The 54,722-nt window shown below is 51.1% G+C and carries 61 protein-coding genes (1 of these 61 only partly in view); 26 read left to right on the top strand and 35 right to left on the bottom strand.

Translation table 11 applies throughout. The features are described 5' to 3' along the window. The 3 genes from recJ to FH755_RS08795 all read left to right on the top strand — a co-directional run. Nucleotides 1-555 carry the 3' end of a single-stranded-DNA-specific exonuclease RecJ gene (gene recJ, locus FH755_RS08805; protein WP_292440659.1) on the top strand. It extends 1,173 nt beyond the left edge of the window, so 555 of the gene's 1,728 nt are visible here — the last part of the coding sequence; its start codon lies off the left edge, out of view; the stop codon is at nucleotides 553-555. Between the two features lie 148 nt (nucleotides 556-703). Further along, nucleotides 704-1,690: an aldo/keto reductase gene (locus FH755_RS08800; RefSeq protein ID WP_292440657.1), complete on the top strand. Its 987-nt coding sequence runs from the start codon at nucleotides 704-706 to the stop codon at nucleotides 1,688-1,690. Then, nucleotides 1,687-2,358, top strand: a complete 672-nt coding sequence (locus tag FH755_RS08795) for a DUF6064 family protein (RefSeq protein ID WP_292440655.1) — start codon at nucleotides 1,687-1,689, stop codon at nucleotides 2,356-2,358. Before FH755_RS08800 ends, FH755_RS08795 begins: the two co-directional genes overlap by 4 nt. A 104-nt stretch (nucleotides 2,359-2,462) precedes the next feature. Here the strand turns inward: FH755_RS08795 and FH755_RS08790 are convergent, their stop codons facing one another. After that, nucleotides 2,463-3,416: a 1-phosphofructokinase family hexose kinase gene (locus FH755_RS08790; protein ID WP_292440653.1), complete on the bottom strand. Its 954-nt coding sequence runs from the start codon at nucleotides 3,414-3,416 to the stop codon at nucleotides 2,463-2,465. A gap of 135 nt (nucleotides 3,417-3,551) precedes the next feature. On the opposite strand from FH755_RS08790, the gene FH755_RS08785 reads away from it, so the two are divergent. After that, entirely contained in the window at nucleotides 3,552-4,541 is a 990-nt protein-coding gene (locus tag FH755_RS08785; protein ID WP_292440651.1) for a 2-hydroxyacid dehydrogenase, read from the top strand. A gap of 2 nt (nucleotides 4,542-4,543) precedes the next feature. Then, the gene (gene dinG / locus FH755_RS08780; RefSeq protein ID WP_292440649.1) at nucleotides 4,544-6,622 is read left to right on the top strand and encodes an ATP-dependent DNA helicase DinG; all 2,079 of its coding nucleotides are present in this window, start codon (nucleotides 4,544-4,546) and stop codon (nucleotides 6,620-6,622) included. Between the two features lie 268 nt (nucleotides 6,623-6,890). On the opposite strand, the gene FH755_RS08775 is transcribed toward dinG, so the two are convergent. From FH755_RS08775 to FH755_RS08760, 4 genes are all read right to left on the bottom strand, one after another. Next, nucleotides 6,891-7,172: a peptidylprolyl isomerase gene (locus tag FH755_RS08775; RefSeq protein ID WP_266235777.1), complete on the bottom strand. Its 282-nt coding sequence runs from the start codon at nucleotides 7,170-7,172 to the stop codon at nucleotides 6,891-6,893. 41 nt (nucleotides 7,173-7,213) lie between these two features. Continuing rightward, a complete protein-coding gene (locus FH755_RS08770; RefSeq protein WP_292440646.1) occupies nucleotides 7,214-7,900 on the bottom strand; it encodes a type 1 glutamine amidotransferase domain-containing protein in 687 nt (228 codons plus the stop codon). 47 nt (nucleotides 7,901-7,947) lie between these two features. After that, nucleotides 7,948-8,598, bottom strand: a complete 651-nt coding sequence (locus tag FH755_RS08765; RefSeq protein ID WP_292440644.1) for an alpha/beta fold hydrolase — start codon at nucleotides 8,596-8,598, stop codon at nucleotides 7,948-7,950. A 74-nt stretch (nucleotides 8,599-8,672) separates the two neighbouring features. After that, nucleotides 8,673-8,891, bottom strand: a complete 219-nt coding sequence (locus FH755_RS08760) for an RNA-binding S4 domain-containing protein (protein WP_292440641.1) — start codon at nucleotides 8,889-8,891, stop codon at nucleotides 8,673-8,675. Nucleotides 8,892-9,080: 189 nt separating this feature from the next. Between FH755_RS08760 and FH755_RS08755 the strand changes: the two genes are divergently transcribed. Beyond that, the gene (locus FH755_RS08755) at nucleotides 9,081-9,380 is read left to right on the top strand and encodes a hypothetical protein (RefSeq protein ID WP_292440639.1); all 300 of its coding nucleotides are present in this window, start codon (nucleotides 9,081-9,083) and stop codon (nucleotides 9,378-9,380) included. 34 nt (nucleotides 9,381-9,414) lie between these two features. Here the strand turns inward: FH755_RS08755 and FH755_RS08750 are convergent, their stop codons facing one another. From FH755_RS08750 to FH755_RS08740, 3 genes are read right to left on the bottom strand one after another with little or no spacing between them, the layout of a single operon-like run. Continuing rightward, on the bottom strand, nucleotides 9,415-10,548 hold the full coding sequence (locus tag FH755_RS08750; RefSeq protein WP_292440637.1) for a sodium ion-translocating decarboxylase subunit beta: 1,134 nt from the start codon (nucleotides 10,546-10,548) through the stop codon (nucleotides 9,415-9,417). A 15-nt stretch (nucleotides 10,549-10,563) separates the two neighbouring features. Further along, nucleotides 10,564-12,348: a sodium-extruding oxaloacetate decarboxylase subunit alpha gene (gene oadA, locus FH755_RS08745; protein WP_292440635.1), complete on the bottom strand. Its 1,785-nt coding sequence runs from the start codon at nucleotides 12,346-12,348 to the stop codon at nucleotides 10,564-10,566. A gap of 51 nt (nucleotides 12,349-12,399) precedes the next feature. Then, nucleotides 12,400-12,681 carry an OadG family transporter subunit gene (locus tag FH755_RS08740; protein ID WP_292440633.1) on the bottom strand — a complete coding sequence of 94 codons (282 nt, stop codon included), beginning with the start codon at nucleotides 12,679-12,681 and terminating at the stop codon, nucleotides 12,400-12,402. Between the two features lie 227 nt (nucleotides 12,682-12,908). On the opposite strand from FH755_RS08740, the gene FH755_RS08735 reads away from it, so the two are divergent. Beyond that, nucleotides 12,909-14,285, top strand: a complete 1,377-nt coding sequence (locus tag FH755_RS08735; RefSeq protein WP_292440632.1) for a ribonuclease J — start codon at nucleotides 12,909-12,911, stop codon at nucleotides 14,283-14,285. A gap of 35 nt (nucleotides 14,286-14,320) precedes the next feature. After that, a complete protein-coding gene (locus FH755_RS08730; RefSeq protein WP_292440630.1) occupies nucleotides 14,321-14,740 on the top strand; it encodes a PilZ domain-containing protein in 420 nt (139 codons plus the stop codon). A 4-nt stretch (nucleotides 14,741-14,744) separates the two neighbouring features. On the opposite strand, the gene FH755_RS08725 is transcribed toward FH755_RS08730, so the two are convergent. Further along, entirely contained in the window at nucleotides 14,745-14,960 is a 216-nt protein-coding gene (locus FH755_RS08725) for a hypothetical protein (protein WP_292440629.1), read from the bottom strand. 82 nt (nucleotides 14,961-15,042) lie between these two features. Continuing rightward, entirely contained in the window at nucleotides 15,043-15,432 is a 390-nt protein-coding gene (locus tag FH755_RS08720) for a gamma-glutamylcyclotransferase family protein (RefSeq protein WP_292440627.1), read from the bottom strand. Between the two features lie 52 nt (nucleotides 15,433-15,484). Here FH755_RS08720 and FH755_RS08715 point away from each other — a divergent pair, with 52 nt between their 5' ends. Beyond that, complete coding sequence (locus tag FH755_RS08715; protein ID WP_292440625.1) at nucleotides 15,485-16,402, top strand: patatin-like phospholipase family protein; 918 nt, start codon at nucleotides 15,485-15,487, stop codon at nucleotides 16,400-16,402. A gap of 33 nt (nucleotides 16,403-16,435) precedes the next feature. Here the strand turns inward: FH755_RS08715 and FH755_RS08710 are convergent, their stop codons facing one another. Beyond that, the gene (locus FH755_RS08710) at nucleotides 16,436-17,353 is read right to left on the bottom strand and encodes a LysR family transcriptional regulator (protein WP_292440623.1); all 918 of its coding nucleotides are present in this window, start codon (nucleotides 17,351-17,353) and stop codon (nucleotides 16,436-16,438) included. Nucleotides 17,354-17,459: 106 nt separating this feature from the next. Between FH755_RS08710 and FH755_RS08705 the strand changes: the two genes are divergently transcribed. The 3 genes from FH755_RS08705 to FH755_RS08695 are packed head-to-tail and all read left to right on the top strand — an operon-like array spanning nucleotide 17,460 to nucleotide 19,310. After that, nucleotides 17,460-17,855, top strand: coding sequence for a DoxX family protein (locus FH755_RS08705; RefSeq protein WP_292440621.1), 396 nt, complete (start codon nucleotides 17,460-17,462; stop codon nucleotides 17,853-17,855). A gap of 19 nt (nucleotides 17,856-17,874) precedes the next feature. Next, nucleotides 17,875-18,474, top strand: coding sequence for an NAD(P)H-dependent oxidoreductase (locus tag FH755_RS08700; protein WP_292440619.1), 600 nt, complete (start codon nucleotides 17,875-17,877; stop codon nucleotides 18,472-18,474). Beyond that, nucleotides 18,471-19,310, top strand: coding sequence for a pirin family protein (locus tag FH755_RS08695; protein WP_292440617.1), 840 nt, complete (start codon nucleotides 18,471-18,473; stop codon nucleotides 19,308-19,310). Before FH755_RS08700 ends, FH755_RS08695 begins: the two co-directional genes overlap by 4 nt. Nucleotides 19,311-19,411: 101 nt before the next feature. Here the strand turns inward: FH755_RS08695 and FH755_RS08690 are convergent, their stop codons facing one another. Further along, nucleotides 19,412-21,904: a heavy metal translocating P-type ATPase gene (locus FH755_RS08690; protein WP_292440615.1), complete on the bottom strand. Its 2,493-nt coding sequence runs from the start codon at nucleotides 21,902-21,904 to the stop codon at nucleotides 19,412-19,414. A 139-nt stretch (nucleotides 21,905-22,043) separates the two neighbouring features. Here FH755_RS08690 and FH755_RS08685 point away from each other — a divergent pair, with 139 nt between their 5' ends. After that, the gene (locus FH755_RS08685; protein ID WP_292440612.1) at nucleotides 22,044-22,436 is read left to right on the top strand and encodes a MerR family transcriptional regulator; all 393 of its coding nucleotides are present in this window, start codon (nucleotides 22,044-22,046) and stop codon (nucleotides 22,434-22,436) included. A 3-nt stretch (nucleotides 22,437-22,439) separates the two neighbouring features. Here FH755_RS08685 and FH755_RS08680 read toward each other — a convergent pair whose 3' ends face one another. Then, nucleotides 22,440-22,847 (bottom strand): hypothetical protein, encoded by a 408-nt coding sequence (locus tag FH755_RS08680; RefSeq protein ID WP_292440610.1) that lies wholly within the window; start codon nucleotides 22,845-22,847, stop codon nucleotides 22,440-22,442. 127 nt (nucleotides 22,848-22,974) lie between these two features. Here FH755_RS08680 and FH755_RS08675 point away from each other — a divergent pair, with 127 nt between their 5' ends. Further along, nucleotides 22,975-23,469: a methylated-DNA--[protein]-cysteine S-methyltransferase gene (locus FH755_RS08675; RefSeq protein WP_292440608.1), complete on the top strand. Its 495-nt coding sequence runs from the start codon at nucleotides 22,975-22,977 to the stop codon at nucleotides 23,467-23,469. A 221-nt stretch (nucleotides 23,470-23,690) separates the two neighbouring features. On the opposite strand, the gene FH755_RS08670 is transcribed toward FH755_RS08675, so the two are convergent. The 6 genes from FH755_RS08670 to FH755_RS08645 form a co-directional block, all read right to left on the bottom strand. Continuing rightward, complete coding sequence (locus FH755_RS08670) at nucleotides 23,691-24,029, bottom strand: DUF3135 domain-containing protein (RefSeq protein ID WP_292440606.1); 339 nt, start codon at nucleotides 24,027-24,029, stop codon at nucleotides 23,691-23,693. Between the two features lie 130 nt (nucleotides 24,030-24,159). Further along, nucleotides 24,160-26,091 carry a PQQ-dependent sugar dehydrogenase gene (locus FH755_RS08665; RefSeq protein WP_292440604.1) on the bottom strand — a complete coding sequence of 644 codons (1,932 nt, stop codon included), beginning with the start codon at nucleotides 26,089-26,091 and terminating at the stop codon, nucleotides 24,160-24,162. 26 nt (nucleotides 26,092-26,117) lie between these two features. Then, nucleotides 26,118-27,215, bottom strand: a complete 1,098-nt coding sequence (locus tag FH755_RS08660) for an alkene reductase (protein WP_292440602.1) — start codon at nucleotides 27,213-27,215, stop codon at nucleotides 26,118-26,120. An 11-nt stretch (nucleotides 27,216-27,226) separates the two neighbouring features. Beyond that, complete coding sequence (locus FH755_RS08655) at nucleotides 27,227-28,216, bottom strand: zinc-dependent alcohol dehydrogenase family protein (protein WP_292440600.1); 990 nt, start codon at nucleotides 28,214-28,216, stop codon at nucleotides 27,227-27,229. A gap of 15 nt (nucleotides 28,217-28,231) precedes the next feature. Continuing rightward, the gene (locus FH755_RS08650; protein WP_292440598.1) at nucleotides 28,232-29,392 is read right to left on the bottom strand and encodes an iron-containing alcohol dehydrogenase; all 1,161 of its coding nucleotides are present in this window, start codon (nucleotides 29,390-29,392) and stop codon (nucleotides 28,232-28,234) included. Between the two features lie 34 nt (nucleotides 29,393-29,426). Further along, a complete protein-coding gene (locus tag FH755_RS08645; protein ID WP_292440596.1) occupies nucleotides 29,427-30,080 on the bottom strand; it encodes a TetR/AcrR family transcriptional regulator in 654 nt (217 codons plus the stop codon). 213 nt (nucleotides 30,081-30,293) lie between these two features. On the opposite strand from FH755_RS08645, the gene doeB2 reads away from it, so the two are divergent. The 4 genes from doeB2 to FH755_RS08625 are packed head-to-tail and all read left to right on the top strand — an operon-like array spanning nucleotide 30,294 to nucleotide 35,410. After that, nucleotides 30,294-31,454, top strand: a complete 1,161-nt coding sequence (doeB2, locus tag FH755_RS08640) for a N(2)-acetyl-L-2,4-diaminobutanoate deacetylase DoeB2 (protein WP_292440594.1) — start codon at nucleotides 30,294-30,296, stop codon at nucleotides 31,452-31,454. Between the two features lie 53 nt (nucleotides 31,455-31,507). Beyond that, entirely contained in the window at nucleotides 31,508-32,782 is a 1,275-nt protein-coding gene (locus FH755_RS08635; protein WP_292440592.1) for an aspartate aminotransferase family protein, read from the top strand. After that, nucleotides 32,779-34,041, top strand: a complete 1,263-nt coding sequence (gene doeA / locus FH755_RS08630) for an ectoine hydrolase (protein ID WP_292440589.1) — start codon at nucleotides 32,779-32,781, stop codon at nucleotides 34,039-34,041. Before FH755_RS08635 ends, doeA begins: the two co-directional genes overlap by 4 nt. Before the next feature lie 7 nt (nucleotides 34,042-34,048). Further along, nucleotides 34,049-35,410, top strand: coding sequence for an NAD-dependent succinate-semialdehyde dehydrogenase (locus FH755_RS08625; protein WP_292440586.1), 1,362 nt, complete (start codon nucleotides 34,049-34,051; stop codon nucleotides 35,408-35,410). 16 nt (nucleotides 35,411-35,426) lie between these two features. Here FH755_RS08625 and FH755_RS08620 read toward each other — a convergent pair whose 3' ends face one another. From FH755_RS08620 to FH755_RS08590, 7 genes are all read right to left on the bottom strand, one after another. Continuing rightward, complete coding sequence (locus tag FH755_RS08620; protein ID WP_292440892.1) at nucleotides 35,427-36,536, bottom strand: PepSY-associated TM helix domain-containing protein; 1,110 nt, start codon at nucleotides 36,534-36,536, stop codon at nucleotides 35,427-35,429. 23 nt (nucleotides 36,537-36,559) lie between these two features. Next, nucleotides 36,560-38,692 carry a TonB-dependent receptor gene (locus tag FH755_RS08615; protein ID WP_292440584.1) on the bottom strand — a complete coding sequence of 711 codons (2,133 nt, stop codon included), beginning with the start codon at nucleotides 38,690-38,692 and terminating at the stop codon, nucleotides 36,560-36,562. A 102-nt stretch (nucleotides 38,693-38,794) separates the two neighbouring features. Continuing rightward, the gene (locus FH755_RS08610) at nucleotides 38,795-39,667 is read right to left on the bottom strand and encodes an MBL fold metallo-hydrolase (protein WP_292440582.1); all 873 of its coding nucleotides are present in this window, start codon (nucleotides 39,665-39,667) and stop codon (nucleotides 38,795-38,797) included. 74 nt (nucleotides 39,668-39,741) lie between these two features. Then, complete coding sequence (locus FH755_RS08605; protein ID WP_292440891.1) at nucleotides 39,742-39,906, bottom strand: CPXCG motif-containing cysteine-rich protein; 165 nt, start codon at nucleotides 39,904-39,906, stop codon at nucleotides 39,742-39,744. A 94-nt stretch (nucleotides 39,907-40,000) separates the two neighbouring features. Beyond that, entirely contained in the window at nucleotides 40,001-40,489 is a 489-nt protein-coding gene (locus FH755_RS08600) for a GNAT family N-acetyltransferase (RefSeq protein ID WP_292440580.1), read from the bottom strand. Then, nucleotides 40,486-41,667 (bottom strand): chromate efflux transporter, encoded by a 1,182-nt coding sequence (gene chrA / locus FH755_RS08595; protein ID WP_292440578.1) that lies wholly within the window; start codon nucleotides 41,665-41,667, stop codon nucleotides 40,486-40,488. The genes FH755_RS08600 and chrA overlap by 4 nt, the downstream gene beginning before the upstream one ends. Before the next feature lie 76 nt (nucleotides 41,668-41,743). Further along, nucleotides 41,744-41,962, bottom strand: coding sequence for a DUF2061 domain-containing protein (locus tag FH755_RS08590; RefSeq protein ID WP_292440576.1), 219 nt, complete (start codon nucleotides 41,960-41,962; stop codon nucleotides 41,744-41,746). Between the two features lie 256 nt (nucleotides 41,963-42,218). Here FH755_RS08590 and FH755_RS08585 point away from each other — a divergent pair, with 256 nt between their 5' ends. Beyond that, nucleotides 42,219-42,686, top strand: a complete 468-nt coding sequence (locus FH755_RS08585) for a Dps family protein (protein ID WP_292440575.1) — start codon at nucleotides 42,219-42,221, stop codon at nucleotides 42,684-42,686. A gap of 32 nt (nucleotides 42,687-42,718) precedes the next feature. Here the strand turns inward: FH755_RS08585 and FH755_RS08580 are convergent, their stop codons facing one another. Further along, entirely contained in the window at nucleotides 42,719-43,558 is an 840-nt protein-coding gene (locus FH755_RS08580) for an ion transporter (protein ID WP_292440573.1), read from the bottom strand. Between the two features lie 120 nt (nucleotides 43,559-43,678). Between FH755_RS08580 and FH755_RS08575 the strand changes: the two genes are divergently transcribed. After that, on the top strand, nucleotides 43,679-44,272 hold the full coding sequence (locus FH755_RS08575; RefSeq protein WP_292440571.1) for a cysteine hydrolase family protein: 594 nt from the start codon (nucleotides 43,679-43,681) through the stop codon (nucleotides 44,270-44,272). On the opposite strand, the gene FH755_RS08570 is transcribed toward FH755_RS08575, so the two are convergent. Then, on the bottom strand, nucleotides 44,261-44,686 hold the full coding sequence (locus tag FH755_RS08570; protein ID WP_292440890.1) for a BLUF domain-containing protein: 426 nt from the start codon (nucleotides 44,684-44,686) through the stop codon (nucleotides 44,261-44,263). The two genes, FH755_RS08575 and FH755_RS08570, sit on opposite strands and share 12 nt — an antisense overlap. 6 nt (nucleotides 44,687-44,692) lie before the next feature. Then, nucleotides 44,693-45,241, bottom strand: coding sequence for a lipocalin family protein (locus FH755_RS08565; RefSeq protein WP_292440569.1), 549 nt, complete (start codon nucleotides 45,239-45,241; stop codon nucleotides 44,693-44,695). A 360-nt stretch (nucleotides 45,242-45,601) separates the two neighbouring features. Between FH755_RS08565 and FH755_RS08560 the strand changes: the two genes are divergently transcribed. Next, on the top strand, nucleotides 45,602-46,033 hold the full coding sequence (locus FH755_RS08560) for an Rrf2 family transcriptional regulator (protein ID WP_292440567.1): 432 nt from the start codon (nucleotides 45,602-45,604) through the stop codon (nucleotides 46,031-46,033). A 32-nt stretch (nucleotides 46,034-46,065) separates the two neighbouring features. Here FH755_RS08560 and hmpA read toward each other — a convergent pair whose 3' ends face one another. After that, nucleotides 46,066-47,277 carry an NO-inducible flavohemoprotein gene (gene hmpA / locus FH755_RS08555; protein WP_292440565.1) on the bottom strand — a complete coding sequence of 404 codons (1,212 nt, stop codon included), beginning with the start codon at nucleotides 47,275-47,277 and terminating at the stop codon, nucleotides 46,066-46,068. Nucleotides 47,278-47,382: 105 nt separating this feature from the next. Between hmpA and FH755_RS08550 the strand changes: the two genes are divergently transcribed. From FH755_RS08550 to FH755_RS08540, 3 genes are all read left to right on the top strand, one after another. Then, nucleotides 47,383-47,964, top strand: a complete 582-nt coding sequence (locus FH755_RS08550) for a 5-formyltetrahydrofolate cyclo-ligase (protein WP_292440563.1) — start codon at nucleotides 47,383-47,385, stop codon at nucleotides 47,962-47,964. 32 nt (nucleotides 47,965-47,996) lie between these two features. Beyond that, nucleotides 47,997-48,317, top strand: a complete 321-nt coding sequence (locus FH755_RS08545; protein ID WP_292440561.1) for a hypothetical protein — start codon at nucleotides 47,997-47,999, stop codon at nucleotides 48,315-48,317. 154 nt (nucleotides 48,318-48,471) lie between these two features. Then, on the top strand, nucleotides 48,472-49,914 hold the full coding sequence (locus tag FH755_RS08540) for a sensor domain-containing diguanylate cyclase (protein WP_292440559.1): 1,443 nt from the start codon (nucleotides 48,472-48,474) through the stop codon (nucleotides 49,912-49,914). 56 nt (nucleotides 49,915-49,970) lie between these two features. On the opposite strand, the gene pqqA is transcribed toward FH755_RS08540, so the two are convergent. Next, nucleotides 49,971-50,042: a pyrroloquinoline quinone precursor peptide PqqA gene (gene pqqA, locus FH755_RS08535; RefSeq protein ID WP_081443609.1), complete on the bottom strand. Its 72-nt coding sequence runs from the start codon at nucleotides 50,040-50,042 to the stop codon at nucleotides 49,971-49,973. Nucleotides 50,043-50,184: 142 nt separating this feature from the next. Here pqqA and FH755_RS08530 point away from each other — a divergent pair, with 142 nt between their 5' ends. Continuing rightward, on the top strand, nucleotides 50,185-50,967 hold the full coding sequence (locus FH755_RS08530) for a hypothetical protein (RefSeq protein ID WP_292440557.1): 783 nt from the start codon (nucleotides 50,185-50,187) through the stop codon (nucleotides 50,965-50,967). Nucleotides 50,968-51,013: 46 nt separating this feature from the next. Here FH755_RS08530 and FH755_RS08525 read toward each other — a convergent pair whose 3' ends face one another. The 3 genes from FH755_RS08525 to FH755_RS08515 all read right to left on the bottom strand — a co-directional run bounded on the left by FH755_RS08525 (nucleotide 51,014) and on the right by FH755_RS08515 (nucleotide 53,530). Then, nucleotides 51,014-51,475, bottom strand: coding sequence for a MarR family transcriptional regulator (locus FH755_RS08525; RefSeq protein ID WP_292440555.1), 462 nt, complete (start codon nucleotides 51,473-51,475; stop codon nucleotides 51,014-51,016). Between the two features lie 200 nt (nucleotides 51,476-51,675). After that, nucleotides 51,676-52,074: a hypothetical protein gene (locus FH755_RS08520; RefSeq protein WP_292440553.1), complete on the bottom strand. Its 399-nt coding sequence runs from the start codon at nucleotides 52,072-52,074 to the stop codon at nucleotides 51,676-51,678. A gap of 154 nt (nucleotides 52,075-52,228) precedes the next feature. After that, a complete protein-coding gene (locus FH755_RS08515; RefSeq protein WP_292440551.1) occupies nucleotides 52,229-53,530 on the bottom strand; it encodes a mechanosensitive ion channel domain-containing protein in 1,302 nt (433 codons plus the stop codon). 146 nt (nucleotides 53,531-53,676) lie between these two features. Between FH755_RS08515 and FH755_RS08510 the strand changes: the two genes are divergently transcribed. Beyond that, nucleotides 53,677-54,426 (top strand): SDR family oxidoreductase, encoded by a 750-nt coding sequence (locus tag FH755_RS08510; protein WP_292440549.1) that lies wholly within the window; start codon nucleotides 53,677-53,679, stop codon nucleotides 54,424-54,426. Nucleotides 54,427-54,476: 50 nt separating this feature from the next. Here the strand turns inward: FH755_RS08510 and FH755_RS08505 are convergent, their stop codons facing one another. Next, on the bottom strand, nucleotides 54,477-54,683 hold the full coding sequence (locus tag FH755_RS08505; protein ID WP_266235688.1) for a cold-shock protein: 207 nt from the start codon (nucleotides 54,681-54,683) through the stop codon (nucleotides 54,477-54,479). Nucleotides 54,684-54,722 lie beyond the last annotated feature (39 nt).

Below are 54,722 nucleotides of genomic sequence, written 5' to 3'. Positions count from 1 at the left end.
GAAATCAAAGGCTCGGCCCGCTCCATTGCCGGTGTCCATATCCGCGATGTGCTGGCTCGCATTGCCAGCCGTCATCCACAGATGCTGCAACGTTTCGGCGGCCACGCGATGGCGGCCGGCCTGACGCTGAAACAGACCGATTTTGAAGCCTTTGCCAATGCCTTTGAAGCGGCGCTGACCGATATGGTCGACCCTGGCGTTTATCAACAGCACCTGCATTCCGATGGTGAACTTGATCATGCTGAAATCAACCTGCAGCTGGCCGAGATATTACCCAACGCCGCGCCCTGGGGGCAGGGCTTTGAAGAACCCCGCTTCCATGGGGTGTTTGAAGTTGCCGACTGGCGGCTGGTAGGGCAGGAGCAGGATCATTTACGCTTAAGTTTAACTCTGCCGGATAAGCGACAAATCACGGCCATGGCTTTCAGACAGGGTAAACCGGACTGGCTGGCGCAGGGCACAAAAGTCCTGATTCGATATAGACTGGCTGTCAACGAATACCGCGCCAATAAATCGGTCCAGTTCCTGGTGGATGATTTACTGCAGCCGGTTTGAACGTGACCAGCGGGCGGCTTACATGAGTGATTTCGGAGTGACGCAAATAAAACTAAAAATTTTTCATCTGTATACGAAAATGGTGTCAGTCGGGATTTAAAAATTTGTTAATCGTTTAGACTTTTTCGCCTGTGTGGGGTGGTTTGTCATGCAGCGTATGCGCTGGTATGGTGCCTCTCAAACCTCACAAGGGGTGTTGAATATGAACAATCGTTTCACTCGCAGACAAAGTCTCAAAATGATCACGGCCGGTCTGGCTGTGACATTGTTGCCATCATTCCCAAGCTTTGCGGCCAGCACAGAACTGCTCAGGAAACGATATGCGCCTGACAAAGCCCTGCCGGTCATTGGTCTGGGCACATGGCAAACTTTCAATGTCGGCACCGATCCAAAATTGCTTGCAGCCCGAACAGAGGTGATCAAAGCGTTTTTCGACATGGGCGGGGGCCTGATCGATTCCTCACCCATGTATGGATCAGCGCCCGATGTCATCGGCTATGCTTTGCAGCAACTGGGTATTCCCGACAGCCTCTTTTCTGCTGAAAAAGTCTGGAGCCCGGCTGGTGGCTCAGCTCATGAGCAGGTCGCTGATCTCAAAGCTCGATGGCATGTGGATCAATTCGACCTGGTGCAGGTGCACAACCTGGCAGACTGGCGCGCGCATCTGGAAGCGCTGCGTGAAATGAAAAAAGAAGGCCTGATTCATCACATTGGTATCACCACTTCGCATGGTCGCCGCCACCGGGAGTTCGAAGAAATCATGGTTTCCGAGGATATCGACTTCGCTCAGCTGACCTACAACATCTCGCACCGTGAAGTGGAAAACCGGCTGCTGCCACTGGCTGAAGAGAGAGGGATCGCTGTAATTGCCAATCGGCCCTATGATGGAGGTAGCCTGATTAAAGGTCTGAAACGCCGCAATGAACCCTTGCCTGAATGGGCCGTTGAAGAGTGCGGCTGCACGACTTGGGCTGATTTTCTGTTGAAGTTTATTGTGAGTCACCCGGCGATTACCTGTGCTATTCCTGCCACCACGCAGGTCGTGCATTTGCGTGAAAATATGCGAGCGGGTATGGGGCCCATGCCATCAGCCAGTTGCCGACAAAAGATGGTCGATTATATTGAGTCGCTATGAGCAACGGGTTTAGTTACTCGCTGGAGGATTTTATTCCGTTTACCACGGAGATTTATTTCCGCTTGCTTGAACGCATGGGTGAGACATTCTGGCCCATGCATCTGCTGACAATAATATTGGGCGCGGTCACCCTGTGGCTGGCTCTGAATAACCGCGCCCGCCTGGCCAGCCTGCTTATTGCTCCTGTATGGGCTTTTATCGCCGTTGCCTTTTTTATCCAGTTTTATGCCGAACTGAACTGGGCGGGCAGTTATATGGCTTATGTATTTCTGACTCAAGCAGCATTGTTGTTATTGCTAGCTGTTATCGCACCGGGCCTGGATAGCTGGCCTGGTAAAAAACTCTCTACCGTCCTGGGTAGTGTCTTAGCGCTTGCAGGACTGATAGGTCTGCCTCTTATCGGGCTTGCAAGTGGTGGCAACTGGTTTAGGGCTGAGGTTTTCGGCATTCATCCTGATCCCACATCCGTCACTACGCTGGGGCTGGCATTAATCATGTTCAGAGGTTGGATGTTATGGCTTATTACGTTGATTCCTGCGGTCTGGCTGTTGTACTCGGGCCTGACCTTATGGGCGCTGGATATACCTGCAGCGATAGTCCCATTCATCATATTGGCAATGGGACTCATCGGGCTTGTCTGGAAAAGCCTTGAACGGAGATTCATCTGAGCAGGACAGACATCAATTGCCATGGTGCTGGACTTAATCAAACGCTGATCAAAGGCGCGAAAACTGCCATCCCCAGCAGGGGACCCCGTGAAATATCGCGCTGACTAGATATCCAGCTTTTTGATAACAACCTGTTTGCTCAGGCAGGCAATATCGCTCTCATCGAACAATTCGGTACCCGGATGCATCACCGTGCCGGCACCGCAGGCTAGCCCCAGGGTCAGGATCTGTTCTGGTGTGTCATGCAGACTGAAGCCGGCCACCAAGCCCGCGACCATCGAGTCACCGGCACCGACCGTAGTGTTGACGGTGACATCCAGTGCCTTGGCAAAATAGCTGTTATCAGGGGTGACCAGCAGGGCACCTTCATGGCTCAGAGAGACACAGACGTAATTGACCCCGCTCTGCTGAATCAGTCGGGCGCTGTGGGCGACCGCTTCCGGTGTGGGAAGCGATTCATTCAACATCATTTCCAGTTCGTACTTGTTGGGTTTAATCATAAACGGTTTGGCGACAATCGCCCGTTTCAGCATTTCTCCGTGCACATCGACCACCGCGCGGCCGCCCTGTTGATTAATTCGCTCAACCAGGTCGGCGTACAGAGACATTGACACGTTCGGTTGGCAGGAACCGGTGATAATGCCGTAGCCGCTGCCTGTCACTTCAATGAAGTCGTCGGCAATCCTATCGATGTCTGACGCGGGTATATCGGTGCCGCTGCTGGTTATCTGGAATTGGTTATGGCTGCCGGTTTCAATAATGGTGGTATTGATCCGTGTTTCCCCGGTGACTTCTTCATAGACCACATGACTCAACTGCTCAACCAGCAGAGTTTTGAAAATGCGACCAACGGCGCCGGCAATCACGCAGATAGTATGAGATTCAATCCCGAGACGGGTCAGCGCACGACCGATGTTAATGCCATTACCCCCCGGATCATAACGGGCGCTGTCAGCACGGGATTTCTCATCGGGAATGAGCTTGCTGACGTGGTAAGTCACATCCAGTGCCGGATTCAGGCATAAGGTGCAGATGGGGCGGTGAGGTCTTGTCGCCATAATGCCGTGCTTCCTGTCTACGCTTAGTAGCAGTGTAAGAAATTTCCCCAAGTTTTGCATAGCATAAAGATTGAATTACAGCGTTCAGATTAGGACAATAACGATTTAAACCATCATTTCGGACCCGTCGCTACCGTGCAAATCGCTGTTTTCAGTGCCAAACCTTATGATCAGACCTTTCTTCTGCGAGCGGCGGCGGATGAGCTTGAGTTCCAGTGTCTGGAACTGGCACTGAATCCGGCTACCGCGGTGCTGGCTCAGGGCGCAGAAGTTGTCAGTGCCTTCGTCAATGATGATTTGGGGCGGGAAACACTGACCATGCTGGCTGAAGGCGGCACACGGCTGATTGCATTACGCTGCGCCGGGTTTAACCAGGTCGATTTGCAGGCAGCAAAGGATCTTGCCATTCGCATTGTCAATGTGCCGGCCTATTCACCCTATGCTGTTGCCGAACATACGATTGCCCTGATGCTGGCTTTGAGTCGCAAGTTACCTCGGGCTTATAACCGGGTCCGCGATGGCAACTTTTCGCTGGACGGTTTGCTTGGCTTTGATTTTTACGGCAAGACGCTTGGCGTTATCGGTGGTGGCAAGATCGGCATGCTGGTTGCCGAGAGAATGCAGGCATTTGGTTGCCGGATCCTGATTTATGATCCGTTTAATGAAGAAAAATGTCGTCAGCAAGGCTATGAGACGGCGGCGCTGGACAGCTTATTTGCCAGCAGCGATATTATTACTCTGCACTGCCCGCTTAATGAACACACCCGTTATTTAATTAATCGGGACAACGTGGCCCGGATGAAGCAAGGGGTGATGTTGATCAACACCAGCCGCGGTGCACTGATGGATACGCAGTCTGTGCTGGAGGGCCTAAAAGCCCATCATATTGCCTATCTCGGCCTGGATGTTTACGAACAGGAAGGCAGTCTGTTTTTTGAAGATCACTCGCTGGATATTATTCAGGATGATGTGATTCAGCGCCTGATTACCCTGCCCAACGTGATTGTTACCGGTCATCAGGCATACTTCACCAAGGAAGCTCTGCAGCATATCGCCGAGACCACCGTCAGCAGCATTCTGCAATACCTGCATGATAAGCCGCTGACTTATCAGGTCGGAGGCTAAATTTGTCAGAAGCCATTTTTCGGCGTTTGCAGGCAGCGATTCCCGATTTCAAACCCCGGCCGCAGCAAGCGCAGATGAGCCAGTTTATCGCCGACCAAATGACAAAACCGGCACAGCAGCGAATTGCTGTGGTTGAAGCACCTACCGGGGTCGGCAAAACCCTCGCTTACTTAAGCGGCGCGATTGAGGCAGCCATCAGCAACAAGAAAACCCTGGTGATCAGCACCGCCACGGTGAATCTTCAGCAACAGCTGATTCAGAAAGATCTGCCGCAGTTCTCTGCGGCACTGGAACAGCCGATTCGTTTTGTTCAGGTCAAAGGTCGCAGGCGTTACCTTTGCCCCAGTAAGCTCAGTCAATTGGCGACCGCACCGGCACAACAAACGCTGGATATTGATATCGACGCCAAATATCAGCAGGCGCTGCATGTGGCGGCAGCCAAGCAGATGCTGAGTGAGTGGGAGCGGGAACGCTGGGATGGCGACAGAGACAGTCGCAGTGACAAGATCAGTTCGGATTTATGGAACCAAGTGTCTACCGACTCTGAGGGCTGTGCCGGCAAGAGTTGTTCGTTTTATCTGCGCTGTCCTTATTACAAATTACGCCGCGAAATGGTCAGCGCCCAGGTGGTGGTGGCAAATCACGATTTGATTCTCAGTGACGCCGATCTTGGTGGCGGTCTGGTGCTGCCCAACCCGGAAGAAGTGCTGTTTGTTTTCGACGAGGCGCATAACCTGCCACGCAAGGCGCTGGATCATGCTGCCAAGGCGCTCAACTTTATTCAACTTTATCAGACCACGGAAACCGCCGACAGCGTATTGAAGAAAATCCCGTCAGCACTGGCATTTCGGCAGCATGATTTTGGTTATATGCTCAGCGAATTACGCCGGGATCTGCCCGCTGTGATCAGCCATCTGCAACAGATGGAAACCATTCTTCAAAGCGACGGGCTGGTCCATGATTTATTGGCACAACGGATTAGTGAACCGCGTATTTTCTGGAACAGCCCACTGGTCAATGCCTTGTTGATTCCCTGTCAGAATCTGCTGCAAAGGGCGAATAATATCTATAAGCATTATTCGGTGCTGGCCAAGTGGATCAAGGAAGGGCTGGAGAAAACCCAGCTTTCCAACAAAGTGGGTGAAGCCCTGTTGCCACAGGTCGGCACGGTGCAGAATATCTTTGGCTACCTGATTGATTTTATGGCGCTGTTTCTGGAACCGGATCAGGCAGACCGGCCACCCAATGTCCGCTGGTTGTCGGTGGAGCAATTTGCCAAACAACAAACCCTGGTGATTCATGCCGGGCCGATGACTGCGGCCTATTTTCTTGATCGCAGTTTGTGGACCCGGGCCTTTGGCGTGGTATTGACCTCGGCGACCCTGCGCGGCATGGGGCTGTTTCACCGTTTCCGGATGGATTGTGGACTGCACCGCTTTGATGAACAGCATTTTCTGGCTGTGCCGTCGCCGTTTAAATACAACGATCAGGCTACGCTGAACCTGCCCGCCATGCGATACCTGCCTAATGAGCAGCAACTGCAGTGGCGGCAAGAGGTTGTCACCAGGTTGAAAGAGGTGATTGATACCTCAGAAGCCACCCTGGTGCTGTTTACTTCCCGCGAGGTGATGGAGGCGGTGTACCGGCAGTTACCGCAGGAAATCAGCCGGCTGGTGTTGATTCAGGGGGATACACTATCACCCAAAAACATGGTCCAGCGGCATATTCTTCAGGTGGAAGCCGGTCAGGGCAGCATTATTTTCGGCATGGATCGCTTTGCCGAGGGCGTTGATCTGCCGGGTGATCTCTGTACCCATGTGATTATTACCAAACTGCCGTTTCCGGTGTTTACCCGACCGATAGAGCAGGCCAAGCAGGAGTGGATTATCCGTCGCGGTGGTCAGCCATTTACTGCGCTGTCTTTACCGGCCGTCAGCGTTAAATTGATCCAGGCCTGTGGGCGTCTTCTGCGCAAGGAAACCGACAGCGGGCGGATAACCATACTGGACCGGCGCTTGCTGACCAAGGGCTATGGCAAACAGTTACTTGAGCATTTACCGGATTATCGCTTGGTTCTGTGAACTTGAGGAACTACAGAGGACGCAGAGTTATCACTTTAAAGCGTCGAGTTGTTTCAGCACCGACACAATATGAATAAAGCTTATTGTGCTGGGTAGGCGGAGTTTGAATGCCTGGTTGAGGTTTGTTTTGCTGAAAGGTCCGATCTGAAAGCTCTCTGGGCTAAGAGGGAATAAGACGATTTTTTATCCGCTGAATGCTTTGTGTCCCTGTGGTTATACAAATAAAAAAGCCCCAATGAAGGGGCTTTTTTAAATAAGACCAGGAGTCTTATTCACTACGGCTGGTCACTTCCAGCAGGTGATAGCCGAACTGGGTTTTAACCGGACCCTGCACGGTATTTACCGGTGCTGAGAACACGACCTTGTCGAATTCCGGCACCATCATGCCTGGACCGAACTCACCCAGATCTCCGCCGCTGCGACCGGAAGGGCAGGAAGAGTGCTCTTTGGCGATATCACCAAAGTCGGCACCCTGTTCGATTTCACGTTTCAGTTCCAGACAGATTTCTTCGCTGTCGACGAGGATATGTCTTGCAGTCGCTTTTGCCATCGGTATTATTCCGTTTTAGTTAAAACCGCTGATTATAACAGCTAAGCGGCCTGTTTGAGGCTCTCGAGCAGGGCTTCTGCCGTGGCTTCTGAGGATTGTGGGTTCTGGCCGGTGATCAGCAGGCCATCCACACAACAGTTCTCAGTCCAGTCTTCAGCTTTCACAAAACGGCCGCCCCGGGCTTTAAGTGCATCCTCCAGAAGGAAAGGGACAATGTCAGTCAGTCCAACAGCTTCCTCCTCGCTATTGCTGAATCCGGTCACGGCACGGTTGTTGACGATAGGCTGACCGTCTTTGCCGTGAACATTCATCAAAGCGGCCGGTGCGTGGCAGACAAAGCCAATTGGTTTATCTTGCTTGATGAACGATTCAATCAAGCTGATAGAGTAAGAGGAATGTGATAAATCCCACATCGGCCCATGGCCCCCAGGATAAAATACGGCGTCATAATCCTCAGCGCGAACCTGCGCTAATGGTAAGGTGTTAGCTAAAAGCTTTTGTGCAGATTTATCCTGTTTAAAGCGTTCTGTAGCGTCTGTCTGGAAATCCGGACTGTCACTTTTAGGATCCAGCGGTGGCTGGCCGCCTTTGGGTGAGGCCAATGTCACTCTAACGCCAGCATCATGAAAAACATAATAGGGTGCAGCAAACTCTTCCAGCCAGAATCCTGTTTTTTCACCGGTAGCACCTAGTCGGTCATGAGAGGTTAAAACCATCAATATATGCATGTTTTCTCCTTGTTTGGATGTCAGTTGCTATTGCTGACAGATAGAGTTCAGCAATGATTCCCGTTATGGTCAAAATGACCCTGCTTCAGAAAAATCAGCACTTGTCGTATAACCCTTGGCCTGCTCATCATAAAAGGATGGCTTACCGGCAGGGTGATATGATCTGTCATACCTTGCAGCCGTGTGCTGGCCACGCTGACCTGACCATCGTTGGGTTTGGGCAGGAATGGTGCACAAAAAAGATTAAAAGCGCGACTGCCGGCGATGACACCGACATCATAATCGGCAGCACCAAGATGCTCTAGGGTACGGTTGTTTTTTGTGCCTAATTCGGCAGCGACCGGGCCGAAAAACCAGTGATAAAAAGAATAGGGCTGCAGCCAGTCAGCAATCTGGCTACCGTGGTTAGGTGGAGCCAGCATGACAACCCGGCCCAGATTAGGGATGTCATGCTTGAGCAAATACTGCCTCAGCAGAATTCCTCCCAGTGAATGCGTGACAAAATGGAGACTGGCTTCGGCAGGCACATGGCTCAAGGCTTCACTGATAACCTGATCACTCAAAGTTTCGATGGCATATTGTCTGGATGGATAATCGATATTGAGCGTGTGGTAGCCGGCTTCCTCTAACGCCTGCGCTAACTTCCTCATTGAGCGCGCAGTGCGTGCTAAGCCATGAAGCAGTATCACAAATTGCATGGACGAGTCAGTCGGGCAAGCCATTTTTCATACCAGACGGCTGCATTCATTACTTTGTAAAAAAGAGTGTTCATTCAGTCGGAAATCACCAGGTAAAGATCATCAATCTGAATCCGGTCACCACCGATAATTTTGCGGCGCTTGCGAGTTTCCGCTTCATTATTCACGGTCACCATGCCCTGTTCGATCATCATTTTAGCTTCGGCGCCGCTCGCCGCGATGCCTTCAAATTTAAGAATTTTGTACAGCTCGACCGGGCTTTTACTTAAAACAACGTGAATGGTCTCGCTCATGGCGCTCCTTCTGAATGGATTATTGCCGGGGACATAATGATATATGCCTGGCTTGTGCCTATTGACGGTGTTTATAAAACAGCAACAAAATAAATGACATACTTTGAAGCTTGTGACAAAGGTCGTGACATTTCAGATTTCTTGTCGCTATAGTCGCGATTGTATCTTATCTGCTGCAGGACATAGCGAATGAAAATTCTGGTTAATCTGTTTCAAGTAGTTATTGTTCTCGCTATTTTGTATCCCGTTTTTTATGTCTGGGACACCGGCCGTATTGAGGATTTCTGCGAGTTGATTGAACCCGGTATTTCTGTCTCCGACTTGCAGCAACTGGCTGATGAGCAGGGCATCACGCTTAATATCCCTGCGGATAATGATACCGGTCAGTGGATGACTTCGGTGGAATCAACGGCCTCGATTGACCGTTTTGCCTGCGTGGTGATCGGTGCCGTTGACCGTGTTGCCAGTGCCAGACTGGTTACAGAGTAATAAAAAAACCCGCTGAAGCGGGTTTTTGTCAGCTTTAGACACCAGCGTAATTAATCAGTATACCGGCGGCAACCGCTGAACCAATCACACCGGCCACGTTCGGCCCCATGGCATGCATCAGCAGGAAGTTATGCGGATCGGACTCAAGGCCGAGTTTGTTGGAAACACGTGCTGCCATCGGGACGGCGGATACACCGGCAGAGCCAATCAGCGGATTGATCGGGGCTTTCACCAGTTTATTCAGTATTTTCGCCATGATGACACCGGAAGCGGTACCGATGGCAAAAGCGACCATACCCAGCACCAGAATACCCAGTGTCGCCATATCCAGGAAGCTGTCAGCACTTAGCTTGGAGCCCACTGCCAGACCCAGGAAAATAGTCACGGTGTTGATCAAAGAGTTCTGGGTTGTGTTGCTGAGACGATCGACCACAGCACATTCTTTCATCAGATTACCGAAACAGAACATACCCAGCAGCGGCGCCGCATCAGGCAGCAGGAAGGCGACCAGAATCAACAGCAGCAATGGAAATACGATTTTCTCGCGCTGAGAAACGTGACGCTGCTGCACCATCTTGATTTTACGCTCTGACTCGCTGGTCAAGGCACGCATAATCGGCGGTTGAATCAGCGGCACCAGGGCCATGTAGGAATAGGATGCCACCGCAATCGCACCGAGCAGTTCCGGTGCCAGCTTACTGGCGACATAAATCGAAGTCGGCCCGTCAGCACCACCGATAATACCGATAGCTGCCGCATCCGCCAGGCTGAAATCGAATACGCCCAGATAAGACAGCACTACGGCGCCCATCAACGTGGCGAAGATGCCGAACTGGGCTGCCGCCCCCAGAAACAGCGTTTTGGGGTTGGCCAACAAGGGACCGAAATCGGTCATCGCACCGACACCCATAAAGATAATCAGCGGGAAGGCACCACTCTCGATACCGACAGTGTAGAAAATATGAAGAATACCGCCTGCTTCAGCGAGACCGGCACCGGGAATATTCGCCAGCACACCACCGAAACCAATGGGTACCAGCAACAAAGGCTCGAAGTTTTTCTTAATTGCGAGATAGAGCAGCAGCATGCCGATCAAAATCATCACGCCCTGACCAGGCGTCATCTGGTTAATACCGGTCACTTCCCACAGGTGAATCAGTTTATCCATGAATTGAATCCTTGCTTATGCGATAGAGGCGAGGAGATCACCGACTTTAACGGCATCACCCTGCTTAACGGAGATAGAGGCGACAGTGCCAGATTTGGAGGCCACGATCTGGGTTTCCATTTTCATGGCTTCCAGGATCAGCAAGGTGTCACCTTCGTTAACCTGCTGGCCGATACCGACCTGGATTTTCCAGATATTGCCGGACAGCGGTGCCGTGACGGGCTCACCCTCACCAGCAGGCGCGGGTGCCGGTGAACTATCGGTACTGCTTTCTACATGGCTGATATCACCGCCTTCGTTGACCTGCACCACGTAGGCCTGACCGTTGACCTTGATGGTGTATGTTTCCTGATCACCTGCAGCGCTGGCAGCAGGCGCCGCGGACGCTTGTGGCTGCGCGCTTGGAACCGGCTCAAAAGCATCAGGATTATCACGGTTTTGCAGGAACTTAAGCCCGATTTGTGGGAACAGGGCATAGGTCAGCACATCATCAACCTGATGCTCACCCTCTGCCAGTCTGATGCCATCGACATCGGCTTTTTCCAGCAATTCGGTAGTCAGCTTGTCCATTTCCGGCTCCAGCAGATCCGCTGGGCGACAGGTGATTGGAGCAGCACCTTCCAGAACACGATCCTGCAGTTCCTTGTTGTAGGGGGCTGGAGCGGCGCCGTATTCACCTTTCAGTACGCCGGCGGTTTCAGCGCTGATTGTTTTGTAGCGCTCACCGGTCATGACGTTAATAACCGCCTGTGTGCCGACAATCTGTGAGGTCGGTGTAACCAGCGGTATGAAACCCAGATCCTCACGCACACGCGGGATTTCCTTGAGTACATCATCCATGCGATCCAGCGCATTCTGTTCACGCAACTGGCTTTCCATATTAGTCAGCATGCCGCCCGGCACCTGGGCCACCAGGATGCGAGAGTCCACACCACGCAGCGAGCCTTCGAATTGCGCGTATTTCTTACGCACTTCACGGAAGTAGGCCGCAATTTCTTCCAGCAACTGCATATTGAGGCCGGTATCACGATCGGTGTCTTCGAAAATGGCAACCACGGACTCGGTCGCGGAGTGGCCATAGGTCATCGACATCGATGACACGGCGGTATCCACATTATCGATTCCGGCTTCGACACATTTCATTATGGTTGCAGTAGACAGGCCGGTCGTGGCATGTGACTGCATGTGAATCGGGATATCAATAGCTTGCTTAAGATTTTGAACCAGCTCATAGGCTGCGTAAGGCTTAAGCAAACCAGCCATATCCTTGATGGCCAGAGAGTGGGCGCCCATATCTTCGATGCGCTTGGCCATATCAATCCACATTTGCAGATTGTGGACGGGGCTCAGCGTGTAGGCGATGGTGCCCTGGGCATGGCGGTCATTTTCCAGAACGGCCTGAATCGCGGTTTCCAGATTGCGCGGATCATTCATCGCATCAAAGACGCGGAACACGTCTACGCCATTGACGGCAGCACGCTCAACGAATTTTTTCACCACATCGTCAGCATAATGGCGGTAACCCAACAGGTTTTGACCGCGCAACAGCATCTGCTGACGGGTGTTGGGCATCGCGGCTTTGAGGCTTCGGATACGATGCCAGGGATCTTCACCCAGATAACGGATACAGGCATCAAAAGTGGCACCGCCCCAGCTTTCCACGGACCAGAAACCGACTTGATCGAGCTTGTCGGCAATCGGCAGCATATCGTCTAGACGCAGCCGGGTGGCAAACAGGGATTGATGGGCATCACGCAGAACGACGTCGGTAATGCCAAGTGGTTTTTTTGCTTCGGTCATGTTCATGGCCTTGGTTTGATCTAACGGAAACTGCCTGTAATTACAGGTAGTTTATTTATGACGTGAGCGGAACTTGTGAATCGCAGCGGACAGAACCGTGATCAGGTTCTTGTCATCATTGGCATGCTGCCTGGAACTCATCGCCTGACTGATAACGGCAGTAGGGGCTGGAATACCTTCTTCCGGCAAGGTGCCGACATCTTTTTCATAACGGGTGATAATCTTCGACATCAGACTGGTGGCAAAGACCAGTAATGTCAGAAAAACGAAGACAAAACCCATGCCGACCAGCATCAGGTTCAGACCCTCGGACATCAGATTGGATGTAGTCATAACGACCTCCTCTGTGCATCGCTTACGTCATTAAATCAATGACTTGATTCAAAACAGCCGCAGATTATACCACTGTTGAGCGCTCTGGGCTCGAACAGGGCTGTACAATAAGGGGCACAGCCCGCTGTGACAGAGATCACAGGCCAAGTTAAAATCTTGTGCGCTATCAACTGCGCGATGTCGCTTCTTTGGCATAATGGTGATCGTATTTAAATAATGAGGATGCAATGACGCCGGACGCGGAAGATTTTTGGTTCCTGCCATTGGGCGGGACAGGTGAAATCGGTATGAACCTCAACCTCTATGGTCATAATGGGCGCTGGTTGATGGTCGATTGCGGGCTGACCTTTGAGGCACGCACTGATGTCGATGGCGAGCCCATCCCAGGCAGCCGTGCAGAAATTCAAATGGCGGATCCTCAGTTCATTGCTGATCGCAAAGATCAGCTTGATGGTCTTATTATCACTCATGCTCATGAAGATCATATCGGCGCGGTACCGTATCTCTGGTCGCAGTTTCGTTGTCCGGTTTATACCACGGCCTATACGGCAGAGATTCTGCGTCGCAAGCTGAAAGAGGCCGGTCTGGAGGACGAAGTCCCGGTCGTGATCGTGGAACCCAAAGCGGAAATCGATATTGGGGTCTTCAATGTGCGCTGGATTCAGTTGACTCATTCGATACCCGAACCTTTTGCCCTTTTGATCGTGACGCCTGCGGGCAAGGTATTTCATACGGCAGACTGGAAGCTCGACAGCGACCCGGTCGTCGGGGAGCGCTATCAGCCAGCCGACTTTGAGGCGCTGGCTGAACTGGAGATTGATGCGATGGTATGTGATTCGACCAATGCCGATATTCCCGGCTGGTCAGCGTCAGAAGCGTCCCTGCAGCGTGGTCTGAAACATCATATAGAGCGGGCCAGAGGTCGCGTTGTGGTAACCTGCTTTGGCAGTAATATAGCCAGACTGAGGACCATTGCAGACATAGCTCAGGAGACCGGGCGTCACCTGGGGCTCCTGGGAAGGTCACTGATCAACACCTATACGGCTGCGAAGAAAACCGGCTTCTGGAACGGGGTCGAGACCTTTGTTGACCCGCATCATCTCGGCTATCTACCCAGACAGACCGTGCTGTTGGTTGCGACCGGCAGTCAAGGCGAGCCGCGTACGGCACTGAACCGTCTCAGTCACAACAGTTTCCGTGATATGCAACTGGAGCCGGGCGACACGGTGATATTCAGTTCCAAGGTCATTCCGGGTAATGAGACAGCGATTGAGTCATTGATAGCCAGGCTGAAATCGATGCAGATTGATGTCATTACGGTTGATAACAGTCGCCTGGCTATTCACGCCTCTGGACATCCTGCACAGGATGAACTCAAAGCGATGTATCAGTGGGTCAAACCCGCCTGTGCGATCCCGGTTCATGGCGAACTTCGTCATATGCGTGCCAATGCACGGGTGGCAAAATCAGTCGGAGTGCCCGAGCAACTAGAAGGGCAGAACGGTGATCTGTTTTTTATCGCTCCGGTTCGGGGTATCCGTCGCCGCGCTGTCATGACCGGCCGCCTGGGCCTGATCAATGATAAGCTGAAAAAACTTTATTGATTCACAGACTTAAAAGTCTGTGCTAAGTTTTTGAGATGATTGAAGAACTAAGGCAGTTTATTCGGCACCCCAGCAGTATTCCTATCAGATACAAGCTGGGGCAGCGACAGCATACCCGCCCGGCAAGAGATGTCAGCCAGGGGGGCTTATGTTTCACCAGCCAGCAGCCGGTCCATGTCGGGGAGAGTATTCTGGTTGAGATCAACTGTGGTAAACCCGGTTTCAGTGCCGAGGGCATGGTGCGCTGGTGTAGCCAGGAGGGCAGGAAATATTTGATCGGGGTGGGGTTTAAAGACAAAGCCGTCCGCTATGCGTTGAGGATGGTGGAGCAGGTCTGCCACATCGAAGCCTATCGGCGGCGGCTGGAAGCCGAAACAGGCCAGAAACTCAGTAGCGAGCAGGCCGCCTTTCGCTGGATAGCCGAAAACGCAGCCGACTTTCCAGCGGCGGAGTAATCAGTCAGACCTTGGCATCAAACCGCGGTGCACGGCGATCAGAAGAGACACGGCGTTCAATCCGTGGCTTTTTATTGCGCTTGCGCCGATCGGGCTGATGACGTCTGTCAAATTCAGACACCGATTTGGTTTTGTCAGCAATGGGACGTGCAGGGCCAACCTGCGCCGGTGTACTGACGGTGACCATATTATAGTGACTGAGACGAGGTATTTCGTTCATCGATCTTCACTTTCATGTTCTGTATGAAAGCTATCGACTTGATTTTGATGAACTTTAAAAAATTATTCACAGGCTATGGGATTCAGCGGAAACGACCGCTTTTAATGCGTTTGCCGGGATCGACGCTGTGGTTGTAAATATAGGCCCATGCTTTGATATGCTTGGCCGCTGTAATGCCAACATCGACCTGTTGCCGCTGGTATTCGTGCGGCTCCGGAAAGGCAGCTGAGCACTCTTCAAAATCATCCAGCTGTGCCAGCACCGACAGATTGGTCAGCCGGTAAACTTCGCCATGTACTTTATTGTTGTCATCTTCTGACAGCACAGCACCGGGATAATCCTGAATCTGATAGAGTTGAGCGCGTATCCAGCCCTTGCAGATATACTCGCTGTGAGCCTGCAGCAACTGGTGCATCGGATGCTGACTGTTTTGCATCAGCGTGCCGTAAACGAACAAATAGTCGTTATTCATATTTACTTTAAGTTTAATTTGTAAGTTTCAGAATAATATAAAGAATATCTAAATGAAGAAAAAGATAAAAGTCGGTCTCGCCTTAGGCAGTGGTGCGGCCAGAGGCTGGGCCCATATCGGTGTGATACAGCGGCTTATGGAATTGGGCTTTGAGCCGGATATTGTCTGTGGTAGTTCCATCGGTGCCCTGGTCGGTGCTGCTTATGTCGCTGGCAATATCGACAAGCTGGAAGACTGGGTCACTCAACTGGACAAATTGCAAACGGCGCGTTATTTCACTATCAACCGATCTCTGCGCGGTTTCGTCAATAAAGACAGATTACATCACTTTCTGCATGAATATGTGGTCAGTGCTGAGCAACTGATAGAGGATTTGGACAAAGCTTTTGCGACTGTGGCAACCGATCTGAATACCGGCCGTGAAATCTGGAATATGCAGGGTAAAGTCATGGATTCTGTCTGGTCATCGATTTCCTTACCGGGCCTGTTTCCGGCCATCAAGCATGATGATCGATGGCTGATAGACGGCGGACTGGTCAACCCGGTACCGGTATCAGTTTGCCGGGCTCTGGGTGCGGATGTCGTTATCGCTGTGAACCTCAACAGTGATATTGTCGGCAAACATTTTCGTGCTGAAGCACCGGATAAAGTCGATACCAGTGAACCGGCCAACCCCAGCTTCACTGAACGCTTTACTGATATGGTGGCCGATTACACCAGTAACCTGTTTAGTAACGGCGCCGAGGAAGAAGAAGCGCCGGATTTAATGGATGCCATTGCCGCATCGATCAATATTACACAGGATCGGATTACTCGCAGTCGCATGGCAGGCGATCCACCGGAAATTAGCCTGTCACCACGTCTGGCTCATATTGGCATTCTGGAATTCTACCGTGCTGCAGAAGCAATAGAAGAAGGCAAGGCCAGCGTCGACAGACATCAGCATGATTTTGATTATTTCCTGAAATAGCTTGGAGTCGGTGCGCTTGCCAGCGCTATCACATCAATCATCAGATGGACATTGCCAGTCAGGCCGCTGGGCAAAATACTCCCTGAGGAAATCAATCAGTATCCTGACTCGTTGTGACAGGTAACGTGTCTGCGGATAAACGGCATAAACACCAATTTCGTTATCCAGCAGACAGTTTGTCAGTACCGCCTGAAGTTTGCCTGAGCGGATGGCATCTGCGCAGATAAAGTCCGGTGACAGAATCAAGCCTTTACCTTCAATGGCAGCATCATGCAGAAACTGGCCGTTATTGGCGGTCATCACTGCCGGCAGATTAACTGAGAGCCGCTCACCCTGGTGATTTTTCATCTGCCAACTGGGACTGACATGGCTGTATTGCAGTTTGACATGCCCATAAAGCAAGTCTTCTGCCGTTTGCGGGCTTCCATTTCTGGCGAAATAATCCGGGCTGCCGCAAACCATCAGCCGTGTTGTGGACAGCTTTCTGGCAACCAGGCTGGAGTCAGCGAGGTTGGATACCCGAATCGCCAGATCAATCCCTTCGGCAACCAGATCCTGCTGCCTGTCATTAAACTCGATATCAAAAATAATATCGGGATGAATCCGGTTAAATTCCCTGAGCGCGGGACTTAAATGCATCAGACCGAAACTGATCGGTGCCGCCATTCGAATCCTGCCGGCCAGTGCTGCCTGATTGTCACTCAGTGCGCTCTCCACTTCATCTATGTCATCCAGAATGCGGACACAGTGCTGGTAATAATCGCGGCCGGCATCGGTCAGTGTCTGTTTGCGCGTAGTGCGTTTGAGCAGGCTCACGCCCAGCCTTTTTTCCAGATCGGTAAGCCGTTTACTGACAGCCGATTTCACCGTATTCAGCTGCTCAGCAGCACGGGTAATGCTGCCAGCCTCAACAATACGGACATAAGTCTGCATTTCTTCCAGTTGGCTCATATTAATCGTTCTCACTAAGGAAACAATAAGTTTATTAATAGCGTGTTTTTCAAGAATATGGAAACGATTAAATTGTTCCCGTGATCAATTAAACGAGGAATAAACAATGAATCTGACAAATCACATTTCATCGCTGACCGGCCGTGTGCTGCTGAGCGCTATTTTTATCAGTGCCGGTGCCAGCAAGCTGGGTGCGGGCTATGCCGGTACTCAGGGTTATATGGAGTCTATGGGTATTTCCGGCGCTTTGCTGCCGCTGGTCATTGCGACTGAAATACTGGGTGGCCTCGCTGTTCTGCTGGGCTTCAAAACCCGGATTGCCGCTTTTTTACTGGCCGCTTTCACTCTGCTGGCAGCCGTATTTTTCCACTTTGATTTTGCCGATCAGATGCAAAGCATTCTGTTTATGAAAAATCTGGCGATAGCCGGCGGCTTATTGATATTGGTTACGCATGGTGGCGGCGTCTTAGCCCTTGATAATTTGCGCTCAAGTCGTGTTTGACTGAGCGGGAGGAGTAAAAATGAAAAATACAATTTTACAGATTAATTCCAGCAGCCGTTTTGAAGGCTCGGTGACACGCGATATTTCAGCACAACTGACTCATCAGTTGCAGCAGAGAACTGGACTCTCAGTGGTTGAGCGTGATCTGGCTCAGGGCATTGATTTTATTGATGAGCAATGGGTCGGCGCCAATTTCACTGATCCTGGTGACCGTAGTGACGAGCAGAAAGCGGCGCTGGTTTTGTCAGACACGCTGATTGAGGAGTTGCAGCAGGCAAGTCATATCGTCATTGCCGCCCCGATTTATAACTTCAGTGTGCCGGCGGTGCTGAAGGCCTGGATCGATCAGGTTGCCAGAGCCAGAGTGACCTTTCGCTATACTGAAAACGGGCCGGAGGGTTTATTAAAAGGCAAAAAGGCTTTTCTGATCATTGCCTCCGGCGGTGTGCCGCTGGGCAGTGAAGTTGATTATGCTTCGACCTACCTGCGTCATGTCATGGGTTTTCTTGGCATTGACGATGTCACGCTGGTGAATGCCAATGATCTGGGCCGGGCAGCGAATGACAATGTTGAGATCAGTGAAAAACTGGCAGCGATTGCTGCAGGAGCAGAATCATGAATACAAGAGAACTCAGACAAATCGTCAATGGTGACCAGGTGTCCGACGGGGCTGGTGTGCAGCTTAAACGCATTATTGGGTCGCCGCAGTTGAATATGCTGGATCCGTTTCTGATGTTTGATGCCTTTGGGTCGGACCGGCCGCAGGAATATCTGGCCGGTTTCCCGCCCCATCCTCATCGTGGTTTTGAAACGGTGACTTACATGCTTGCCGGTAGAATGCGTCATGAAGACAGCGCCGGTAATCAAGGTGTGATTGAAACCGGCGGTGTGCAGTGGATGACCGCAGGCAAAGGCATTATTCATTCGGAAATGCCTGAACAGAAACAAGGCTTGTTGGCCGGGTTCCAGCTCTGGGTCAACCTGCCTGCCACTGAGAAAATGCGTGAGCCGCGTTATCAGGAGCGTTCAGCCGAAGAAATTCCGGTTGAGACGCATGCCAACGGTACCCGAATCAAAGTTGTAGCAGGCGAGACGGATATCGGAACCCGGGGTGTCATTGACAATCCTTACGTCAACCCCCTCTACCTGCATGTAGAGTTGCCCGCTGATACAGGCTTTGAGCAGCAAGTTCCGGGCACGGATAACAGCTTTGTTTATGTAATCAAAGGCCAGTTAGCCGTCGGTGATAAACAGCGGCCTTTGAAAGCCGGTCAGTTGGGTGTGCTGGAGCAGGGAGAGGCCGTCAGGCTCACTGCTGAACAGGCCAGCGAGTTTTTGCTGGTGTCAGGACAGCCCCTGAAAGAACCGGTGGCCCGTGGCGGTCCGTTTGTAATGAACACCCGTGAGCAGGTGGAGCAGGCGTTTGCTGATTATCGTGAGGGCAGGCTGGCTTGATTTTGTTTATCCGCAGATTACATCAAACTGAGGAACCACAGAGGCACAGAGTTAATTCGCTCCGTGCCTCTGTGGTTATTATTTAAACCTGTGGATTAGCGCTAAAGCTTAACCTTTCTCAACCTCAAGGCATTACCGATGACCGACACCGAGCTTAGGCTCATCGCTGCGGCAGCAATCATCGGAGACAGCAGCAGCCCGAATAACGGGTACAGAACCCCGGCGGCTACCGGCACACCCAGGGAGTTATAAATGAAGGCAAAAAACAGATTCTGGCGGATATTGCGCATCGTGGCACGGCTCAGTTTCAACGCCTGATGGATGCCACGTAAATCCCCTTTAACCAGTGTTATACCGGCGCTTTCCATAGCTACATCGGTACCGCTGCCCATGGCTATGCCAATTGTGGCCTGGGCCAGTGCAGGTGCATCGTTAATTCCATCACCGGCCATGGCCACGGTTCTGCCTTCAGCCCGCAACGCTTTGATTACCTGATTTTTCTGTTCCGGCAAGACATCAGCCCGGACATCATCAATTCCAAGCTGGCCGGCGACAGCCTCGGCAGTCACCCGGTTATCGCCAGTCAGCATGACAATGCGAATGTTTTCTCTATGCAGGGCTTTTATCGCTTCCTCGGTAGAGGATTTAATCGGATCGGCCACCCCAATCAGGCCGGCTGCCTGGTTATCGACGGCAACCAGCATCACGGTCTGACCCTGTTTTCGATATGCCTCGGCTTTTTCTTGTAATGAAGTCGAGTCTATCCCCAGCGTGGCAAACAGGGCCGTATTACCCAACGCGACAGGATGACCATTAATCTCTCCCAGAATACCCTTGCCGGTAACTGAATCAAATTGCGTTAGTCTGGATAGGGTCAGTCCTTTTTCTTTCGCTCCTTCAATTATCGCCATCGCTAGCGGATGTTCACTGCCTTGCTCCAGGCTGGCAGCTAATGTCAGCAGGGTCTTATCATCCCTATTTGTGAATGACTCAACCGTGACCAGCTTCGGTTTACCCTCGGTCAGGGTGCCGGTTTTGTCGACGACCAAGGTGTCAATTTGTTCCATCGCCTCCAGTGCTTCTGCATTTTTAATGAGGACGCCCATTGATGCGCCGCGGCCGGTACCCACCATAATGGACATCGGCGTTGCCAGACCCAGCGCACAGGGACAGGCGATAATCAGCACAGCAACTGCATTGATAATGGCATGCGCCAGTTTGGGTTCAGGTCCCCAGATAAACCAGGCTGCCAGTGTGATGATGGCGATCAATACAACTGCCGGCACAAACCAGGCAGCCACCTTATCGACCAGTTTTTGAATCGGCGCGCGTGAGCGTTGGGCTTCGGCGACCATATGCACGATCTGTGACAACAGAGTTTCACTGCCAACCCGCTCAGCACGCATCAGCAAGGTACCGGTGCCATTGACGGTCGCTCCTATCAGTTTGTCACCACTTTGCTTGCTGACTGGTATGGGTTCACCGGTGACCATGGATTCATCGACACTGCTGCTGCCTTCAATCACACTACCGTCGACCGGAATTTTCTCGCCGGGACGGATCCTAAGCTGCTGTCCGACCTGAACTTCATCCAGTGGAATATCCTGTTCCTGACCATCGTCGGTGACCAGGCGGGCAGTTTTCGGTGCCAGCCCGAGCAGCATCTTGATAGCAGCATTGGTCTGGCTGCGGGCTCTGAGCTCAAGTACCTGCCCCAGCAGAACCAGTACGGTGATGACAGCGGCTGCTTCGAAATAGACAGCGACTGTGCCATCTGCATGCTGCATGCTGGCAGGGAAAATTGCCGGTAAAAGCAAGGCAATAACACTGTACAGCCAAGCCACACTCACGCCGAGACCGATCAGCGTGAACATGTTCAGATTCAGGGTTTTAACAGATTGCACGGCACGTACGAAAAACGGCCAGCCGCCCCACAGTACTACCGGGGTCGCAAGGATAAACTCCAGCCAGTACCAGCTTTGTGTGGAAACCGCTGCTGGTAACAGGGCGGGCGCCATATCCAGCAGCATCGCAATTACAAAGACCGGCAATGCCAATGCGGCGCCAATCCAGAAGCGCCACGTCATCGCTTTGAGTTCGCTGTTGTCTTCTTCGACTTCTACCGTACTGGCTTCCAGCGCCATGCCACAAATAGGGCAGTTGCCGGGGTGGTCCTGCACGATTTGCGGGTGCATCGGGCAGGTGTACTGGGTTTTACTGCCGGGCAGCTGCGGCGATTCCGGTTCCAGTGCCATACCGCATTTTGGACAACTGCCGGGACCTGACTGGCGCACGCCTTCACACATCGGACAGATATAATCGCCACTGCCTTTTTTGATGCTAGCCGGATGAGGCTGTGCATCCTCACCGTCACAACATCTGTGTGGTTCTGGTTCCTCAACCTGCTGTTTTTTGTCATGACCGCCACAGCAGTCATGCGCGGTCTCAGCTTGATGCACATACTGCGTTGGATCGGCTTTGAAGTTATTCATGCAGTGCTGGGAGCAGAATACATAGTCCCGCTGTTGATGGCGGGCATGATACAACGCCTTATCTGCATCCACTGTCATACCGCATACCGGATCAATTGCCATGCTATCTCCTTCAGAAAATATTGCGGGCATCTCAGATAATGTAAAACTTTGTTGTGTCTGCTGCCAGCAAGACCGGACTTGTTTTACTGCCAGGGGATGAACTATAAAGTATGTACCATGGTACGGAGTCAAGCATGCAATGACACAGACAGCACTGACGATTGGAAAATTTGCTGCCAGCGCCGGGGTCAGCGTCGAAACGGTCAGGTTTTATCAACGTAAAGGTCTGCTGAAAATACCGGGTTCAGAGGGTGGTGTCCGCCGCTATGGAACCGAGGCATTACGGAAGTTGAAATTTATCCGGAAAGCGCAGGAAGCCGGGTTTATGCTCAGTGAGATTAAAGAGTTGATTCAGCTTGATTCCAGTCAGGATCATGAGCGGGCCTACCAGTTGGCGATGCATCGTCTTGAAGCGCTGGAGCAGAAAATCAGTGACATGCAGCAGGCTAGGGACAGCCTGAAGCAACTGGCTTCAGACTGTGCCTGTGGCGGCAAGACTAAACCCTGTGCCATCCTGGCGGCGTTTGATTAATACTTACTGCCGGGCCTTGTATTCAGCCTTGATGGTTTCCAGTGTCGGGGGGATGGCATCACAGTGGCTGACCTCACCGCTGCACTTGATACATTCAAAGGCTTTCCAGCCAGTGGCAATGTATTCCTCTTTGTTGGGGCTGTCGAGACGGTTGGCGATGCCGATGGTCGCTTTAGCCCGTGAACTGATGTAACCGTATTCGCCCTGACAAAAACGCATCTGGCTCGGATCTGCTTTAATCTTATCATCATATTTCTGATGAATTTCGCGGCCGGCCTGGTTCAGGTAATGCAGCTCCGAATACAATTTCTGTAATGTGTCGTCGCTATGCTGGTAGACGCCCGCAGGCAGGCCACCGGCCAGGGTTGAAAATGAAACAAATAACAGGCTAAACAGGGTACTCAGTCTCAAGGCTCTGCTCCGTTGCTGATTGAGTGTATAGTCAGATGATAACGCATCATGCCTGTTTATGAGAGATAAACAGGCGCTAAAGTTCATCACAGGCAATTCACCGGCATGATGCCGAAGAAGGCGAATAATGATTGAATATGAATTAGGCAGCTGTTCACTGGGTTGTGTGCTGGTCGCAATGAGTGAGAAAGGCGTCTGTGCCATTGCGCTCGGCGATGAGCCATCGCAATTGGTTGGATGGCTCAAACAAAAATATCCACATGCCCGGAAAGGGCGCGGCAATGCCGTTTTGTTGTCCCGATTGCAACGAGTATTGAACTTTGCCGAGTGGCCCGATGCCGCTCTTGACCTTGAGCTGGATATTCAGGGTACGGACTTCCAGAAACGGGTTTGGCAGGCATTACAAACTGTGCCGGCGGGTGAAACCTGCAGTTACACTGAGATAGCTGAAAAGATCGGTTCACCGAAATCGGTTCGCGCGGTCGCCGGCGCCTGTGCCGCGAATTTACTGGCTTTGGCAATACCCTGTCATCGTATCATTCGACAGGACGGTCAATTATCCGGTTACCGCTGGGGCATGGAACGAAAAAAAATGCTGCTGCAAAAAGAAGCGATTCGCTAAGTCATTGAAACGGGGCTTGTCCCACTAAACTGGGAGATTTTGTCAAGCCCCGAAAAGCAAGCGCTGGTTAAAAAATAACCAGTTTTTAAAGCTTGTCACAAAAGAGTCACTTAGCAACTTACCAGAAAGTTATCCACATGCTTCTCCACAGAAATTGTGAGTAATGTGAAAAACTTTTTTGTATGAATGTCGCCGCGATTAAATTAGCGGAGTTTGTCGACTTAACGATGATGATGCCTTTTATTGAAAGGCAGTACCTGGCAGCGTGGTTTGTGCTCCGACGCAGTTGTTTCACGGATAATCTGTTCCATATCCAGATTGGCAAGCTGGTAGCACTGGTTCATCAGCATATCTGAGATTTCAATACAGGCGCCGAGGGCATGTTTATGCTTACGGCGAACCATGTCGACACGAAACTGCAAGCCATTAAGCATACGGCGTTCTCTCTCACTGCTTGCGGAGTCTTCAATGGCCTGTTTGATGGCAGCGGCACGCTTTTTCTCAAAAGCGGCCTGATCCTGCTTCGCTAACTGCGCCCATTCCTCGAAATCAAATAACATGGGGGCTCCCCCTGTTTACGATTGTTTAAGGTCTAAAATATCAGACAACGTATCGCCGTGGGGGTTGCCAGGCTATTTTCAGGCATAAAAAAACCGGGGCCTGCTTCAGACCCCGGTTCTGAGTTAGCCTTTAATGAATCGGCAGATAAATTAATTTACCTGCTTTCATATCAGGCACCACCACATACTGTCCGTCTGCAGACAGGGCGATATCAGCAGCGGCCTGCAGGTTATCGGCAATGATCTGTGGAGTCGCGCGCGGGCCGGCCAGTTGCCAGACTTTGCCATTATTCCAGTCACTGACATAAAGGAAACCACGGGTATCGCGCACCAGACCATCAGCACCACCGAATCCGGTGTTCAGATCTTTAAGCTTAGCCGAGGCAATATCAAGGCGATACAGATCACCGGTGCCGAAATCAGCCACCAGCAGGCTGCCAATACCATCCATTAACAGACCATTGGGCCGTTTGATAGCGGCTTTGCTGTCCAGTATTTCAGTGATTTCTCCTAGCGTTGAAATCCGGTAAATACCAGCATTTTGACCGGTGTCGGTGCCACTGTCGGAGACATAGAGGTTGCCACTGCCGTCAATCTCAAGATCATTGAGAAATTCAGCCGTGCCTGGGAAGTCGCTGCTGTCGGCGACGACCTGGACATTGCCATCCATATCCACCTTCAGCACCTGATTGATATCAGCTACGTAAAGTTCGTTGTTGAAGAGATCGAGTCCTTTCGGATCGTTCAAGCCAGCAGCCAAAACAGCTTTACTGCCATCAGTGTTGATGATACTGATCTGGCCGTCACCGTTTTTACCGAACTCCCCGATTTCACTGACAAACAGCCGACCATCAGGATGAGCAATAACCGATTCCGGCATCCTCAGGTCCGTCACAGTCTGTTTGTCGGTTTTGGCAGCAGCGGTTTGCTGTGTTTCGCCATAACTGACGCGGTAAATCACACCGTTGTAGTCATCCGAGACCAGTAATGAACCATCAGGCAGTTGCAGTACATCAGTCGGTCTGCCCCAGGCTTCACCGTCAACCAGCCAGCCATCAATAAAGGTTTCATGACCAGTGACCTGATTGTTGTCGTTGAATGTGACGCGTTCCAGTTTGTAACCCACCGGCTCGGTACGGTTCCAGGAGCCATGCTGGGCAATGATGGCATCACCCTGATACTCGGCCGGGAACATCTTACCGGTATAAAACTTGAAACCAAGACTGGCAGTGTGCGCCTGGAACTCCACTGCAGGGAAAGTTACTTCCTGCGGCGGTTCTTTATCTTTCCAGTCCTGGTGGCGGGCGTCACCACCGGCGTAATAAGGGAAGCCAAAATGCATGCCTTTTTCCGGTGCGGCATTGAACTCGCCCGGCGGATTATCGTCGCCCATCATATCGACGTTGTTATCCGTGAAATACAAATCGCCGGTTTCCGGCTGAAAGTCGATACCGACCGAATTACGCACGCCATGGGCATAAACTTCTGCCTCACTGCCATCCGGGTTCATACGAATAATGCTGCCTTCATAGCCACTCACATCACAGATGTTGCAAGGCGCACCGACCGTCACATAGAGCTTGCCGTCGGGACCGAAGTCGATATAACGCCAGCCATGATGCGCCTTGTCAGGCAGATCGTCGAAAACGACCTCACGCATCTGCTCAAACGGCAGGCTCAAATCAAATCCAGGTGCGGCATAACGGGCGATGCGGTGTTGCTCAGCGACGTAAAGATTGCCCTGGTACATGGCCACGCCGTTACCGACTTTCAAATCGTCAAGGATATTGACGACCTCATCTGCCTGACGATCCTTGTTCCTATCGACCACGGCATAGACATTTTTGCCACGGGTACCGACAAAGACCGTGCCGGTGGACTGGCCGAAAGTCATTTGACGGGCACCCGGGACTTCGGCATAGACCTCGACATTAAAACCGTCAGGTACATTGAGTTTGTGCAGATTGGCTTCAGCAGCCGCGCGGTCTGCCATGACCGGCGACACCATGAGTCCCAGCGACGCTGCCGCCAGGCTTGCTACAGATAAAAATTTGAGTTTCATCATTCCTCCTTTAATGGTTTATGACCTCAAGCTTCGAGGAAGGGGTAATCGATATAACCACGCTCATCACCGCCATAGAAAGAATCCGGATCGGGTTCATTCAGCGGCGCCTGTTTTTCAAAACGTAAGGGCAGATCCGGGTTGGCGATAAACAGTTTGCCGAAAGACACCAGATCCACCTTGCCACTGGCGATGACCTCGTTGGCCTTCTCCAGGCTGTAATCGTAGTTGGTCATGTAAATGCCGTGCCAGAGAGGGCGCAGGCTATGAATATCAAATGCCGGACCGGCAGCGCCCGGATTGTCCACACCCATTTCAGTGATGTGGAGATAGGCCAGACCAAATTTATCCAGTTGCTCAACTGCGTAGCGGAAGGTCTGTTCCGGATGACTGTCCGAGACATCATTAAAAGGCTGCAGCGGGGACAGACGAACACCGACCCGGTCAGCCCCCCAGATGCGGCTGACATCGTCGACCACTTCCAGTAACAGCCGAGCCCGGTTTGCCACACTGCCACCATATTCGTCATCCCGGTGGTTACTGCCATCACGCAGGAATTGATCCAGCAGATAACCATTGGCGCCATGCACTTCAACCCCATCGAACCCAGCGGTCAGGGCATTATGCGCTGCCTGGCGGAAGTTCTCCCTGATACGCTCAATATCATCCGGCGTCATCGCACGAGGTGTTTCGTATGGCTTCATGCCTTCATAGGTCATGACTTCGCCGGCCGGTTTAATCGCCGATGGCGCCATGGGCAGTTTGCCACCCAGTAATGAGGTATGGCCGACACGGCCGCAATGCCAGATCTGCATGACAATTTTGCCGCCGGCCTGATGCACGGCATCGGTGACTTTTTTCCAGCCTTCAATCTGCGCCTGATTGTAGATACCGGGAATATTGGGATAACCGATGCCATCCTCAGAAACCAGGGTGGCTTCAGTAATTATCAAACCGGCAGAGGCACGCTGACGGTAATATTCGACCATCATATCGGTCGGCACTAAACCTTCACCGGCGCGGTTGCGGGTCAGTGGCGCCATTACAAAACGGTTTTTGAGCTGAATGGCACCCACCTGTAATGGTGATTGCAAATCCGGTTTGGACTCTGATGCTTGCTTCATAGACATTCCTTTTAGACAGTAACGATGATCTTGCCGAACTGGGTATTGGATTCGAGGTAACGATGGGCCTCGACGATGTCATCGAGGCTGAACGTTTTGGCGATCAGCGGTTTCAACTGAGCGCCTTCAAGCCAGCCGTAAATATCGTCCTTGGCGCGTTTCAGTTGTTGCTGATCCTGGGTGAACTCAAACAGGGTATAACCACTAATCGTCAGGCCTTTACCCAGCACACTAAACAATGGAAATGGCGTTGGCTCAGGGCTCAGAGCGCCATATTGGAAAATAATGCCGTGACTGGCGGCGACTTCAGCGAGCGTTTCCAGCATCGGGCCACCAACCGGATCGAAGATAATCCGTACGCCCTGACCTTCAGTGATGTTCTCGACTGCGGCGATCACATCCTCTTCTTCGCTGACAACCACATGGCGGGCACCCTGATTCAGCAGTTCCTGTTTCTTGTCGCTATGGCGGGTCATTGCTATCGGGACAGCACCGACCAGATTGCATAACTGTATTGCTGCAAGGCCGACACTGCTGGAGGCCGCCGGAATTAACACAAAATCGTCAGGCTGCATTTTGGCAATATCGATCAGTGCCCCGTAGGCAGTGAGATATTGCATCCAGATTGCGGCCGCTTCTTCCCAACTCAGGTTAAGCGGGTGGAATGCGACGGCAGTGACAGGCACATTTACCACTTCACCATAAACGCCATAGCGATTAAGCGGAAAATTGGGAATGGTGCTGACGGCATCTCCGATCTTGTAACCGTGCACATCTTCGCCGACCGCCTTGATGGTACCGGCTGCCTCATAGCCGAGCCGGGCCGGAAAGTCGGGTGCTTCAAGATACTGGCCCCGGCGGAACATCGCTTCGGCACGATTGAGGCCAATAGCGGCGACCTGGATCTGAATTTCTCCTGACGCGGGTGGTGGGACTTCCTCATCAACGATCTGTAAAACATCCGGGTCACCGGTTTGATTGAATCTCACTACTTTAGACATGGCTGACTCCTAGTATTAAAGACTGGCTTCCAGAATCTTGCGGCTTTTATCCAGATCGATATCGCCATGCTCACCTAACTGGGTCAATCCATGTTCCCCCAGCTGCTGAACCATCAACGGGATAGCCTCCGCGTCGATCTGGTAATCACTGAGCCGTGTTTTCACGCCCATCTGCTCAAAAAAGTCGCGGGTTTTGTTAATGGCAAGATCGATACGGCGTTCTTCATCTGCCTCCTCGATATGCCAGACACTGTCCGCGTACTGTAGTAGTTTGTCGTGTTTAACGGCGCGTTGTTCCTGCATCACGCTGGGCAATACAATCGCGAGGGTTTGCGCATGGTCGAGTCCATGCAATGCCGTAATTTCATGCCCAATCATGTGCGTTGCCCAGTCCTGAGGAACACCGGCGCCAATCAGGCCATTCAGTGCCAGTGTGGCTGTCCACATAAAGTTTGACTGAAGCTCGTAATTATCGGGATTAGCCAGCAGGGAGGGACCAATTTCTATCAAAGTTTGCATCAGCCCCTCAGCAAAACGGTCCTGAACCCTGGCGCCAACCGGATACGTCAGATATTGCTCCATGATGTGCGTGTAGGCATCGACGACGCCATTGGCGAGTTGTCTTGCTGGTAAGGTATAGGCCTTGGTCGGATCTAATATTGAAAACTCTGGAAAGACTAACGGGCTGCTGAATGCGAGCTTTTCATGGGTTTCATAGCGAGTGATCACTGAATTTGTATTCATTTCAGAGCCGGTCGCCGGTAAAGTCAGTACGGTGCCAAAGGGCAGGGCAGTGCGGATATTTTCTGCGCCCCGGACCAGGATTTCCTCCCAAGGGTCACCTTCACAATCTACCGCAGCAGCAATAAATTTGGTGCCATCGATGACTGAGCCACCGCCTACGGCGAGCAAATAATCCAGTCGCTGTTCGCGGATTAGTTCGACGGCACGCATCAATGTACTGTAACCCGGGTTGGCTTCAATACCACCAAAGCTTTCGACATGACGCTGACCCAGCGCGGTCATGACTTGATCCAGCGTGCCGTGTTTTCTGGCACTCTCACCGCCATAAAGGATCAATACTCTGGCAGATTCAGGAACCAGGTTATTGATGGCTTTGACCTGTCCCTCACCAAACACGATGCGGGTTGGATTGAAAAATTCAAAATTGTTCACGTTGATCCTTTGCTTAATTTAATAGACCAGTCGTCTAGTTTTGAGGCAAATAAAAAGGGTTCAGTTTTTGGCCTGGGGGAGGTTTAATCTTGCTCGTAATGCTTTCATCGCGACATGCAAAGCATCCGGGTTGTGATTGACCTTGGTGAGCAGGCAGGGTAGCGCCGATCCAGAGATAGTAAATTTCTTCTGTGACAGTTTGGGCATCGTCATCGATGCTGATTTCACCCTTATCAACGGCTTCCTGTATGACTGAAGCCAGACGATTGATGACCCGGTGGGTGCCTTGCTTGAGCGCCAGCCGCATGCTCTCAGACAGATCGGTCACTTCACCGCTCAGTTTCACCACCAGGCACTTATCTATACTGGTATCACTGCACTGTGAGATCTTCCAGTTATCGAAATAACTGATCAGCCGGTCGATCGCGCTGTTGTTGTCAGTGTGAAAGTGCGCATCAAGTGTCAACATATACTGATCAAAATAATTCTCGAGCAGGACACTGCCGAAATGTTCTTTGGATTCGAAATAATGATAGAACGAGCCCTTGGGGACACCGGCGGTTTTCAGAATCTCGTTGAGACCGACCGCAGCAAAGCCTTTACCCAGAATGATAGTCTGGGCCGTATTCAGAATTTGTTGTCGGGTATCACTGTATCGTGATCGGGCTGCTTGATTTATGTGGCGCATTATTTCAAAAAATAGACCAGTCGTCTAGAAAAAGATATTGATGCCTGAACAAGGGGTTATTGTTTAGGGTTCTAAATGTTGGAACAAGCCTTGCTTGGTGTTAGTCTGAACTTGAAAGCATCGTCTTCGAAGCAAAACCCTTCCATATCGGCGCTTCCAACATCGCATTCCTTCAAAACGTGCACCGTTTTGAGTCAAACCGCAGGGGGCAAGATGGGTGACATCTGGCAACAAGCGATCGACAGTGCGCAGCAATTGCGCCATGACCTGCACCGGCATCCCGAGCTGGGCTGGCAGGAAGTGCGCACGGCAGATCTGATTCGTCGTGAACTCAGCGCCCTGAATATTCCCTGGCAATCCTGTGCCGAGCTGGGCACTCTAGGTCGACTTAATCCTGAGGGCAAAGGCCAGCACATCGCCCTGCGGGCCGATATGGACGCCTTACCGATTCTGGAGCAAAACGAGCATGCGTGGCGCTCGGAACATGAAGGTTTTATGCATGCCTGCGGACATGACGGCCACACTGCCACCTTGCTGGCGACAGCCAGCTGGTTGAAATCAGTCGAGTCACAACTGCCCGGGCCGGTCACCTTGCTATTCCAGCCTGCCGAAGAAGGCGGGCATGGCGCTAAAAAGATGATTGAAGATGGCGCGCTTGAGGGGATTGATATGATTTTCGGCTGGCATAACTGGCCGGTCATTCCCTTTGGCAAACTGGTCTGTCCTGACGGCATTGTCATGTGCGGTAACGGTACCTTTCAAATCAACCTGCAGGGCCGGGGTGGCCATGCCAGCCAGCCGGAACTCTGCCGCGACCCGGTACTGGCCGCGAGTGCTGTGACTCAGGCACTGCAGCAGATTGTCAGTCGCCATGTCGCGCCCCAGCATCCGGCAGTCGTCAGCGTCACCTCGATTGAAGCGCCCAGCGCCCCGACGGTGATACCGGATTCGGCGCTGATAGGCGGCAGTATCCGGGTGCCTGATAGGGTGACCCGTGAACGGGTTAATCAATTAATCACGCAAATCAGTCAGCAAACGGCAGCAGCCTACGGCGTTGAGGCTGAAGTCAGACATTTTCCCCGCTATGACGCCACCATCAATCATGCTTCACAAGCTGCTTTGGTACGCCAGCAATGGCAACTGGATCATGGGGAAGGTGGCCTCGACAAGCTGCTGCCAGTTCCGGTCATGGCCTCTGAAGATTTCAGTTATTACCTGGAACAGATTCCCGGTGCGTTCGCCCTGATTGGTGCCGATGACGGACCCGGACATCAGGCTGTTTGCCACAGTCCTTTATATGATTTCAATGACAGGTTGATACCACTCGTCACTCGACTTTATGCGCGCTTGGTCGGTGCGCCGCTAGCAGAATAACCGGCCCGTTTTCCGTTGCCGCGGCATCGGCGTTGCCATTTTGGAGGTGTTTAATGAGTGTATTTGATCAACGTGAGTCCGCTATCCGAGCTTATTGCCGTGTTTATCCGGTTGTGTTCGATAAAGCCCGCAATGCCAGGCAGATGGATGAAGATGGCAAGGAATATATCGACTTTTTCGCCGGTGCCGGGGTGCTCAATTTTGGTCACAACAACGAACGCATGACCCAGGCTGTTATTGATTACATTCAGTCAGGCGGTGTGACCCATGCACTGGACATGATGACCGTTCCTAAGCGTCGTTTTATGGAACGGTTTGAAAAAGTCGTACTGAAACCGCGCAATATGAATCATAAAATGCAATTCATGGGCCCCACCGGTACGAATGCGGTTGAAGCCGCGATGAAACTGGCACGGCGGGTAACGGGTAGACAGGAAATTGTCGCTTTTACCCGAGGTTTCCATGGGATGACACTGGGTTCACTGGCCGCAACGGCCAACCGATATTTCCGGGGAGCGGCCGGCGTACCACTCAATCACGTGTCGCATTATCCTTTTGGTTGCAACAAACCCTGTATGGGCTGCGAATCTGGTTGTGGTGTGCAAGGCATTGAGCATATGCGTAGCTTGTACCGTGATACCTCCAGCGGGGTTACGCCACCGGCTGCGTTTCTGCTGGAAACGATTCAGGCTGAAGGCGGTGTCAATGTCGCCTCTAAAGAATGGCTGCAGGCAGTGGCGGCACTGGCGAAAGAGGTCGGCGCTTTACTGATTGTCGATGATATACAGGTCGGCATGGGACGTACCGGTTCCTTTTTCAGCTTTGATGATATGGGGATTGATCCTGACATCATCTGTCTGGCCAAGGGCCTTGGTGGTTTGGGTACGCCCATTGCGATGAACCTCACTAAGCCGGAGGTCGATGAGTACTGGGCGCCGGGTGAGCATACCGGCACCTTCCGTGGCCAGAGTATTTCCTTCGTGGCCGGCAATGAAGCACTGAGCTATTTCGAAGACAACAGCCTGATGACCGAAGTGCACGCTAAGGGCGATGTGATGAACGAGGCATTGAGACCGCTTGAGGAACGTTATGATCAGGTGCAGATCCGCGGCAGGGGCATGATTCTCGGTCTGGACGTGCTGACAGGTGAACGGGCCAAGGCCATTGTCGAAAGGTGTTTTGAAGCTGGTTTGCTGATTGCCTCCTGCGGCACCGGCGGCAGGGTTGTGAAACTGATTCCACCACTGACCATACCTGACAATGATCTTGAAGAAGGGCTCAGGATCCTGGTCGATGTGACCCAGAAAGTCATGGAGGAAACGGCATGAGACAACGCGAGGACATGACCTTTCCGTTTGAGGAATATGAACGCAGGCTGAGCGAGTTACGGGTCCGAATTGCCCAGCGTCTGCTGGATGCAGTGGTTATCACCGATCCGGAAAATATCATGTACCTGACGGACTATCAGACCACCGGTTATTCCTTCTTCCAGGCGCTGGTGGTACCGCTTGAGCAGGAACCCTTCATGATTACCCGGCAAATGGAGGAGTCCAACATTATTGCCCGCACCTGGGTCGAGCGAACCCGACCCTATCCGGATACCGGTGATGCGATTCAGATGCTGGTCGATGCCTTGCGTGAGTTCGGGCTGGCGAACAAACGTATTGGTTATGAAAGAAACAGTTACTTTTTCCCGGCCTATCAGCAGGACTTTATCCACACTACACTCACCGACGGCAAACTACTGGACTGTTTCGGGATTGTGGAACAGGGGCGGATTCGCAAATCCGAAGTCGAAATCGACCTGATGCGTAAGGCAGCAGCAGCCACCGAGGCCGGTATGCAGGCCGGGCTTGAAGCCGCTGCGGCCGGAGTGACCGAGAACGAGATCGGCGCGGCCATCAGCAGCGCGATGTTCAAGGCCGGCGGCGAGCCACCGGCTGTCATGCCCTATGTTACTTCCGGGCCACGGACCATGATCGGTCATGCCACCTGGGAAGGGCGCACAGTGCAGCCGGGCGAGCATGTCTTTCTCGAAGTCGGTGGCTGCTACCGCCGTTATCACACCGCATTGATGCGTACCGTTGTGCTGGGTGAACTCAGTGATTCAATGTACAAAGCACAGGAACGGATGAAAATGGCACTGAATGCTGTGCATGAAATCGTTCAGCCGGGCATGACCGTTTCTGATGTCGATAATCTGGTACGCAATATCATTACCAATAATGATGTCGGTGCCCGGCTGGTGACACGCTCCGGTTATTCCATCGGTATCGCTTTCCCGCCAAGTTGGGATGAAGGCTATATCTGCAGTCTGAAGCAGGGCGAGTCGGCCATCCTTGAAGAAGGTATGACCTTTCATGTTATCCCCTGGATGTGGGGAGTAGATGGTGATAAGACCTGTGGTATCTCCGATACCATTCATATCACAGCGGATGGTTGTGAGTCTTTCTTCACACTGGATCGTGACTTTACCGTCAAACCCGAACAGGGCCAGAAAAAGTTGGCCAAGCTGGAACAGGTCGCTCAAAAAAATAGTGACGAAGAATTTGGAGACAAACCTAAAACCGCCAAGAATACAAAGTGAGGTGCCGATGTTAAATGCAACCAATCCCTACACAGGTCAGATCCTGAATCATTACCAAGGGCTGGACGAGGCCGGTATCGAACAACGTATCGATGCCGCCCACCAGGCTTATGCAACGTGGTCGAGGCAAAGCATTGCCGAGCGAGCCGAGGTGCTGAGAGCGGTCGCTGACAAGCTGCGGGAGAATAAACCGTTGCTCGCCAAATTAATGGCTGAAGAAATGGGAAAGCCGGTCAAAGAGGGCGGCCCGGAAGTGGAAAAAGCAGCCTGGTGCGCCGAGCACTATGCCGAGCATGCCGAAATGTATCTGGCCAGGGAAGAACTGCCTTCAGATGCGTCATTGAGCTATGTGTGCTATCAGCCGCTGGGAACATTGCTTGGCATTCTGCCCTGGAATGCCCCGTTATGGCTGGCATTTCGTTATCTGGCCCCGGCTCTGATGGCGGGAAACACCTGTGTGATGAAACATGACCAGCATGTACCGGGTTGCGCTGAGGCCATTGAAACCGTCTTCCGGGAAGCCGGTGCACCAGACAATATTATGGTGAATCTGCCGGTTGAGACGCCGCTGGTTGAAAAGGCGATTCGTGACCCGCGCATTGTTGCTGTGTCATTTACCGGTTCACCCGGCGCAGGGGGGAAGGTTGCATCAACCGCGGCATCAGAAATTAAACCTTCTGTTTTAGAACTGGGTGGCAGTGACCCCTTCATTGTGCTGCAGGATGCTGATTTGGAAGCGGCAGCCGATGTCGCCACTCTGTCGCGTATTATCAATGCCGGACAATCCTGTATTGCGGCTAAGCGCGTCATTGTCGAGGCACCGGTTTATGATGATTTTATCGGCCGGGTTTTCGAAAGACTGCAGAAACTCAAACTGGGCGATCCCCTGTCAGAGGAAACCGATATCGGTCCGATTGCCCGTTTTGACTTGCGTGAGGATCTGCACAGGCAGGTCACCGAGACCATCGCTGACGGGGCGCGATGTCTGATGGGGGGCGAGATGCCCGAAGGCGAGGGCTTTCTATATCCTGTGACCATGCTGGTGGATGTTACCGCTACGATGACGGCATTTCGAGAAGAGACCTTCGGGCCTGTAATGTGCGTTATCCGGGCTGATGATGCCAAACACGCCATCGAGCTTGCCAATGACAGCGAGTTTGGACTGGGAGCCGGTGTCTGGACCGGTAATGCCGCATTAGCTGAAGATATGGCGATGCAACTGGAAGCCGGTCAGGTTGCCATCAACGGCATCGTTAAAACTGATCCGCGTCTGCCAAGCGGTGGTATTAAAAAATCCGGTTATGGTCGTGAACTGGGACCGCACGGCATCAAGGAATTTGTGAATGCCAAGCAGGTGTGGATTAAATAGCGCCTGCCAGCCCGGCTCAGAATCTGGCCGCAGTTTGATGACGGAATGTGCGTTTGCACCAGAGCCACAAACCGGCAATGCTGAGTACGCTGAGCAGTAATCCACAGAGGAAGACCAGCAATCGACCAGGCATTGCAAACGCCTCACCACTGTGTAGCGGAAACAACCAGAAAGCTATTTTCTGCCTGAAGCTGAGATCGGCATAATGCTGTTCAGCCAGGATCTGACTGCTTTGCGGGTGCAGCCACAGCATGGAGCTGCCTGATGTCTTGCGCGGGTCCCCGGCTGTTCTGAGGATAAAAGCAGCGACAGGCTGAGACTGTGTTGGCTGGCTAACACGCATCCATTCTGCATTGGGCCAGTGCTGGCTGACAGCAGGCAACCAGTCATTAATATCGATTATTTTGTCCGGATCAAGCTTCACATCCAGCTGTGGTGGTGCTGGTCGATTTAGCAATGCCTCAGTCTGATCATGAAAAATCATGCTAACCCCGGAAATGATTAACACGATGGACACGGGCAAGGCCGTCAGACCACAGAGAATATGCCAGCGACGAAGTTTCCCGATAAGGGGCGTTTTGCGATGTTTCCTTGCCAGCAACCAGTCCCGGGCTGCGCGACTTCTTGGCCAGCCCAGATAGACACCGATGATTAGATTCACCAACAGCACCAGGGCGAGAAAGCCGAGAAACAGGGACCCGTTGCGATCCAGTAACAAGGTAAAGTGAAGCCGGTAGATAAAAGAAGTGAAGTAACTGCCCCATTCACGGATGCCAGTCACTTCGGCGGTGTAGGGGTTAATCAGCACTTCCATTCGTTTTCCGTGATGCGGAGAAGAGGCCTGCATCACGGGATAGGCCATGAAGACCGTGCTGCCATGACGAGGTTTACGCAGAGAACTGATATGGACTGTCTGAGGCAGGGCCGACGAGGCTGTTGCCATTATTTGACTTAGTGGTGCCGGTTCGCCATCGGGTGGCACTTCAATCAGAAGGATTTCCGGATTGAGCCATTCGTCAATGGCATGATCAAAAACTATGATTGATCCGCTGATGCTTTGCAGCAACAGCGGAATCAGAATAATCAGACCAGAGATTTTATGGAACTCAATCCAGAATCGTCGCATGGACACAGACTAGCGGTTTCCACTTAAAAGTCCAGCGAGTACCCCAGTGTTACAGTCCGGCCACGCCCTTTGAAGTAACGTTCATCGAGTGTGTTGGCGGTCTGAGAGTAATAATCGAAATAGTCTTCATCGAGCAGGTTGGCAAAGGCCAGGTTTACAGTGCCTTTAGGCAACTGATAGGCCAGTGAGGCATCCACCAGAGTATAGCCATCAAATTTGATTTCCGGGTCACCCGGCTCTTCATCGAAACTGCGGTCAAAATTATGGCTGAGCTGAACAAAAGAAGACAGTTTAGGTGTCCAGCTGGCGTTCCAGTTGGCGATCAGACGATTGGGCGGGATGTTATTGCCATCCAGATCGCTGTCTATACTGCCATTATCATCAGAGTCATAGCGGCCGCGGATATACGAATAGCTGAGTTCAACACGATGGTCGTCATTAGCCTGAAAACCTAATGTGGTTTCGACACCATTGATTTCAGTCTTTTCCCGCCTGACGAAATAGGTACCGCCGATATTCTCCAGTCTTGAGCCCAAATCAGAGTCGGATTCGTAATAACTCACCTCGAAATCGATTGGATCCCAGTCAATCCGGAAACCAATTTCACGGTTATCGGTCAGCACCGGTTGCAGGTTGAGGAAGTCATCTACATCCTGTCCGGGAGTGCCGATGCCGCGTAATACTCGGCCAACATCGGGCATACCGAAACCTTCAGAGTAGTTGGCGAAGACACTGAACCAGCTCAATGGTGAGATAACAATACCGGCGTTGTAGAGTGTTTCGCTGAAATCAGGATTACCGCCTTCGACGGTGACCCCCCCAGCATTATTGGTTGAATGAATAGTCTGGAAATCATCCACATCCAGCTTCGCTTTTTCGTGGCGGATACCCGCATTTAACACCAGCATATCAACAGGTTTCAGCTGCGCCTGCAGAAAAGGTGCATAGTTTTTGAAGGTGGTTTCCGGTACCCAGCTGCGGTTTGTGGCTGCCAGTTCCTGCTCGGTCGTGTCATGCAGAATGTCCATGCCGGCGGTTAAAGTCAGCTTATCTTTGAATAAATCGTCTTTTGTCAGTGTGAACTTGGCGCCTTTTTTGATTGAGCTGGTTTGCGACTGGTCATATAAGGTACCAACAGGGGCAATAGCCGGATCCTGAAATGAGCCAAAGATACCGGCGCCGAACAAGGCTTCAAATTCCTGCCGATAGGCCTGGGCAGTAAAATGCATGCCGGCCAAATCATAATCTTCAAACTTGATGCTGGTCGTCGTGACCTCATTATGCGGAGCATCACCAGGTGGTGTCTGTTCGGTCGATGTAGCCGGGATTTTCCTGTTCCGATCACCGGGAACCGACAAATAATCGTTGTCGCCATCCAGTTCGTAACGGTTTAATTGCAGTTCGATGTTTTGATTGTCAGTCAGCCAGTAACCCAGTTTGCCAAACAAATCATAGCTACGGGAGGCCATGATATCGCCCTGGGTGTTGTCGACACCGATGGCATTATCATCGGCATCCAGGAACAGTCCCTGCTTTTCGTAACTCAGGCCCAAGGCATACTCAACATCTTTCTGACTGCCACGCAGACCGTAGCTGGTCCGGTAGCCGAAAGTGTCACCATCGACTTCACTGGTTGGCGAAGTCATCTGAACATTCATGTTCTGGTCCAACTTGTTCGTGGTTGGTCTGCGGGTAATGAAATTGATAATACCGCCGGTGGCACCGAGACCATGAATGGCACTGGCACCATGAATGACCTCGATGCGCTCTACCATGGATAAATCGATGGTGTGACCGTCACGCTGGGCATCACGTAACGGGTTAGATTGCGGAATGCCATCAATCAGGAACAAAGGCGCTCGGCCACGAAAAGTTTCACCGGCACTGCTCAGTTTCTGACGGGCAGGGGTAAAAGAAGGTAGCAGGCTGCTCAGCACCTGTGAGGCATCCGGCGATATTTTGAGCTGTTGCTCAATTTCCTCGCGTTCGATGATGGTGACGACCTGTGGTGAGTCTTCAATTTTTGTTTCAGCCCGTGTCGAAGTAATAGTCATTTCATCCAGCTCGACGGCTTTATCAGCGTAAGCCAGGGATGATAATGAAAGGGCCGGTATCAGGGTGATTAATTGCTTTGATAACACTTTGAGTCTCACCATTTTCTCCTGTCTGCGTGAAAATAATGAGGTATGCTAAACTAAATGATAATTATTATCAATTGAATAAATATCAAAAATGTCAGCTCCGACTGATCCTGACAACTATCTTTCAGAGACGGGCACCTCAGGCCTGAGGTGAAGATAGGACTGATCGATGAGATCGTTGTAGACACCCTCAACGTTCAGCGGTAACCATGCTTCATACATTTTGAGTGACCGAAACGCATCAAGCCGGATGTCCTGTTGCAGCGTTTTTAGGTTTTTACCTTCTCGCATACCGTCAAGCACAGCCGCGTAGAGCTGTTCTAAATAACGGAGATAAAAGCGGACATCGTTTTTATCACCGATGTCGCCATGGCCACCAACCAGTAAATCAAAATCCATCGCCAGCACGTCCCTGGTGGAATTTATCATGCCGCGGATATCATAGCCGGGCAGGTTTTTATAGGGCATGCGTCCCAGCACAATCCAGTCAACTACATGCACAACGCGCTGCGAGGGGAAGTTGATGGAAATGGAACCTTTACCATTATTAGGACCGTGATAGCGTAAGACGATTTGTGTGTCGCCAAGAAAAAGCTGCATTTCATCGTTGAACACGAGATCGGGTATTTGGGTATCGGCTTTAGTGGCCAGCAGATCATCACGTGCCCAGGCATGCGCGACAAATGTCACGCCGGGTTCGGCAAAGATCTCGCCACCATAAACATGATCAGGGTGATTATGACTGTAGATAACGTAACGGACGGGTTTATCGAAGCGCTCATTGAGCGCCTGCTTCAACCACTTGGCGCCCTCTGTCGATAGCGGATCGGTCAGTGCAATACCTTCATCAGTCACAACAAACACAGCGTGATGAGTGCCATTACTGAATTTGAATATATTGTCTTTGACCGGCGTAATGCTGAATTCAGCGGCATTGGCGGATGATAGGAATAAGCAGGTCAAAATAATAGCGACTCTAAGCCAGGGCATGTTCATCAAGTCCTGTGTTGCACATAATGCGTTTGTAGCATTCAGATAAGCTCAGTCCCAGCGAGTCAGACAGGTTATTCGTTCTCTGAATAAACGGATAGTTCATAGTCGTTATCGCTTGTTACCAAGAGATGAAACTCGATTGGACGACAACAGACTTCGCAGTCCTCTATGTACTGCTGTTCAGACACACTGCAATCGATAAGCACCGTAAAGTGCTCGCCGCAGTAGGGACACATGATGGTGCTTTCTTCCAGGGGATGAAGCATGAGTTGGCCTCCACATAAGTGGTGCGTTTAAAAGCGCTTTACTTCATTGTGGCACGTAAGAAGCTCAACGCGAAAGGCTGAAAAGATGACGTTTATCACCCAGTCCGATACCGGTTTCGATAATGCTGAAACCCAATGACTGATAAAACGCTATCAGGGCAGGGTAGTGAGCCACGGCATCAAGTTGTATAACGGCATCGCCAGCCCGGCTAATGCAGTATTGCATCAGTTGTTTGCCGTAGCCTTTACCCTGTGCTTCGGGACTGACAGCAAGCTGTGTGATATAGAAGTCTGCTTGAGGGGCCTGAGGCCAGCACGCCGAGTAATATTCTGCTTTTTCCGTTCCCAGCGCGATACAACCCAGGATCGCATTATCAGACTCGAGCACAAAGACCTTTTTTCCACTTAAATTGGCTTTGACTGAATCCTCATCATAAACACCCAGCCAGTGATGCATGCCCTGATCACTCATCGACTGGGCACAGGATTGTAATAAAGCCGTAATGGCAGCAACGTCACTGTCTGTGGCTAGCCGGATTTGAGAAGAAGTCATACTAAAGCCAAGCCTATGCTTGCCAGCAGACACCAGGCCACTACCAGCAGGGCAGATAATCTGAAAAACTGCAGCATAATAAAGCCGATAAGCGCAATCACAAAATCACTGACGTGGTGAACGGCGCTGATCCAGATGGGATCATACAGGGCGGCTGCAAGCAAGCCGACCACACTGGCATTGATCCCAGCCAAAGCGCTGGCAGCCAGGGGATATTTCAAAACCGACTGCCATAAAGGCAGCATCGCCGAAATTAACAGAAATCCGGGCAGGAAAATGGCACACAAGGCCAGCACCGCGCCGCTAAGGCCGCCCATCTCGCCAGGTAACAAGGCACCCAGATAGGCAGCGACAGAAAAAACCGGTCCCGGCACAGCCTGCGCTGCACCATAACCGGCGAGATAGTCATCCGCTGCGACCCAGCCAGGATCGACCACCGTTTGCTCCAACAGGGGCAGGACCACATGACCACCACCGAATACCAGGGCCCCGGCACGGTAAAAAGCATCCAGAACGGCAATCAGACTATTCATACCGGCCATAAAAGGCAGGCTGAACAGTAAAATCATAAACACTGCCAACAGTGTCCAGGCAATGCGTTTACCATAGTCAATATCAAACTGACTGGCGGGAAAGTGTTGATGACGACAAAGTACCAAACCGGCCAGCGCGCCGCCGATAACAACGGCGATTTGTGCCATTGGCTGATTCACCAGCACAAGAAACACAACCGCTACCAGGGCAATAAAACGACGCTGCCAATCCGGCGTGAGTTGTCTGGCCATCAGCCAGACGGCCTGAGCCACCACCGCCAGTGCAACCAGTTTAAGACCGTGAATCGCAGCGCTGCCAATCGTGTCAGATAAATAGGGTAGCCACTGAGCAAAGGCGAACAGAAGAATCGCTGAAGGCAGCGTAAAGGCGGTAAATGCTGCCAGACCACCCAGCCAGCCGGCACGCATCAGCCCTATACTGAATCCCATTTGACTACTGGCAGGGCCGGGCAGAAACTGGCAAAGCATCAGTAGCTGGGCGAACTGTTCTTCACTGAGCCAGCGGCGTTTCTCGATGAATGCCTCCCGGTAATAGGCAATATGTGCGATGGGGCCGCCAAATGACGTGAGCCCGAGCTTGAGGAATGTGACAAAGACTTCAGTCGCCGTGCCTTGCTTGCTCATGCTGTATCCGTTTCTATGTCATGAGCCTGAATTATGCTTGCCTCAGACAGGATTGCAAGCCATCGAGCGGTTGTAGCTACCCGACCTGAGCCGGACGGGTAAGCTGGACCGAAGGATTGACTTTGTTCTGTTGCAGATGATTCCAGATCTTCTCATGAAAATAGAAAGCCACTGTGTTGATGGCGGGTTCAACCATCGCCATGACACTCCCGGACAGAATGCTGCCCGTCAACAAATAACCTACAGTGAATGCCACACTGAAGTGAACGATTGCGAAACTGATTGTTTTAGCCATAACCATGTCTCCTTTTTGAGAATGATTATCATTAATTGCTTTGTTCAAGTAAAACAACTTAGTCCAATCGTTATCATTGGAAAAAACATAATAGATAAAAGAATAATCTTTCATCGGCTCAGTCGATTAATATAACCAGAATTACTTGTTTCACTTTAGGCTCCAGAGCTAATAGAATAAAAATCAAATTCAGGCGAACCTGACTCTCGCCTGATTGACTAAGGTCATTTATAACCTTGAACAAGGAGGCACAATAATGAGTACCATTGATATTGGTATCAATCAGCAGGATAGACAAGACATTGCAGACGGCCTGAAGCGTCTCTTGGCCGACAGTTACACCCTGTATCTGCAAACACATAACTTCCATTGGAATGTAACAGGCCCTCAGTTCCGTGAACTGCACCTGATGTTTGAAGAGCATTACACTGAACTGGCCCAGGCGGTTGATGATATCGCTGAACGTATTCGTACGCTGGGTGTTGCTGCTCCCGGGACTTACAAATCCTTTGCCCAGCTCAGCAGCATTGAAGAAGTGGAAGGGGTTCCGGGGGCTGCCGATATGGTTGTTACCCTGACCCATGGCCATGAACAGGTTGTGAAAACCTGTCGTGAGGTGCTGAAAACGGCACAGGATGCAGATGATGAGTCAACCGCAGCACTGGTCGGTGACCGCATGCGGGTTCACGAGAAAACCGCATGGATGCTGCGTGCCATGCAGTAAGTTCAGTCACAGACTGTTAAGAAAAAGGGAGCTTAAGCTCCCTTTTTTATTGCCTGAGGTTCCGGCTGTTGAATCAACAAAGCTTTCAGCTCTTCAATCTGACGCGATAAATCAGCGATAGTCGGCTCTCCGGCATGGTCTATCCGCCATTGCTCAGCACTTTCTTTTTCCATCACATTGACCACGATGCCGATCAGCATATTCAGAAAGGCAAAAGCGTTGAGAAAAATAAAACTGATATAAAAAATCCAGCTCAATGGATGCACGGCCATGGTTTCGTACATCACATCTGTCCAGTCTTCAAAAGTCATGATCCGGAACAGGGTGAGCATGGAGACAGTAATATCACCCCATAAAGTCGCGTTGATTTTTGCAAAAAAGGTGGTGCCGACCGCCGCATAAATATACACGATGATGAACATCAGCAGCGCCACATAACCGAGCTGGGGCAGTGCTTTGAGCAATGAGTTGAGCAGAGTGCGCAGTTCCGGAATTACCGAGACCATCCGCAATACCCGGAAGATGCGAATCAGTCTGCCCACCAGGGCCAGTTCACTGTCTTCGATGGGGATCAGGCTGACGATGACAATCAGGCTGTCGAAGATATTCCAACCGCTTTTGAAAAACTGCCATTTTCGTTCCTCGGCAAAAAAACGAATGCTGATCTCGAGCAGGAAAAACAGCGTGATAGCGTAATCCAGCCAGACCATGATATTGAGAAAGGCGGGCGAAATATCATAAGTTTTGGCGCCAGCCAGCAGGGCGGAAAACAGAATAACGCCAACGACAATGATCTCGAATAAGCGGTTGCTTCTGATCGCACTGAACATGCGAGTCAGACGGAACGTTGATTTGGGTTGAACACGCTGCATAGATGCTCCAGATAGGTGATGACTTCCCGCGGAATAATAACGGGCGCCTGGATTTATGCAACTGCCATGTGTTCAGAACAGGATTGTGATAAGGTCAGGAAAAAAGCGGAGAAGGCATTAATGAACACGACATTGAGAGATATCGTCGGGCTGGGACATCAGCCATCGGCGCTAAGCGATTCGGCTCTGATTATGATTGACTGTCAGAACACCTATCGTCAGGGTGTGATGCAGCTTGAAGGAGTGGAAGCGGCCCTCAAACAGGCGCAAAGGCTACTGCAGATGGCAAGAGATAACGGCGTGCCGGTGTTCCATATCCAGCATGATGGCGGGGCAGGGTCACCCTATGATCTCAATACAGCCCTGGGTGAAATAGCAGAAGAAGTCGCCCCGGCGGATGGCGAGCATGTGATCACCAAAAACTTTCCCAACGCCTTTGTTCAGACACCGCTGGATGAATATCTCCGTGGGCAGGGCATAGACAATATTATTCTGGCCGGATTTATGACCCATATGTGTGTCAATTCCACAGCCCATGGCGGTTTTAATCTGGGATATAACCCTACCGTCGTTGCCAGTGCCACGGCAACACGCAGTCTGGATGCGCCTGACGGCAGCATACTGCCGGCCAGACAAGTACATGAAGCAGCGCTCGCCTCCACACGGGACTTGTATGCAGCGGTGATTAATTCGGTGGATGACTTAAAGCTGTAAGCTGTCTTCTGGCAGGCTGAAAGCCAGCTCAAAGCCTAGTCGCAGCGCACTTTCCCCGCTCATTTCATAGGGGTTAAATTGCTTTTTGCCGGCGTATCGCAGGATGAGTGATTCTGGATCCCGGTACGTACAGTATGTGCTGTTTATCGAAGCTGCGATGGCTGATTTCATTGTAATTAAGCAGGATGACATCCTGAGATGGCGGTGATCGTCGTGGATTCTGCGGTACAGTTCATTCACCGCCGCGCGGCCGCCTTCCGGGCATTGCAGGAAGAAGTCACCGTTGAAGCACAAGGCGCCGCTGATAGCTGATTTCTTATTATTGACACCTGACTGGGACAGGATCTGGTACATCTCATTATCTTTCCAGTCGGCGGCGCGGGTGCCGGCATTGACGAGACTGACCTGATAGATACCAGTTTACTCCCTGTTTTCCAACGACTGCTGCGGCACCTTGCGGACTTTGCTGGTGTCATAGCCCATTGCTGCAATCAGCTTCAGCATGTCCTGATAGTCTTTAGCTGGAATCTGAGGCGTTCTTGCCATGATCCAGACATAGTCTCTTTTATTACGGCCAATTATGACCTGGCTGTAATCCTCAGTCAGGTAAACGATCCGGTAATCGGCCTTGATCGGCCAGACAAACTGCATGCCCCAGACTGCGTTGGTTTCTGTATTTTCAACGAAGCCTTTGGGGTGATAGGTCTTCAGTTCACCATCAAAACTGCCTTCACGAAAAGTAAAAGTGGTCGCAATTGTCCCGTCATTATTTAAGGAGTAGGACTCGACTGCGTTATAAGCCTGCTCTTCTATAAAAGTGGGAATGTTGGCGATGACATACCAGTCGCCCATAAAGCGCTCGATATTGACATAATCAACGGTGTCCAGCGGTGGTTTGGATAGACTCTGACAACCGAAAAGACCGAGACAGGCTGATAAGATCAGGCCGAATTTGAAATAAAGTTGCATGACTGACTCCTGTGTTTGAGTCAGTGTTGGACCGAATCTGTGAATTTGTCGTGAAGCCCCGGATTAGCGCGACATGCCCTGAATTTGTGCGTTTTGGCAGGGAATAGATAAAAAAAGAGCCTGCGTCCAGCAAGCTCAAAAATAACCGAAGAAGAGGAGTCACTCTCCGGTCTGAACTGTGAATATAAGAATTTTATTAATTTCGGGTTGTCTCAGGCCTGTGATATTTTGCATGGCTGGAAATTTGCTTACGATTACCAGCGTTTGATTGAGACCCACTAAGCGAAAAGCATTAAAACGGTATCCAGTATACTGATTTTAATTGGGGTACACTATACAGCAGTTTAAAGGAGTCCTTTAATGCAGCTCACCACCCATTCGGATTACGCGATGCGTTTGCTGATTTATCTGGCGATTCATCCCGGCGATAGACCGGCTACCGTCAAGGATGCTGCTGAACGTTATGGGATTTCCACCAATCACCTGGCAAAAGTGGCACAAAAACTGGTTCAGGAAAAAATCGTCCTCAGTCAGCGTGGTCGTGGTGGCGGTCTTAAGCTTGCCGTGCAGCCAGTCGATATCAACATTGGCAAATTAATCCGCAAAACAGAAAACCTTGAACTACTGGAATGTTTCGGTGACCAGTGTGCTTGCCCCATTGATAATGTCTGTATTCTCTACAGCGCACTGCGCAAAGCGCAAAAAGCTTTTCTGGATGTCCTTGATGGCTACACGCTGGAAGATGTCGTTAAGAACAAAGCCAAACTACTTCAGAGTCTCAACGTCGCCTGAAATTAGCTCATCCCTGAGCTTTATCCTTTGAATTAGCCTGCCAACTGAAGTGCCGGGCCAAATGCTTCGAGATGAATCTGTTCGGCCGGTACACCGGCTTTTGTCAGCAACTGATGACAGTGCTGCATCATGCCGTTGGGACCACACAGATAAAAGTCGGCAGAGGTATCCACCGAGGCAATCAAGTCTTCGTCAATCAGGCCTTCACTATGAAAACGGCCCTGATAACGGTCATTGTCTGTGGGCTCACTGTAGCGAATATGCCAGTCAAAGTTGCCATATTTGTTTTCGAGTTCAGCAATCTCATCCGCAAAAGCAAGTGTCTCACCGTTGACAGCAGCCTGGATTAAGGTGACCGGTGAGTCATCGTTATTATTATCCAGACTGGCATGCAGCATCGACAGTAATGGCGTGATGCCGACACCACCGGCAATCATCACCATTGGTTTGCCAACCGGGGTACGAATGGTGAACTCGCCGCAGGGCGGACCAACCCAGATGGTATCGCCGGCGCCAAGCTGATCATGCAGGAAATTCGAAACGACACCATGGGGCGCGTCATCCCTGCGAGCAGTTTCCCGTTTAACGCTGATACGGTAATAATCCTCACCGGGTTTATTCGACAGGCTGTAATTGCGCATTGTCTCGGTGTCTTCAGCTACTGGTACACGGATGGTGATGTACTGTCCGGCCTGGTGGGGATTGAGCGGCTGGTCGTCTGCCGGTTGCAGATAAAATGAACTGATTACCCGGCTGTTATCTTCACGTTTGATGACTTTGAATGGTTTAAAGCCCTGCCAACCGTGGTGTTGTTCATGGTTACGGTATATCTCAGCTTCGCGCTCAATAAAAATATCTGCCAGCACTTGGTAGGCTTCTGCCCAAGCATTGACGATATCGTCAGTAGCGGCATCACCCAGTAATTCCTTGATAGCTGCCAGCAGGTTCTGTCCGACAATGGGGTAATGTTCGGCTCTGATACCCAAAGACGCATGTTTCTGTGCAATCAATTCGACCGCTGCTGCCAGCGCGGCGGGGTTATCAATATTTTCAGCATAGGCACAGATCGCCCCGGCCAGTGCTTTTTGCTGACTGCCGGCTTTCTGGTGTGCCTGATTGAAGAATGGTCCGACCTCGGGATTGTTTTCAAACATCCGCTGATAAAACAGCCGGGTGAGTTGTTCGCCATGGGCTTGCAGAACAGGTACAGTGGCTTTGATAGTCGCGATTGTATCAGGGCTCATTATGCGGCCTCCTAAATAGGTATATGAAATGCATATTTGTAAGCTGTATATTATTTACGACTTTTAGTTTCGTCAAGTATTGATGTTGAAAACAGGAATAAATAAATGAAGGCCTGGCGACAGAGTCAGCGTCAGCGGCTGATCGAAGAGAGAGCTGCGCTATCACCTGAAGCGCATCGGTTGATAGCAGCTCACTGTCTGGCGCACGTTTCTGATTATTTAGCACGCTGTGAACCCGGCGTGCTCGGACTTTACTGGCCGATAAAAGGTGAACTGGATTGCCGTCCTCTCGCGGAGTCATTGTTAAAAGCGGGGTGGATTTTGAGTGTCCCGGTTATCAACAATGAGACCAGAAAACTGGATTTCGCCCGCTGGCAGCCCGATACAGCAATGACCACCGGTATCTGGAATATTCCTGTGCCGGCAAGTCCGGAGTGGCTGAGTCCGACCCGTTTCCTTGTGCCGTTGGTAGGTTTTGACAAAGCCAATTACCGGCTGGGCTACGGTGGTGGTTATTACGATCGGACCCTGGCGAATAAGGGCAATGAGATAGAAACGATTGGTGTTGGTATGGAAATGGGGCGGTTTGAGACCATTCATCCGCATGCGCTGGATATTCCGATGCACCGGATCATTACTGAAGCGGGGATGCAGATGCCTGAACCCAATACATCGACAGGACTCTAAAGGTATACCGTTAGTAAAATCGAGGTGCTTGTATGTCAAACGTCAGCATTATCGGCATGATTCTGTATCTGATACTGGCCATATTCGGCGGGTTTCTGACTGGTTTATTCAGTCGCTATGCTTATCACGGCGCAGTTAAAGAGTTCGGTAAAGCCATTGCGATCGTGTTCAGTATTGTTTTTTATGTCGCTCCTGCATGGGCTGTACTGAGTCTGTTCAAGGATGATGATTTGGATGTGTTCTACTTGCTGCTGCTTGCGAGTTTTGCTTTCGGCGTGTTCTATTTCAAACGTATCGGCGGGGAGCAGTCCGAAGACAGACACTATCATTTACCTGACGAGGATGAGCGCTGACTGGAGCGATTTGCATAATACAATGGCAGGCATTAATTCCAGATATTGAGCACGGCAAAATAACCACAAAGAAAATAGCGAAATTTGTTTCACTAAAACTGGTATTTGAGGTGCATCTTGCCTATCATGTCAGGTTTTTTCCCGAGTCAGGCCCATGCAAAGCCGAAAACGTCTCTACAGTATTATTATCAGTGTGATTGTATTGCTGGGTTTTCTAGCGACCAGCCTGATTGGCTACTTTGTGGCACGGGACTCCATTGCAGATCGTTTGCAGCAGGAAATGCTGCCACTGACCAGCGATAATATTTATTCTGAAATTCAGCGCGATCTGCTGCAGCCGGTATTGATTTCGTCGCTGATGGCCAATGATACCTTCGCCATAGATTGGGTGGCGAACGGTGAGCAGGATCCGCTCAAGATGCAGCGTTATCTTGCTCAAATTCAGGACAAGTACGAAACCATTACCGCTTTCTTCGTTTCTGAAAAAAGCCGGCTTTATTATCATCCTGACGGTATTATCAAACAGGTCTTAAAAGATGAACCTGCCGATCAATGGTATTTCCGTGCCCGTGATATGAATCAGGATTATGAAATCAATATCGACCAGGATACGGCTGATCGATCCCGCCTGAGTATCTTTGTCAATTACCGGGTGGAAAACAAACAGGGTGAGTTTATCGGCCTTATCGGTGTCGGGCTGTCGATGGAAAGCGTGGTGCAGTTAATTGAAAACTACCAGCAGCGTTATGGTCGCGAAATCTACTTCGTTAACCGTCAGGGCGAGGTCATGCTGCAAAGCAGTCAGTACAGTCACGATTTGCATATTCAGAACAAAGCTGGCCTGGATAAGTTATTTACCCGTATTCTGACGTCTCCCAGTGCCTCGGTATCCTTTGAAACCAAAAACGGTAATGTCATTTATCTCAATAGCCGTCTGGTGCCGGAATTCGACTGGTTTTTGATTGTTGAGCAGATTAACGATCCGGCTTCAGAGCGGATCGAAGCGGCACTATGGATCAATATCCTGGTCTCCCTCGCTATCAGTATTGTGGTGCTGTTTATTGCCCATCTTGCGCTCAGAGGTTACCAGGCAAGGCTTGAGACCATGGCGACCCGCGATAAGCTCACCGGTGCTGCCAGCCGTCAGGTATTCGACAGCCTGTTCGACCAGGCCCTGGCGAAATCCCGCCGCAATCAACAACCTATTTCCCTGGCGCTGATTGATATTGACCATTTCAAGCAGGTTAATGACAACTATGGCCATCAGCATGGTGATCAGGTGCTTGAAGCAGTAGCACGGATCATCAAATTACATATCCGTAAGGAGGATGTGTTGTGTCGCTGGGGCGGGGAAGAGTTTCTGGTGATGTTTACTGACTGTGATCAGGCTCATGCACAGCAACGAATCGAAGCGATTCGTCTGGCAATTTCGGCCTGGACATTCCATTTTGATGAGAGCAAGTTTGCAGTGACGGTGAGTGCTGGTCTGGCCGAGCTTGCCGGGGGGGACACGATGGCAAGCTTGATAGAACGGGCTGATAAGGCACTGTATCTCGCCAAAGGGGCCGGTAGAAACTGTATCAGGCTGGCTGAATAACTTTCAGCCATAAAAAAAGCCCCTCGACGGGGCTTTTTCTGCGTAGGGGCTATGTATTAGCGGTTGCAGATATACATAGTGACTTCGAAGCCGAAACGCATGTCTGAATATTCTGGTTTAGTCCACATGATGAATTTCCTCTCTGTTTGCTTACTTGAGAACTTCAAGTAGTTGTCTGCTATTTTAGAGAGTGCCACAAGAAGCACAATCAGTGTTTGACCCGATATTCATCAGGATTTTCCTGAGCAACAGTCACGGTCAGGAGGAATTATGTCACTCAGACAGAAATCATTCATCGGCATTGCGTTACTCTGCCTGGTGCTGGCCTGCCTGCCGCTGGAACAAGCTTTTGGCGGACAACTCACACAAATGCTCAAAGTGACCTTGACTGTGTATGCCTTGACACGTGGACTCAATGCAGTGATTTCAGTGGCACAGGGCACGGAGATGTCAATTGAACCGATGGGCGTGGGTCTGACGTTAACGCCCGGTGAAATTCTTGACCCGCTCAATGATCTTATCGAGCAGGTGTCTTCCGTGTTACTGGTAGCCTCAGCCTCAATTGGCATACAAAAAATTATTCTGATGCTGGCTGACCACATGCTGATTCAGGTGTTGCTTGTACTGCTCGCAATGCTCGCTCTGCTACTGATGATCCTTAAACCCGGTGCTGGCTGGTCAGGACAAATAGCGTTGAAACTACTCATTGTGCTGACTGTACTCCGGCTTCTTGTCCCGGTGCTGGCACTGGTTTCGCATCAGACGCAGCAATGGTTGCAAACCGAGCGACAGGAGGCGGTTTCAGTATTGCAGTCAGCGCAAGCAAGTGTCGATCAACTCAATCAAAACCACCAGCAGGAGTCCGGGGGCTGGTTCGACAATTTGCGTGAGCGGGTTGATATAGGGGCAAGGCTCGAACAGGTGAAAAGCCGGGCTGAGCAGGGCGTAGAAGCAGCAGTTTATTTGTTGGCCGAATTCCTGCTGATTATGGTGCTGTTACCACTGTTGTTTGTGTGGCTGGCACTGCGGATTATTGCTTCGATACGTATCTGATAAGAAGCCCCGCCACAGCGGCAGGGCTGAGGAAGCGGTTGGCAGGCTATGAAGCCAGCGATTGCTTTGCTTCCTTTTGTCTCAGACTGGAAGCAAGTTGATTCAATCGGTCGAGCAGTTCGAAAAATTCCGTGGAGGACAATTCTGTCTGACAGGCCACTTTTTCCTGAACTTTGGCAATCATCGGCTCCAGTTTCCTGGCTTTGTCAGTCAGTAGCAGACGCACGATGCGTTCATCTTTATCAGTACGAACTTTGTCCACCATACCGGCAGCCTGCAGGCGTTTGATAATGGGGGAGAGTGTACCCGAATCGAGATTCAGTCTTTTCATTACCTCTTTGATGGCGACGCCATCTTTTTCCCACAGTACCAGCAGCACCAGGTATTGCGGATAAGTCAGATCATACTCATCCAGCAGACTACGGTAGAGACGCGTTATGTTGTTCGTGGCACTGTAGAGTGCGAAGCACAGTTGTTTGTCTAGTTTTAGGTTATCAAATTGCGACATGCGTTCATCCTCATGATTGTGTATGGCGCGCAATACAAATCGTCTGCATCAAAATGCACACTATATTATGCATAATGAAGGCGGATTAACAGTAGTCGAATAAGGTTAAGTGCTTAAAAATACTGAATCAATGCTATGAGGCAGGCATTTTCTTGTTCAAGTGGGGTACTTTGACGCAAAAATGCTGTGCCTGACTTTACTCAGATCAGGCGCAGTTTTGGCAAATTTTGACGCAGATGCTGCTTAATCTCTTCCACACTGGGACGAAACACGATAGGAAAGATCTGGGGTTGCGAATCGGGTTCTATAAAGGGGGAGATTTCATAGCCTTCAAAGAACAGCTCAGCGCGCGCCTGACAGATACGTTTTATCCCATTACTGAAGGCCGGATGTTGCTCTGCCGCCATCCCATTTTCACCAATGGTCCACCCCAGTTGTTGCCAGCCCTGGTAGCACGTCTCGCTGATCTGAACGATTCGCTGATTTTCAGTATGAATCTGTGCAGCAGCCTGGTTTTCTGGCGCCGAGCCGGCAAATGTCTGATTGAAGGCAATAATCATCAAGACGATTGAGGGTGCGATAAAGGGAGAGAATTTCATACTCACCTCGTATATTTGTCACTGACCTTCATCCATTCCATAACAGCATTTGTGAATAAGAAGTGAAGATCCGTAAGGATGAGTTTGAGTTTAGCATGAAACATTGTGCGCAAGACAAATCCCGGTAGCTGGCTTTGTCTTGCGGGACTGTCAGCTAATTTGACGGTTGGCCGAGAATTTTGATCTCGCGCTGCGGGAACGGGATTTCAATCCCATGCTGCTGCAGAGCGTCCCAAATCATCAGCAACAGGTCGCCCCCAACCCGGTTACGTCCATCATCAATGCCTTCCATCCAGAACTCAACCAGAATATCGATACCCGAGTCGGCAAAACCCTGAATTTCGGCATCGGGTCGCTCTTCGATCGGAATATCCGGTCCGCTGATCACCTGCGGGTGACTGGCGACGACTTCCCGAACTACGTCAAACAGTTTGTGCAAATCAGTTTTGTAAGCTACCTGGAAATTCAGTGAGTAACGTTGTTTCTGATTTTTGTGGGTCCAGTTGGTGAAACTGGTGGTAATGAACTGTTCATTAGGCACCATGATGTCCTTGCCATCGAAGGTTTCCAGTGTCGTTGAGCGCATTTTGAGTTCGCGAATGGTGCCGGCACGGCCGTCCTCCATTTCTACATAGTCACCGACCGACAATGAACGATCAAGCAGCAGGATGATGCCGGAAATAAAATTGGAGGCGATGGACTGCAGACCAAACCCCAAACCGACACCCACGGCACCACCGAAGACGGCAAGGGCTGTCAGGTTAATGCCCATGATTTGCAGCAACATCAGGAAAACCACCACAAACAGGGTGACCTGAAACAGTTTGGCAAATACTTCACGGGTACCGAGATCCAGATCATGCTGATTACGAATGATTTGCTGCCCCGCGTTATTGGACAGCCGCCCCAGCCAGAACAGCACGGAGCCGAAGATCAATACTCTGGCGACACCATAAGCTGAAATCTTGAAGTTACCGATTTGCAGTGAGATAGTTTCAAGATAAGCCACCACCTCATCTAGCCAGCCGATAATATGCAACACGGCAATCGGCAGAATCAGCCACAGGGCAAGTTTACGAAACAGTTGTTTTTCTACAAAGCGATTGATAATCGAATAAAGCATAAAAATGACAGCCAGGCTCAGACTGATTCTGATTAACCAGCTCTGGGAAATCAGTGCCTGGCCGATATCCACCGCTATTGAGAGGGCCAGTATCATCATTAATGGCAGCACCAGGTCCCGCAGTCGGTAAATACCTTGTCTCAGGTTGAGCATGGCCCCGTCAGTGGGGGGCTGGCGAAGCAGTGGAGAACGGGATTTGAGAAATTTTGCCAGTGGAAAGGCAATTAACAGGGCGAGCAAAATCAAGCCTAACTGGGAATAGAACTTGGGACTGCTCAGCCAGTGCATGGTGGTTGTCAGGAACTGATCCAGAAGTGCTTTATAGTTATCCATTGTTTGGCTTCGTTATCATTTGGGAAGGAGCAACTGAAGAATAATGTAGGTGACTCGGTGGCTGATGGCAATAAAAGAAGGACTGAACTTTATCGTTAAGCACAGGTCACCATGACATCGCAATCACGGACAGCAGAGGACTTTTGATGAATACACCATTTGATATTAACTACAAAGTGGCCCTGGTAACCGGTGCGAACCGAGGGATCGGCAGGGCGATTGTCGAGGCTTTCCTGCAGCATGGTGTGCGTAAAGTCTATCTCGGTGTGCGTGATCTTGATTCGGTTGCCGAGCTGGAGCAGCAATATGCAGACAAGGTTACACCGATACATATCGATTTGAGCAGGCCCAGCACCATAATCTCTGCTGCCGCCAATGCACAGGATGTCGATATTGTGGTTAACAACGCCGGTATTCTCAAAAATGCCAGCCCGTTGCAGCCGGAATCAATTGATGCACTGGAAACCCAGATGGATATCAACGTGGCTGGTTTACTGCGTATGGCGCAGGCTTTTGCCCCGGTCCTTAAAGCCAATGGTGGCGGCGCATTCGTGCAGTTGAATTCAATTGCTTCACTGCGCTCCTTTCCGGCCTTTGCCACCTATGCTGCCTCTAAAGCAGCAGCCTATTCAATTACTCAGGCACTGCGCCATGACATGGCAGAACAGAAGACAGTCGTTCTGAGCGTACATCCGGGACCGATTGCCACGGATATGGCCGATAACGCCGGATTGATTGATGTCGCAGAGCCGCCCAGCCTGGTGGCTGAGGGTATTATCGAGGCCTTGAAAAAAGGCGAGTGTCACCTGTTTCCGGACACCATGGCAAAAGCGCTATGGCAGGAATATGAAAACTTTGCCCGTAAAGTGATTGAAATCGAGCCGGGTACGGCATAAAAAAAGCCCCGCATTGGCGGGGCTTTTTAATTCTGTCCGTAATGGAAACATTACAGGGCAGTGATGTTCTCAGCTTGTGGGCCTTTGGCACCCTGGCTAACGGTGAATTCAACACGTTGGCCTTCTTTAAGCGTTCTGAAACCATCGCCTTTGATTTGGCTGAAATGAGCGAAAACATCCGGGCCGCTTTCTTGTTCGATAAAGCCGTAACCTTTAGTTTCGTTAAACCACTTTACAGTACCGGTAGATGTAGACATAGATAATCCTATTTACTAATAAAAACATGCCATAGCAGG

Origin of the sequence: Methylophaga sp., assembly GCF_009711715.1 — a bacterium.
Classification (GTDB): Bacteria; Pseudomonadota; Gammaproteobacteria; order Nitrosococcales; family Methylophagaceae; genus Methylophaga.
The sequence above is the reverse complement of the archived record's forward strand: the minus strand, read 5'-3'. Positions and strand labels throughout refer to the sequence as shown.

What these genes read in the sequence shown, in the direction of transcription:
- FH755_RS08530 (WP_292440557.1), top strand. Translation starts at nt 50,185, where the DNA reads ATGTCACTCAGACAGAAATCATTCATCGGCATTGCGTTACTCTGCCTG.
- FH755_RS08690 (WP_292440615.1), bottom strand. Translation starts at nt 21,904, where the DNA reads ATGGCAATTGATCCGGTATGCGGTATGACAGTGGATGCAGATAAGGCG.
- FH755_RS08725 (WP_292440629.1), bottom strand. Translation starts at nt 14,960, where the DNA reads ATGAACGAAATACCTCGTCTCAGTCACTATAATATGGTCACCGTCAGT.
- FH755_RS08740 (WP_292440633.1), bottom strand. Translation starts at nt 12,681, where the DNA reads ATGACTACATCCAATCTGATGTCCGAGGGTCTGAACCTGATGCTGGTC.
- FH755_RS08510 (WP_292440549.1), top strand. Translation starts at nt 53,677, where the DNA reads ATGAATACACCATTTGATATTAACTACAAAGTGGCCCTGGTAACCGGT.
- FH755_RS08760 (WP_292440641.1), bottom strand. Translation starts at nt 8,891, where the DNA reads ATGAGCGAGACCATTCACGTTGTTTTAAGTAAAAGCCCGGTCGAGCTG.
- oadA (WP_292440635.1), bottom strand. Translation starts at nt 12,348, where the DNA reads ATGACCGAAGCAAAAAAACCACTTGGCATTACCGACGTCGTTCTGCGT.
- hmpA (WP_292440565.1), bottom strand. Translation starts at nt 47,277, where the DNA reads ATGAGCCCTGATACAATCGCGACTATCAAAGCCACTGTACCTGTTCTG.
- FH755_RS08590 (WP_292440576.1), bottom strand. Translation starts at nt 41,962, where the DNA reads ATGGCTAAAACAATCAGTTTCGCAATCGTTCACTTCAGTGTGGCATTC.
- FH755_RS08605 (WP_292440891.1), bottom strand. Translation starts at nt 39,906, where the DNA reads ATGTGTCCCTACTGCGGCGAGCACTTTACGGTGCTTATCGATTGCAGT.
- FH755_RS08705 (WP_292440621.1), top strand. Translation starts at nt 17,460, where the DNA reads ATGAATCTGACAAATCACATTTCATCGCTGACCGGCCGTGTGCTGCTG.
- FH755_RS08715 (WP_292440625.1), top strand. Translation starts at nt 15,485, where the DNA reads ATGAAGAAAAAGATAAAAGTCGGTCTCGCCTTAGGCAGTGGTGCGGCC.
- FH755_RS08645 (WP_292440596.1), bottom strand. Translation starts at nt 30,080, where the DNA reads ATGCGCCACATAAATCAAGCAGCCCGATCACGATACAGTGATACCCGA.
- FH755_RS08610 (WP_292440582.1), bottom strand. Translation starts at nt 39,667, where the DNA reads ATGCCCTGGCTTAGAGTCGCTATTATTTTGACCTGCTTATTCCTATCA.
- FH755_RS08565 (WP_292440569.1), bottom strand. Translation starts at nt 45,241, where the DNA reads ATGCAACTTTATTTCAAATTCGGCCTGATCTTATCAGCCTGTCTCGGT.
- FH755_RS08665 (WP_292440604.1), bottom strand. Translation starts at nt 26,091, where the DNA reads ATGAAACTCAAATTTTTATCTGTAGCAAGCCTGGCGGCAGCGTCGCTG.
- FH755_RS08675 (WP_292440608.1), top strand. Translation starts at nt 22,975, where the DNA reads ATGATTGAATATGAATTAGGCAGCTGTTCACTGGGTTGTGTGCTGGTC.
- FH755_RS08770 (WP_292440646.1), bottom strand. Translation starts at nt 7,900, where the DNA reads ATGCATATATTGATGGTTTTAACCTCTCATGACCGACTAGGTGCTACC.
- chrA (WP_292440578.1), bottom strand. Translation starts at nt 41,667, where the DNA reads ATGAGCAAGCAAGGCACGGCGACTGAAGTCTTTGTCACATTCCTCAAG.
- FH755_RS08655 (WP_292440600.1), bottom strand. Translation starts at nt 28,216, where the DNA reads ATGTCTAAAGTAGTGAGATTCAATCAAACCGGTGACCCGGATGTTTTA.
- FH755_RS08580 (WP_292440573.1), bottom strand. Translation starts at nt 43,558, where the DNA reads ATGCAGCGTGTTCAACCCAAATCAACGTTCCGTCTGACTCGCATGTTC.
- FH755_RS08685 (WP_292440612.1), top strand. Translation starts at nt 22,044, where the DNA reads ATGACACAGACAGCACTGACGATTGGAAAATTTGCTGCCAGCGCCGGG.
- FH755_RS08765 (WP_292440644.1), bottom strand. Translation starts at nt 8,598, where the DNA reads ATGCAATTTGTGATACTGCTTCATGGCTTAGCACGCACTGCGCGCTCA.
- FH755_RS08505 (WP_266235688.1), bottom strand. Translation starts at nt 54,683, where the DNA reads ATGTCTACATCTACCGGTACTGTAAAGTGGTTTAACGAAACTAAAGGT.
- FH755_RS08545 (WP_292440561.1), top strand. Translation starts at nt 47,997, where the DNA reads ATGTCAAACGTCAGCATTATCGGCATGATTCTGTATCTGATACTGGCC.
- FH755_RS08670 (WP_292440606.1), bottom strand. Translation starts at nt 24,029, where the DNA reads ATGTTATTTGATTTCGAGGAATGGGCGCAGTTAGCGAAGCAGGATCAG.
- FH755_RS08625 (WP_292440586.1), top strand. Translation starts at nt 34,049, where the DNA reads ATGTTAAATGCAACCAATCCCTACACAGGTCAGATCCTGAATCATTAC.
- FH755_RS08775 (WP_266235777.1), bottom strand. Translation starts at nt 7,172, where the DNA reads ATGGCAAAAGCGACTGCAAGACATATCCTCGTCGACAGCGAAGAAATC.
- FH755_RS08600 (WP_292440580.1), bottom strand. Translation starts at nt 40,489, where the DNA reads ATGACTTCTTCTCAAATCCGGCTAGCCACAGACAGTGACGTTGCTGCC.
- FH755_RS08795 (WP_292440655.1), top strand. Translation starts at nt 1,687, where the DNA reads ATGAGCAACGGGTTTAGTTACTCGCTGGAGGATTTTATTCCGTTTACC.
- FH755_RS08585 (WP_292440575.1), top strand. Translation starts at nt 42,219, where the DNA reads ATGAGTACCATTGATATTGGTATCAATCAGCAGGATAGACAAGACATT.
- FH755_RS08755 (WP_292440639.1), top strand. Translation starts at nt 9,081, where the DNA reads ATGAAAATTCTGGTTAATCTGTTTCAAGTAGTTATTGTTCTCGCTATT.
- FH755_RS08735 (WP_292440632.1), top strand. Translation starts at nt 12,909, where the DNA reads ATGACGCCGGACGCGGAAGATTTTTGGTTCCTGCCATTGGGCGGGACA.
- FH755_RS08790 (WP_292440653.1), bottom strand. Translation starts at nt 3,416, where the DNA reads ATGGCGACAAGACCTCACCGCCCCATCTGCACCTTATGCCTGAATCCG.
- FH755_RS08695 (WP_292440617.1), top strand. Translation starts at nt 18,471, where the DNA reads ATGAATACAAGAGAACTCAGACAAATCGTCAATGGTGACCAGGTGTCC.
- FH755_RS08620 (WP_292440892.1), bottom strand. Translation starts at nt 36,536, where the DNA reads ATGCGACGATTCTGGATTGAGTTCCATAAAATCTCTGGTCTGATTATT.
- FH755_RS08540 (WP_292440559.1), top strand. Translation starts at nt 48,472, where the DNA reads ATGCAAAGCCGAAAACGTCTCTACAGTATTATTATCAGTGTGATTGTA.
- FH755_RS08700 (WP_292440619.1), top strand. Translation starts at nt 17,875, where the DNA reads ATGAAAAATACAATTTTACAGATTAATTCCAGCAGCCGTTTTGAAGGC.
- doeA (WP_292440589.1), top strand. Translation starts at nt 32,779, where the DNA reads ATGAGACAACGCGAGGACATGACCTTTCCGTTTGAGGAATATGAACGC.
- FH755_RS08575 (WP_292440571.1), top strand. Translation starts at nt 43,679, where the DNA reads ATGAACACGACATTGAGAGATATCGTCGGGCTGGGACATCAGCCATCG.
- doeB2 (WP_292440594.1), top strand. Translation starts at nt 30,294, where the DNA reads ATGGGTGACATCTGGCAACAAGCGATCGACAGTGCGCAGCAATTGCGC.
- FH755_RS08560 (WP_292440567.1), top strand. Translation starts at nt 45,602, where the DNA reads ATGCAGCTCACCACCCATTCGGATTACGCGATGCGTTTGCTGATTTAT.
- FH755_RS08710 (WP_292440623.1), bottom strand. Translation starts at nt 17,353, where the DNA reads ATGAGCCAACTGGAAGAAATGCAGACTTATGTCCGTATTGTTGAGGCT.
- FH755_RS08515 (WP_292440551.1), bottom strand. Translation starts at nt 53,530, where the DNA reads ATGGATAACTATAAAGCACTTCTGGATCAGTTCCTGACAACCACCATG.
- FH755_RS08750 (WP_292440637.1), bottom strand. Translation starts at nt 10,548, where the DNA reads ATGGATAAACTGATTCACCTGTGGGAAGTGACCGGTATTAACCAGATG.
- FH755_RS08730 (WP_292440630.1), top strand. Translation starts at nt 14,321, where the DNA reads ATGATTGAAGAACTAAGGCAGTTTATTCGGCACCCCAGCAGTATTCCT.
- FH755_RS08520 (WP_292440553.1), bottom strand. Translation starts at nt 52,074, where the DNA reads ATGAAATTCTCTCCCTTTATCGCACCCTCAATCGTCTTGATGATTATT.
- FH755_RS08525 (WP_292440555.1), bottom strand. Translation starts at nt 51,475, where the DNA reads ATGTCGCAATTTGATAACCTAAAACTAGACAAACAACTGTGCTTCGCA.
- FH755_RS08635 (WP_292440592.1), top strand. Translation starts at nt 31,508, where the DNA reads ATGAGTGTATTTGATCAACGTGAGTCCGCTATCCGAGCTTATTGCCGT.
- FH755_RS08800 (WP_292440657.1), top strand. Translation starts at nt 704, where the DNA reads ATGCAGCGTATGCGCTGGTATGGTGCCTCTCAAACCTCACAAGGGGTG.
- FH755_RS08550 (WP_292440563.1), top strand. Translation starts at nt 47,383, where the DNA reads ATGAAGGCCTGGCGACAGAGTCAGCGTCAGCGGCTGATCGAAGAGAGA.
- FH755_RS08660 (WP_292440602.1), bottom strand. Translation starts at nt 27,215, where the DNA reads ATGAAGCAAGCATCAGAGTCCAAACCGGATTTGCAATCACCATTACAG.
- FH755_RS08615 (WP_292440584.1), bottom strand. Translation starts at nt 38,692, where the DNA reads ATGGTGAGACTCAAAGTGTTATCAAAGCAATTAATCACCCTGATACCG.
- FH755_RS08720 (WP_292440627.1), bottom strand. Translation starts at nt 15,432, where the DNA reads ATGAATAACGACTATTTGTTCGTTTACGGCACGCTGATGCAAAACAGT.